Raw genomic sequence first — 54,814 nt, forward strand, 5'->3', positions numbered from 1 at the left:
CCTTACCGAAGAACATCGATGACCACCCGCACCGCCGCTCGCTCGCTACAGCGCTGTTGAAGGCGCGCTCCCGAGCGACGCCGCTACCGTCGAGCTACACCAATCGGTGGGACACGACCTTCGATGCTTATTCGGCTCGGCTACGAAATTGCGATCAACTGTGCGCAGCCGACACCGATAGTCGCTCTTCTCGACATCCACCAAAGCCGGCGTCAGGACATCAAGCGCCAGACGCGCATGCTGACCTCGCCTGCCGTTCCGACGCGGCCTTATTCCGATCTTTTCGGCAACACTTGCCGCCGCTTCACCGCGCCGGCGGGCGGCGTGCGCATCCTCTACGACGCGGTTGTCGAAGACAGCGGCGAACATGACGCAGCGAACACGCTGGCGCAGGAGACGCCTGTCGAAAACCTCCCGGACGACGTGCTGTGCTACCTGCTTGGCAGCCGCTACTGCGAGACCGACCATCTGATGGGTCTGGCCTGGGAGCTCTTCGGCCATCTGCCGCCCGGCTGGGCGCGCGTGCAGGCGATCGTCGACTACGTCCATGCCCGGCTTTCGTTCGGCTACGGCTATGCCCGCGCCACCCGCACCGCGGCGCAGGCGCATGAGGAGCGCGTCGGCGTATGCCGCGATTTCGCGCATCTGGCGATCACGTTTTGCCGCTGCATGAACATCCCCGCCCGCTACGTGAACGGCTATCTCGGCGACATCGGCGTGCCGGCCGATCCCGCGCCGATGGATTTCAGCGCCTGGATGGAAGCCTATCTCGATGGCAAATGGTATAGCTTCGACCCGCGCCACAACATTCCGCGCATCGGCCGCGTGGTGATCGCGCGCGGCCGCGACGCCACCGACGTGCCGCTGCTGCACACGTTCGGGCCGCATTCGCTGTCGACCTTCAAGGTCTGGACCTACGAGCAGGAGACGCCGGCGACGCAGCCGCCGGTGCGGCGCGTCGACCGGTTGATCGGCAATCATTTGATCTCATAGGCCGAATAGCCCCGGCGTGGTCCTCTAAAAGCGCGCGCCTGCGCTTGCGCGACTCATGGAAAAGGAATAAATTCCTTGTTCATGAGTTATCACGTCAACCTCAAGCGTCTTGCCGCCGCCGCGGTGTTCGCCGCGGCCGGCCTGGCTGCGGCCGGCGCGGCGCTTGCCGCCGGCTCGTTCAACGGTCCGGTCGAGGCAAGGGTGCTTTCGGTGCTCGACGGGGACACGTTTGTGGCGGAAGCGCATGTCTGGCCCGGTCAGTTCGTGCGGGTCAATGTCCGGATCAGAGGGGTGGACGCGCCGGAAATGAAAGGCCGGTGCGCGCTCGAGCGGCAGGCGGCCCGTCAGGCGCGCGACGTGCTGTCGTTGATGCTCGGCGATGATCCCGTCGTCATCTCCAACATCGGCGGCGCCAAATATTACGGCCGCGTTCTGGCCGACGTGTTCACGGCCGGGGGCGAGGAGGTTTCGCGGGTCCTGCTCGCGGAAGGGTTGGTGCGGCCCTATGGCGGGGGCAAGCGAAAAGGCTGGTGCGGATGAACCGCGCCGGTACAGCGGCTCGGTCCCGATTTGGTACACAGCGCGGGGCAGCCGGAGGATGTGGTTAACGGCCGGCAACATTTCTGGCCGGTCCATCATCGGCGGTAGCAAATCGTTAACTCTGTCGCTGCTCTCTGTTTAGTCTTTTCAAGAGCTTGGATCATTTGTCGGGACTGGGTCGGCGATCTGGGCCGAATCCTGCAACGCCTTCCGCAGCGACGGGAACCGTTGCGAGGAGGCAGGCAAATGAAACGCTCAGGTATCAGGATGGTAGGCGAACTCGCGGACCGTTTCGTTCGCGACCGCGGCGGCAACATCGCAGTTCTGGCGGCGATGTCGATGACGACCATCATTCTGGCCGTCGGTTTTGGCGTCAATCTGACCCAGGCGTTCCACGTCAAATCCGGCCTTCACGCGGCGCTGGATGCCGCCGTGACCTCGACCGCCCGCGACATCACCACCGGCATCATCAAGAAGGAGGACGCCCGCAAGGCCGTCGAAAAATTCCTCGCCGCCAATGCCGGGGAAAAATTCGCCGGCGAAGCCGGCTTCGTGCTCGACACGTTGACGGTGGACGACGCCGCCAAGACGCTGGAGGCCACCGCCCATGCCTATGTGAACTCGGCCTTTCCGCTGTTTGGCCAGGACCCGAAGGTGGCGATCACCTCGGCGGCGCTCTATTCCGACAAGAAGGTCGAGATCGCCTTGATGCTCGACGTGACCGGATCGATGAAGGGCTGGAAAATCGAAGAACTCAAGACCGCCGCCGAGAACGCCGTCAAGGCGGCGTTGGGCAAGCAGGACCCGAAGAACCCGCGGATCAGGATGGCGCTGGTGCCCTATGCGGAAGCGGTCAACAGCGGCGAACTCGGCAAGACCTCCGTTTTCAAGGAAGTGCCGCGCGGCCCGAACCTGCCGCCCCCGGTCGATGCGGCTACGCCGGTTTCAGACGCCGCCGGCCTGCCGCGCGACAACTGCGCCACGGAACGCAAGACCAAGGATGGCAAGGCCGATTTCACCGATGACGAGCCCACCGCCGAGCGCCGCGACAATGACTTCAGGAAATATCTCGCGCTCGTCAACCGCGACGACCGTCTTTCGGTATGCCCGACGGCCGAACTCGTGCCGCTTACGGCCGATTCCGATGCGCTTCTCGCCTCGATCGGGGATTTCAGGGCGGACGGCGTCACGGCCGGCGCGATCGCCCTGCAATGGGGCTACTACATGCTGTCGCCGAAGTGGCGCCCGACCATAAAGGATGCCGATCTCGGCGCGGGACCGGCGGACGTCAACGCAAAGAAAGTCGCCAAGGTGGCGGTGCTGATGACCGACGGCCTTTTCAACACGGCCTTTGCAGGCGTGCCGAGCAGGGAGGCGCCCCGGGTGAGCCAGCCGGACAGATCGCGCCGCTATGCCGAAAGCATCTGCGCCAACATGAAAGCCGACGGGATCGAAGTCTACACGATCGGTTTCGACATCAAGAACGAGTCGGGCGCCGCGAACCTTCTCAAGACCTGCGCCAGCCCGGACGAGGGCACCATAAGACACTATTTCGAAGCCGCGACCGGCGAGGAACTGGACGCTGCGTTCGCGGAAATCATCCGCAATTCCGAAAAGCTGGCGCTGATAAAATAACCGCTTTCCGACACCCGAAACGGCAAAAGGAAAGGCCGCTGCCTCGTCCCCGAGACAGCGGCCTCCGTGTTTTCGTCCAGCGCGGCCGTCAGCGGCGATCCGTCAGGACCGCCTGCCGCACGTGATCGCGCTTCAGCGGGAAGGCTGCTCCCCGAAAAGGCAATCCGCCGAGACCACACGCTGGGAAACGAAATCACTCGACATCGGATCACCTCCTTTCGATTGGTTGAACACCAGCATATGATGGGGGCTTGCCGCCGGTTTGACAAGAGGGGTCGCAACCTGTGGACGCGGAGCGTCGTGCTTGCCATGGGCTCGGCGACGCCAGCGACCTGCCGGATTGGGGGGTGTGAATGGACGCAGGCGACAGGGCGATCCGCATCATCCGGACGGTCGTCGACACGCTGAGGCCCGGATTTGCCGTAAAACTCTGGACGGGGGAGCGGCTGGGTCCGCTGACCGGTCCCACGCTGGTTCTCCACGACCCGGCCATCGTCTGGCGGCTGCTTCGCCGCCCCAACCTCGATACGCTGGTCGAACTTTGGGTGTCGAAGGCGGTCGACATCGAAGATGGAACGCTGTTCGACATTTTCGAACGCCGCCCGGAGGGCAAGCTCAGGGCAAAGCTCAAGACCCTGCCCAAAATGGGGTTGCTGCGCGACCTGCCAGTCATCCTGTTTTCGGGAAACCCGACGCGCAAGGCCGCCGGTCTGGCGGCGCGCGATCCGCTGGTCAGCGGTTCCAGCGCCGAGGCGATCCGCCATCACTACGACATCTCCAATGCCTTCTACCGGCTCTTCCTCGACGAGCGCATGGTCTACAGTTGCGGCTACTTCACCGATTTTTCGAACGGCATAGACCAGGCGCAGAAAGACAAGCTGGAGCACATCTGCCGGAAACTTCGGCTGAAGCCGGGCGAGCGCCTGCTCGACATAGGCTGCGGCTGGGGGGCGATGCTGATCTATGCGGCAAAGCACTATGGCGTGACCGGCCACGGCGTCTCGCTGTCGGAGCAGCAGACCGGGCTTGCGCGCGAGCGCATCCGCGCCGAGGGTCTTGATGACCGCATCACCATCGAGATCAAATCCTATACGGAGTTGCGAGGCAGCTTCGACAAGATCTGCTCGATCGGCATGTTCGAGCATCTGGGAATCGCCAACCACGCTACCTATTTTTCCAGCGTGCGCCGCCTGCTGAAGCCAGACGGCATCTATCTGCACCATGCCATCACAAGGCGGGCGAAAAGCGGCATGCGCAGGACGTTGCGCAAGGGCGCGGAATACAAGGCGCTGATCAGATACATCTTTCCCGGCGCCGAGGTCGACACGATCGGCATGACGCTGGGCAGCCTGGAGACGCACAATTTTCTTGCCTACGACACCGAGAATTTGCGCGAGCACTATGCTCGGACCTGCCGGCTCTGGGCCGAGCGCCTGCGGACGCGCTTCGACGAGGCGATCGCCGAGGTCGGCGAGGCGCGGGCGCGGCTGTGGCTGCTCTATCTCACCGGCTGCTCGATCGGCTTCCAGCGCGGCTCGATGCAGGTTTTCCAGACGGTGGCGGTCAGGCGCGGCAAGGGTTTTAGCATCCTGCCGCCCACCCGGGCGGATCTGTATCGGTAGGCGAGGCGGAAATCACCCGTCGATCTTGCGGCAGGTCGAGCGACCTACAGAAAGCGCATCGGCGCGCCGAGCGGGACCCGCGCCGGACGATCCACCGTGCAGTAGACACCCATATTGTGGGCGTTGTGCCGCACGAGATTGCGCAGGATGTTCGGATCGTTGTCGAAACCGTCCTGCGCGATGATGGTGAACCCGCAACGGCGGCAGGGTTCCGAAATCGTCAGTTCCAGGTCGCCGATGGCCAGCCTGCGGCCGATCCATTCGGTCTCGGGAAACGATCCGTCGATTTCCGGCATCTCGACCACGATGTTCGGCCGAAAGCGCCGGGCATCGGGATCGCCGGCCGGATGCAAGGCCTTCAGACGGGCCATAGAGGCGGTGGTGAGAAGATGCACCGGCGCCTTGCGATAGCGCTCGGCGGTCAGCGGGCCTTCGTATGACGGCGCATGTTCCCGTCTGAACGGGCAGATCGCCGCCCCGAAACCGAGATAGGCGGAAATCACCTCGTCGCTTATGGCGTCTGGCGCCTCCAGCCAGCCGCTCTCGGGCGTCGCGATTTCCAAAACACCGTCTGGCGATAGCCGCGCCTTGATACGCGGCACCTTGTGCCATTTGCGGTCGCCGTCCGGGCGGGCGATTTCATCCGTCGCCACCTCGACCAATCCGAACATCCGGTCGCCGTCAGCGCCTGACGGGCCGATTGTCAGAATGTCCATCGGCTCGCCACCCAACGAGCTTGCCGGATAGCGCCAGAGTCCGGCGACGCGGCCGATCTCATCCATTTTCCGGGTCTCGGCTTCGTTCACCCCTTCTTGTTCTGCCTGTTGGCAATCAGATCATCCACCACCGCCGGATCGGCGAGTGTCGAGGTGTCGCCCAGCGCGGAAAACTCGTCCTCGGCGATCTTGCGCAGGATGCGGCGCATGATTTTTCCTGACCGCGTCTTCGGCAGGCCGGGCGCGAATTGCAGCTTGTCCGGCGAGGCGATGGCGCCGATCTCCTGGCGCACATGCGCGACCAGTTCCTTGCGCAACTCGTCCGAGCCCAGCTCGCCGGCCATCAGCGTCACGTAGCAATAGATGCCCTGGCCCTTGATGTCGTGCGGATAGCCGACCACCGCGGCCTCCGAGACCTTCGCATGGCTGACCAGCGCGGACTCCACCTCCGCCGTGCCCATGCGGTGGCCCGACACGTTTATCACGTCGTCGACGCGGCCGGTGATCCAGTAATAGCCGTCTCCGTCGCGGCGGCAGCCGTCGCCGGTGAAATATTTGCCCTTGTAGGTGGAGAAATAGGTCTGCACGAAACGCTCGTGATCGCCATAGACGGTGCGCATCTGGCCCGGCCAACTGTCGGCGATGCAGAGGTTGCCGCTGACGGCGCCGTCCAGCACCCTGCCGTCACCGTCGGCCAGTTCCGGCTTGATGCCGAAGAACGGCCGTGTCGCCGAGCCCGCCTTCAGGTCGGTGGCGCCGGGCAGCGGCGTGATCATGATGCCGCCGGTCTCGGTCTGCCACCAGGTGTCGACGACCGGCACCTTTTTGTTGCCGACGATGTTGAAATACCACTCCCAGGCTTCCGGGTTGATCGGCTCGCCGACCGATCCGAGCACCCGCAGCGATTGCCGCGACGTCTTCTTCACATGGCTGTCGCCGGCGCCCATCAGCGCGCGGATGGCGGTGGGGGCGGTGTAGAAGATGTTGACCTGGTGCTTGTCGATCACCTCCCAGAAGCGCGAGGCCGAAGGATAGTTCGGCACGCCCTCGAACATCAGCGTGGTGGCGCCGTTGGCCAGCGGCCCGTAGACGATGTAGCTGTGGCCTGTGACCCAGCCGACGTCGGCTGTGCACCAGTAGATATCCCCGTCATGATAGTCGAAGACGTACTGGTGGGTCATCGATGCCCAGACGAGATAGCCCGCCGTGGTGTGCAGCACGCCCTTCGGCTTGCCGGTCGAGCCGGAGGTGTAGAGGATGAACAGCGGGTCCTCCGCCTTCATCTTCTCCGGCTTGCACTCGGCTTTCACCGATGCGACCTCGTCGTGGTACCAGAGGTCGCGGCCGTTCGCCCAGCCGATCCGCCCGCCGGTGCGCCGCACCACCAGCACGTTCTTCACCATGACATGGTGTTTTGCCGCGATGTCGATCGCCTTGTCGGTGTTTTCCTTGAGCGGGATTGCCTTGCCGCCGCGCAGGCCCTCGTCAGCGGTGATCACGAAGGTCGATTCGCAGTCGACGATGCGGCCGGCGAGCGAATCCGGCGAGAAACCGCCGAAGACGATCGAGTGGACGGCGCCGATGCGCGTGCAGGCGAGCATCGCGTAGGCCGCCTCGGGGATCATCGGCATGTAGATGGTGACGCGGTCGCCCTTTTTGACGCCGTGCTTCTTCAACACGTTGGCGAGGCGGCAGACGTGGCCGTGGAGTTCCTTGTAGGTGATCTTCTTGTCGTCATAGGGATTGTCGCCCTCCCATATGATCGCCACTTGGTCGCCGCGCTTCTTCAGGTGGCGGTCGACGCAATTGTAGGAGACGTTGGTCTGCCCGTCCTCGAACCATTTGATCGAGACCTTGCCGGAAAACGAGGTGTTCTTGACCTTGGTGAAAGGCTTGAACCACTCGATGCGCTTGCCGTGTTTTGCCCAGAACTTATCGGGGTTCTCGATCGAATCGGCATACCACTTCAGGTAGGTCTCGTTGTCGATCAGCGCGCGCTTCTTCCAGGCCGGCTGGACCTTGTGGACATGGACTTCCGACATTCTCTCCCTCCCTTCGAGCCGCGATCCCTCTGCCATGCGTCGCGGCCCCGGCGCCAGTCGGCCGGTGAATTGCGCCGGCATTATTATCAATTCGCCGCAAACGACAATATTAGACGTTGGGGGCGCGTGGCGGGATGCCGCACAATCGGCGCAAGAGCTGCGGGCCGTTGTCAGCAGCCGCCGAGGCTGGCTGCTAAGTCACTGAAATGCTTGACGGAACCTTTTTGAGCCGACAAATTTGTTAATTGTCAGGTAACCGTTGCGTCGCACAGTTTGCTTGGGAGGATTGTACGGCGCTCGATGTGGAGACTGCCATGCGAACCGCTTCCGAAATGGAGCTGATGCTCCGGGGCTACGGGCTCACCACCGCAAAGATCCTCTATCACTATCCCGATCACCCGCACCTGCTGCAGACGTTCATCTGGCAGGAATACGACCTCGCGCCCCAGTTCCCCGTGCTGTTCAAATTCCTCGACTTCTGGCGGAAAACGCTGGAGGGACCGCTGCATTCGGTCGCCTACACGCACAAGCGCCTGATCGCGCCCAATGAATGGCGCAAGGTCGACGGCGAGTTCGTGCTGCACTGAAGCGCTGCCGCTGCGCCGGAAAATGTTCAATGGCGGGTCGGCTCGCGACCCGCCGGAAAATTCAGACCCTCTCGCGTCGGCGGCTAGACCATTTCCGGGCAAATCCGGGTCAGCTCTGTTTCTCCGATGGCGAGGCGATCCGCCAGGAGAGGTGCGAAGATCGTGGCGGCGCCACGGCCGAGCGGCTCGACGCCGCGGGCGCCCGCCAGCGGGAAACCCTTCGGGCCGGGTGCATTTGGCCCAAATCCTTCGGATTCCGGCTCGGCCGTATCACCGATACGACCTTCGCCGAAACCCTCGACCTTGGGCCAAATGCCCTCCGGCAGAGCGACCAGGATTTACCCGGAAATGCTCTAGGCCCGCTTGATCAATCCGACGATCACCAGAACCACGATCGCGCCGATCAGGGCGGCGATGATCGAGCCGACCAGCCCGCCGCCCAGCGAAATGCCGATCGCCGGCAGCAGCCAGCCGGCGACGATCGCGCCGATGATGCCGAGCACGACGTTGCCGACGAGGCCGAAGCCGATGCCCTTGACGATCAGGCCGGCGAGCCAGCCGGCGATGCCACCCACGATGATCCAGACGATGACGTTGTAGAGTACGCTCGAGCCTTCGACCGCTGCGTTTTCCATGCATCCTCCTGCGTGGCAGGGGTTGCCGCGTCGCGGCAAATCCTCGCCCCGGCCGAATCACAGGATACGCCTCGCGGCTGCCCTTATCCAGCCTGCGGTTGCAGGCCGCGCTTCACCCGAGCCTTTGACGCGAACAACGGCGAAGCCGGCCTTTCGCAGCGATGGAAATCACCGGAAGTTCGGGACGATCCACGGATTGACCTCTATGCCTGAACGCTGCCGATGCGGGGCCGGCGTGGCATTGCCGGTCGCGGTGGCTGGAGCGATCGAATGGGTCCTGATCTGGTCGAGCACCGGCTTCTTGACCGGCTTCTCGACGCGGGCGGCTGGCGCCGGTTCCTTCTTTGCGGTGCTTGCCGCCATGGCGGGTGCCGATACGGCCAGGGTCATGCCCAGCGCGAAAACGAGCTTCTTCATTTGCAGCCCTCATTTCCATACGTGTACGATATGGTGTACGTATACGCCCGCGAGGCGCGGTCTGCAAGAAAAATCGTACGTGTACGAAAAATGGAGCAAGATGGTTAATCCGGCCAGACCGCGCCGGCTGAAAACCTCAGCAGCCTTCGGAATCAGCAGCCTTCTGAGTTGGCGAGCGGCGCGACGGGCGCGCTGCGGATGCCTGCCAGGCAAAGCTCGATCGTGCGCTCGACAAAGGCGTCGCGGTCGCCGAACGGGTAGTTCGGAAAACTGATCAGCAGCGACACCATGCCATGGCCGAACGTCCAGATCAGCGTGGCGATGGCGAACACGTCGCCGGCGAGAACGCCGGCGTCCACGCAGGCCTGGACGCGTTTCAGCAGCAATTGCAGCGCCGGATTGTCCTTCTGCACGCCTTTCATCTCGCTGTCCGGAAAGTCCGCGGGATCACGCGTCATGAACACCGTGCGGTATTCGTTGGGATTGTCGAAACCAAAAGCGGCGTATTCGCGCATCAGCTTGACCAGCGCCTCCAGCGGGCCGGCGGGCGGGTCGCGCTCCATGCGTCTGGCCAGCATGGCAAAGGCGTCCTGGGCCAGCGCGAACAGGATGGCGTGCTTGTCCGGGAAATAGGAATAGACCGACATCGGCGCATAACCGACGCGCGCCGCCAGTTTTCGGATGGTCAGGCCTTCATAACCCTCCTGCCGCACCAGGTCGTGCGCCGCTTCGATCAGCTCGGCGCGGATCTCGGCTTTCTGCAATTCCCTGCGGCTGAGCGCCCGACCTGCCATTCTTCCGGCCTCCACTCTGCGACTATACGCCGTACGGAAAATGGCTCAACCTTGCGCGCGTTGCAATTCCACAACCCGTCCGTCTTCGACGGACCGCGCGGCAAGTTTATGCTAAGGCTGGAGGACGGACGATGGCTGGGGAAACGAACCTCGAAGCACTGATCGCGGGCATGCGGCCGGTTCTGCGGCGGGACGTCCATGTCTTCTGCACGCTGCCGGAGGGCGCGGGCATGCCGGCCGGTGTCGATCCGGTGATGATTTTTCGCGAGGCCGAGGGAATGACCCTGATCCTGCGCGAGGTCGAGGCGCGGCGGGCCGGGTTGGAGGCAGCCAATTTCCGCTGCCGGATGATCACGCTGGAAATCCACTCCGCGCTGGAAGCCGTCGGCTTTCTGGCCGCCATCACGGCGCGGCTCGCGGCTGTCGGCATGGGCGTCAACCCGGTCTCGGCCTTTTTTCACGACCACTTGTTCGTGCCGGAGGATCGCGCCGAGGAGGCGATGGGGATTTTGATCTCGATGGCAAGGAGTGCCGGCGACCTCCCTCCCCCTTGAGGGAAGGGTGGCCGCGAAGCGGCCGGGTGGGGTCACCTTGGCAGTGCTCCGACTCTGCACTACCCGTGGCAAACAAGAGGGGGTCGCGCCCGGCATCCGCCGACCCCCTCTGGCCCTTTGGGCCATCTCCCCCTCAAGGGGGAGAAGGAAGAAGCGCTACGCCGCCTTCTGCTTGGGCTTGACCAGCCCGCGCGCCGCCAGCAACTCGGCGATCTGGATCGCGTTGAGGGCCGCGCCCTTGCGCAGGTTGTCGGAGACGATCCACATGTTGAGGCCGTTGTCGATGGTGGAATCCTCGCGGATGCGGCTGATATAGGTCGCATCCTCGCCGGCCGATTCCAGCGGCGTGATGTAGCCGCCGTTCTCGCGCTTGTCGATCACCAGGCAGCCCGGCGCCTCGCGAAGAATGTCGCGCGCTTCGTCGGCGGTGATCGGCTTCTCGAACTCGATGTTGACGGCCTCGGAATGGCCGATGAACACCGGCACGCGCACGCAGGTCGCCGTCACCTTGATCTTGGGGTCGAGCATCTTCTTGGTCTCGGCCACCATCTTCCATTCCTCCTTGGTCGAGCCGTCATCCATGAAGACGTCGATGTGCGGAATGACGTTGAAGGCGATGCGCTTGGTGAACTTCTTTGCTTCGACCGGATCGGCGACGAAGACGGCCCGCGTCTGCTGGAAAAGCTCGTCCATGCCCTCCTTGCCGGCGCCGGACACCGACTGGTAGGTGGAGACGACGACGCGCTTGATGGTAGCGGCATCGTGCAGCGGCTTCAGCGCGACCAGCATCTGCGCGGTCGAGCAGTTCGGGTTGGCGATGATGTTGCGCCTGGTAAAGCCCTCGATGGCGTCGGGGTTCACTTCCGGCACGATCAGCGGCACGTCCTGGTCGTAGCGCCAGGCCGAAGAATTGTCGATGACGATGCAGCCCTGCTTGCCGATCTTGGGCGACCATTCCTTGGAGACGTTGCCGCCGGCCGACATGAGGCAGATGTCGGTGTCGGAAAAGTCGTAGGTGTCGAGCGCCTTGACCTTCAGCGTGCGGTCGCCGAACGACACTTCGGTGCCGACCGAGCGGCGGGAAGCCAGCGCCACCACTTCGGTGACCGGAAAGCCGCGCTCTTCCAGAATGTTCAGCATCTCGCGGCCCACATTGCCCGTGGCGCCCGCAATCGCTACCTTGAATGCCATCTCAACTGCTCCTGTCCCTCACCGCTTTTCTTGGGAAAACCCGCCGGCCGGCGCGGGTCTCGTTCCCAGGCCGGACCCGGGTGAGGGCGAGAAGGCCAGGGAAATCAGACCGTTTTGGTGACGGTCGTTTTTTTGGCCGGGGTTTTGGTCGAAAGTGCGGACGCGCGGTCGCGCCCGGCGGCATGGCCGGGGAAATCGACTGCAAAAAGCGCCATCAGAAGGCCGCGCATCGTCTTTCCAGTTTCGCAGCCCCGATCGTCGGAACCGCCGGCTGTTCGCCCGCGCGTCTCTTTACGCGCTTCGGCGGAAGAGTCAATTGCGCGCCGACGGCGCGATCGCCTACGCCCGAAGAGCCTTCGGCACTTTGCGAAAACCTGGAAGGAGGGGATGGGTTTCAACCGCTAGAAAGAAAAGATTCACATCCGTCCTTGAAATCGAATGGAATTCTCGGGCCGGCAAGGACGCGCGGCAAGATTCTTATCCCCCTCCCCAAAACCACGCGCATACTTGCCGCCAGTTTCTCCCGCGGGGACGCCGATCATGACGGTGGTTTGCGGGGAGGAACCGGCGCCTCCGGTGCGGGAAGACGTAGCCCGCGCCCGGGGAGGTTTTGTCCGAAGGTCCTCCCTCCGCAACTACGTGCGGTGTGCGCTGGACGACGCGCTTAAGCACGGCCAGCCGAGGCGAAAGCCGGAGCCGGAGCTGTCGCGAAGCAGGACGGGACAGAGCCCAAAGTCGCCGGACGGGCGGCCGCAAGGTCGCACATTATTACTAGATGAGCGATCGAACGGCCGCCCGTCTTCCCGAATTTTTCAATGGCCAGGGCGGCGTTCCGCAGCGTGGCGAGGGAAAAGTGCGGGTTCCCCTCCCCCTTGAGGGGAGGGTCCGGCCGAAGGCCGGGGGAGGGGTCATAGCGGCCGCGCTCCGACCCAAAGCAACGATGGCGTTTGGCCGGACCAACCCCTCCCGGCCGCTTCGCGGCCACCCTCCCCTCAAGGGGGAGGGGCTACTGCGCCGCCGGCACCGCCAGCCGCATTGATGGTTACAAACGCTGCGGCTACGCTCCCGGCGGAAACGCTTTTGGAATGAGGGAGGACCAAAAATGACCCATTCCTACATGCCGGGTTTCGGCAACGATTTCGAGACGGAGACTTTGCCCGGCTCGCTGCCGCAGGGCCGCAATTCGCCGCAGCGGCCCACCTACGGGCTTTACGCCGAACAACTGTCCGGTTCGCCCTTCACCGCGCCTCGCGGCACCAACGAGCGCTCCTGGCTCTACCGCATCCGGCCGAGCGTGAAACACCACGGCAGGTTCAAGCCGGCCGACTATCCGCTGTGGCGGACCGCGCCGAACGTGGAAAACCACGCACTGGCGCTCGGCCAGTATCGCTGGGACCCGCTGCCGCTGCCGGATGCGCCGACCGACTTCATCTCGGGCATGCGCACCATGACCACGGCCGGCGACGCGCTCGGCCAGTCGGGCATGGCGGCACATGTCTACGCCGCCAATGTCTCGATGGCCGACGATCATTTCTTCAACGCCGACGGCGAGATGCTGGTGGTGGCGCAGCAGGGCGGTCTGCGTTTCGTCACCGAGATGGGCGTCATCGAGATCGAACCCGGTGAGATCGCCGTGCTGCCGCGCGGTCTCACCTTCAAGGTCGAGCTGGTGGACGGCCCGGCGCGCGGCTACGTTTGCGAGAATTATGGCGCGAAATTCACGCTTCCCGACCGCGGGCCGATCGGCGCCAACTGCCTGGCCAATCCGCGCGACTTCAAGACGCCGGTCGCCTGGTTCGAGGAGAAGGAGACACCGTGCCGGCTGATCGTCAAATGGTGCGGCCAGTTCCACGTCACCGAACTCGATCATTCGCCGCTCGACGTGGTGGCCTGGCACGGCAACTACGCGCCCTACAAATACGACCTTGCCACCTTCTCGCCGGTCGGCGCCATCCTGTTCGATCACCCCGACCCGTCGATCTTCACAGTGCTCACCGCGCCGTCGGGCGAGGAGGGCACCGCCAATGTCGACTTCGTCATCTTCCCACCGCGCTGGCTGGTGGCCGAGGACACGTTCCGCCCGCCCTGGTACCATCGCAACATCATGAGCGAGTTCATGGGCCTCATCCACGGCCAGTACGACGCCAAGGAAAAGGGTTTTGTCCCGGGCGGCGTCAGCCTGCACAACATGATGCTGGCGCATGGCCCGGACGCCTTCGGCTTCGAGAAAGCGTCGCTCGCCGAGCTCAAGCCGGCAAAACTCGAAAACACCATGGCTTTCATGTTCGAGACGCGTTTTCCGCAGATGCTCACCCGCTTCGCGGCGGAGCTGGAGACCTTGCAGGAGGATTATGTGGACTGCTGGGCCGGCCTGAAGAAGCGTTTCAACGGCACGCCGGAGGGCGATTGGAGCGATTGATCCCAGCGCGGTCGCGGGGCAGCGCCGGAAATGCGTCAGGCGGTTTCCGGCCGGCCGAACACGGTCTCCAGAAACTCTCCCAGCCAGCGTTTCAGATGCATGTCCCAGATCATGCGGCCGCCGAGATGGTCGCGACCGGGCTGGGCGCCGGGCAGTTCGAAGCGATGCGCGCCGCGCACCACCCAGCGCTGCATCATCACCCGCGTAAGCTCGGCGTGGAACTGGATGCCCCAGGCATTGTCGCCGTAGCGGAACGCCTGGTTGGGGTAGTGGTCGGCGGTGGCGAGCAGCGTCGCGCCGTCGGGCAGCGAAAAGCCTTCGCGGTGGAACTGGTAGACCATTTCCGGCCAGTGCATCAGCCTCTTGCCGTCCTCGGTCGGTTTGATCGGGTACCAGCCGATCTCGACGATGCCATCGTCGCGGCTGCCGACGCTGCCGCCGAGATGGTTGACCAGCATCTGGGCGCCGAGGCAGATGCCGAGGAACGGCCGGTTTTCCACCAGCGGCACCGCCAGCCAGTCGGTTTCGCGCTTGACGAATTCGTCGCCGTCATTGGCGCTCATCGGCCCGCCGAACACCACCGCGCCGGCATGATCGGCCAGCGTATCGGGCAGGGGGTCGCCGAGCGGCGGGCGGCGGATATCGAGGTCGAAACCGTTTTCGATCAGCACATGGCCGACGCGGCCCGGGCTGGATGTTTCCTGATGGAGGACGACAAGGATTTTCGGCCGGCTTTCAGCGGTGGGCCTACTCATTGCTTGGCGTGCCCTTCGCTCCCGGCGCATTGCGGGCGGCCGCTTGCCGGGCCAGCACCCGCTCGCGGGCGTCGACGCCGATCAGGTCCGCCACCCGCCAAAGCGTATTGTCCTCGAGCTCATGCAGCACGCCGTCGGCATAGACCACGTCCCACATCAGCCGGATGAAGGCGATGCGGCCTTCCTCGTCGAGATGACGGTTGAGCACGCTGGTGAAGGCGTAGAGGTCGATCGATTCCTGATCGGCCTTCTCCCCGGCCTTGACCAGATCGTCGAGTTCACGCCCGGTGATCTGATAGGTTTCGGCCAGAATCTGCTTGATGCGGTCCCATTCGGCGTCCTGCCGGACGCCGTCAGCATCCATGACGTGATACATCAGCGCGGCGGCAGCCACGCGTGGATCGTCGCCTTTGATCGACCCGCCCGCGCGCGGCAGGTCCTTGAAGAAGGCCTTCACCCGGTCAAGCATCCACCCAAAACTCCCCGCTCGTCAGAAAAGCCCGAACCGCCGTGGCGCCTTGGCCGGCAGATCGGGATCGACGCCGGGATCATCGGGCAGGGGCGGCGAAATCACAACCGCCTGGCCCTCGGCTTCCTCGGCAGGCTTTTGCTCGGGCGTCGCCTCGGCAATCGCGGCGCTTGGCGTCGCCGCCAAGGCTGGGGCGACGGGTGCAGCCGCCGCAGGCGCGGGCATGGTTTCCACGGCCTTGCGGTCGTTCGCCGGCTCGGGAACGGTCGAGCCGACGGTCTTGGCGGGCGGGGCGATCTCGGGTTCCACTACTTCCGGCGGTTCCGGCTCAGCGATCACCACCGGGGCAGGGGGAGCGAGAACCGGCTTCCCGGCCGGTTCGGAGACGTCCTCGATCACCGCGCCCAGCCGCTCGACCGGCACGCGCCACTCGAACGCGTCGAGCCGGCCGCTGACCGGGGAAACCGGCGCCCATTTGTCGGATTCGATGCCGTCCGCCACCCAGGCGGGATCGCGCGGCGCGCGCACCGCCCTGGCCAGCAACTGACGCACCTTGCCGACGTCGCCGGTCTCGGCCTCCTCGATGTCGGCCAGCAGCAGCCAGGCGCCCTCGCGCGGCTGCATGCGGATCGCCGACTCGGCCTGCTCGCGGGCGAGCGTGTAGTCGCCTGCGTCGAGCGCGGCGCGTGCCACGGCCAGCGCGGACTCGGCATGGTTCTGCTTCAGCGATTGAAGTTTCTTGGCCCGCGCCAGCCGGTCGTTGACCGCGTCGCCGTGACGGGCATGAACGTAAAGGTCGGCGACGTCCGGATGCGGATTGGCTTTCCACACAGCCTCGAGGATCTTGGCGCCCTTGCGGGTGTCGTCGCCGCGGAACAGCGCCTTCGCCGCGACAAGCGCTGCCGGCACGAAGTCCGGCCGCAACCGATTGGCCTCCAGCGCGGCTGTCTTGGCGGATGCAAAGTCGCGGTCGAACAGGTCCATCGCCTTGGCGGTGAGCAGTACCGAGCGCTTGCGGTTGGCGGCGTCGCGCTCGAGCTGCCGCGTCGACTTCTGTGCGTCGACGATCGTGATGGCGCCGTCCCAGTCGCCGCGCGCCGTCTTCTCCTCAAGCGTCGAATCCGCCGCCCAGCCGAGCTGTGGCGCAAGGTCGATGGCGCGGCCGGCATAGTGCCGTGCCGCCGCCCGGTCGCCGAGGCGCTCGGCCTCCAGATAGAGGCCGCGCAGACCGAGCAGCCGCGTCTCCGGATCGTCGAGCATGACCTCGAATTTCTGGCGCGCGCCGTCGTGGTCGCCCTCCAGCAGCGATGCCTGCGCGTCGAGCAACTGGATCAGCGGCTCCTGGTCGGAACGGATCAGCTTCGCGGCTTCCTTGTTCTTCTTGCGGGCAAGTGCGGCGTCGCCGGCGCCGGCGGCGATCATGCCGGTGGACAGCGCCTGATAACCGCGGTCGCGCCGGCGCACGCGGAAATAGCGCGAGATGATGTAGGGGCTGTTCCAGATCGACTTGACCAGCCACCAGGCTATCATCACCGCGGCGACCACCGCCACCACACCGACGGCCGCGACCATCAGCGTGACGCGGTACTGGTAGCCGTCGAAGGTGACGACCATGTCGCCGGGGCGGTCGGCCAGCCAGGCGAAACCCAGAACAAGCAGGAAAACGACGATGAGGAAGATCAGGATACGGATCATCTGTCGTCCTCAGGCCTTCATTGCGCCGGCAATCGCTTGGTCGACGAGGCGTTCCACGTCGCGCCGCGCCTTCAGATTCTCGCCGAACGAGCCGGCGGCGGCCTTGGCCGCGTCGGGCAGCGCATCGAACTCGGCGATGGCCTTGTCGAGGTCGCCGGCGGTCAGCGCCACCTGCATGCGGGCGACGGTCTCCGGCACCCCCGCGCCCTGAACCTCGCCGACCGGGCGGACCGAGACCAGCGATTCGGCGCTGTCGAGCAGCCGGTCGAAGAAACCGGAATTGGGGTCGGCCGGTTTCGCGGCGGCGATCATCGCGGCGGCCGCCGGCTCGACCTCGGACAGCAGCGCCTCGCGGGTCGGCACGCCCTTTTCCGCATGGGAACGCAATGCCTCGAGTTCGGGTGCGTTCGGCACGATGGCCGCAAAGGTTTCGAGCTCGGCCTGGAAGGCTGCTCCCCTATCGACGGCGGATTTCAGCGCGGCGGTGGCGATGGCCAGCGCGATCTTCGGTTGCTGCGCCTGCGTGTCGACGCGGCCGGTCAGCGCCGAGACGGATTGTTCGAGCGCCGCGAGTTTTCCGTCCGTGGTGGCGGATGCTTCGCTGGTGGACTTCACGAGCGCCTCGACGGCGGCGGTGCGCTCGCCGAGTTGCGAGAGCGCCGCCGCATCGGGCGCGGTGGCCTGGCCAAGCGCCGAAACGGCTGTCTCGACCTCCTTCAGGCGGGTGTCGAGCGCCTGGGCGGCGGCCGCATCACCGCCCCCGCCGGAGGAAATGGCGTCTTTCAGTGCCGCGACGTCCGTCTTGACGGCATCGATATCGGCCTTGGCCGCCTCAAGCCCGCTGACGAGTTCGGCGGACTGGCCGGTAGCGTCGCCGGAGCCTGCCGCGTCCTTCAACGCGGCGACTTCCTGCTTGAGGGCCTCGACCTCGGCCCCAAGCTGGTCGCCGCCGGATTGCCCGGCAGGTGTGCCGAGCAGGCCGGCATACTGAAGCCCGCCCGCCGCCGCGAGCGCGACGACCCCGCCGATGACACCGGCTGCGATCCGCGAAAAACCGTCGCGGCGAGGCGGCGGAGGTGGGATGGCGGTCTTGGGCGATTCGCGCGCTGCCGATTGTGCCGGCTTGGATTCAGTCTCGTCGAAGCCGTAGCCGGAAGGCTCCTGCGCGGCCTCGGCCGGCTGATACTCCTGCTCGGGCTGAGTTGCGGTACCGGTCTCCGTCGAGAAATCCGTGTCGGCCTGAGTCGCTTCGGCTTGAGCCGTGTCGGCCTGAACGGTGCTTTCGTTCGTAGCGGCAGCCTCGGCACCGCTCGCCTTGTCGGCCGGCGCGTCCTTCACGGCACCGGGTTCGACATGTGCTTCCGTCGCGCCGGCCCCTTGGGCCCGGTCTTCCGGCGCCGGGTCATCCACGCGCGAGATATCGGCGGGATCGAGCTCGATCGTCATGGGCTCGCGCCGGGTGTTCGAGTGCCGTGTCTTCGGCGTCTTGACCATGAAGCGGTCTCCGCTCTGTTGTCATCGCTCGGGGCCGGCGCGCCGGCCTCGGCCGATACCTATCACATAGGCCCGGGCTGAAAAGGGGCCGGGTCACGGCCGCCCGATGGTTCAGCCAGAAGCGCCAGCAATGCCGGTTCGGACGGTTCCGGTGCGACAAGAATACGCGCAACCGCGCCACGCGGGAGCCTCTCGGCGACACGTTGTGACATGCAAAGGCAGGTCGCCTGCGACATCCAGTCACCAAAACTCTCCGGCCACCGCAGCCGCAAAAGGCGCTCCGCCGCATTGGCCGAATAAAGCAGCACGGCATCGATCGGTTCCGTTCCGAGCCTCTCGGCGAGGTCTTGCGGACGATAGTCGATGGCTTGCGTGTCGTAAGTCTCGACCGCGACGAGGTTCAGGCCGGCAGCGGCTGCCTGCGCCTCGAGATCGCTCAGCCGGATTCTTCCGGTCAGGTAGGCGATCGTGGAGCCGGGACGAAGATTCGAGCTGATGAGGTCGGCGAGCGAATTCGCGTCGCCATTGGCCGCCGTCACGCTGCGAAAACCGTGTTCCCGAGCCGTCGCGGCAGTGCGTTCGCCCACTGCGAAGCAGGGCCGCTCCGCCAGGCGGGCGAGCAACGCTGGCGGCGCATGGCGCAGCGCGTTGGCGCTGGTCACTGCCACGGCATCGACAGGCCCGTCGAGCGATGCCGGCGGCCCCGGCAGGGCAGTGGTGCGGGTGAGCGGCAGCTCGACCGGCCGGTGCCCCATTTCGGCAAGGCGCCGGGCGGTTCGCACGGCGCCCGGCTGCGGGCGGGTCACCAGCACCGTCACCACTGGTCAGGTCCAGCTTTCGAAGAATCGCGTGCCGGCCTTGTCGCGCACGATTTCTCCGGCGCGGCGGCCAAGGCTTTCGGCTTCGCCCACAAGTCCGTCCAGGGTCACATCGAACGACGCCTGCCCGTCGGGCGACAGGATCAGCCCGCCGAAGTGCATTCTGTCGCCATCGACCGTCGCGTAGCCGGCGATCGGCGTGCGGCAGGAGCCGTCGAGCGCGGCCAGGAAGGCGCGCTCGCAGGCCAGCGCCAGCGCGGTGTCGTGGTGGTTTATCGGCGCGACCAGCGCATCCACCCGCGCGTCGCCGATGCGGCTCTCGATGCAGATCGCACCCTGTCCCGGGGCCGGCGGGAATTTCTCCAGCGGCATCAGGTCGGTGATTACGCCTGCCATGCCGAGCCGCCTCAGGCCGGCATGAGCGAGGATGGTGCCGTGCACCTGTCCTTCCTCCAGCTTGCGCAGTCTTGTCTGCACGTTGCCGCGAAAGGTGACGACGGAAATGTCCGGCCGCATGCGGCGGATCAGCGCTTGGCGGCGCAGCGACGACGAACCGACGGTCGCGCCGTGCGGCAGCGTCTCGATTGCCGGCGCCGCCTTGCCGATGAAACCGTCGCGCGGATCCTCGCGCGGCAGGAATGCGGATAGCCGGAGGCCGTCCGGAAGCTGGGTCGGCATGTCCTTCGACGAATGCACGGCGACGTCGATGCGGCCGGTGAGCAGCGCTTCCTCGAGTTCCTTGGTGAAAAGCCCCTTGCCGCCGGCCTCCGACAGCGGCCGGTCCTGGATACGGTCGCCGCTGGTGGAGATCACCTCGATGGCGAACGCGTCTTCCGGCAGGCCGTGCGCGGCCATCAGCCGCGAGCGGGTCTCATGCGCCTGAGCGAGCGCGAGCGGGCTTCCGCGCGTTCCGATCCTGAGAGTGGCAGTTTGCATAGAGGCGCGTCCATGATAGGCAGCCGGCCGTGACGCCAGGCCGGGCTTCTCCTAACGGGGAATCCTCCGCCGGACAATCAAAGAAGCTTTCAAGGGGCAGATGATCCGGGTTCTGGGCATCGAGACCAGTTGCGACGAGACCGCCGCGAGCGTGGTGGCGCTTGGCGATGCCGGGCAGGGTCGCATCCTGTCCAATGTCGTGCTGAGCCAGATCGAGGAGCACGCAGCCTTCGGCGGCGTGGTGCCGGAGATCGCGGCGCGCGCCCATGTCGAGGCGCTGGACGGGCTGATCGAAGCCGCGCTTGCCGACGCCGGGACCGAATTGCGCGACATCGACGCGATTGCGGCCACCGCCGGGCCTGGGCTCGTCGGCGGGCTGATCGTCGGGCTGATGACGGCGAAGGCCATCGCCGCCGCCGCGGGCAAGCCGCTGCTGCCGATCAACCATCTCGAGGGCCACGCGCTGACGCCGCGCCTGACCGATGGGCTCGCCTTCCCCTACCTGCTGCTGCTGGTGTCCGGCGGCCATACCCAGATCGTGCTGGTGCGCGGCGTCGGCGACTACCAGCGCTGGGCAACGACGATCGACGATGCGCTCGGGGAAGCCTTCGACAAGACGGCGAAGATGCTTGGCCTGCCCTATCCTGGCGGGCCGAATGTCGAGAAGGCCGCCGAAGACGGCGACGCGAGCCGCTTCGCCTTCCCCCGTCCGATGAAGGGCGAGGCGCGGCCCGACTTTTCGTTTTCCGGGCTGAAGACGGCGGTGCGGCAGGCGGCGACGGCAATCGCGCCGCTGAGCGAGCGGGACGTCGCCGACATCTGCGCGTCGTTCCAGGCGGCCGTCACCGATGCGCTGGCCGACCGCGTCGGGCGCGCCGTGGCTCGGTTCAGGGCGGAATATCCGGATGTTGCAGCACCTGCGCTGGTGGTTGCCGGCGGCGTCGCCGCGAACCAGACGGTCCGCCAGGCGTTGCTGTCGCTCTGCGCCGATCACGGCTTCGGCTTCGTCGCGCCACCGCTGGCGCTGTGCACCGACAATGCGGCGATGATCGCCTGGGCCGGCATCGAGCGGCTGCGCGCCGATCTGGCGGGCGAGGACGCCATGGATTTCGTGCCGCGCTCGCGCTGGCCGCTGGACAGCGTCTCGGCGCCGGTCGTCGGCGCCGGGCGAAGGGGCGCCAAGGCATGACGCGGATCGCGGTTCTCGGCGGGGGCGCGTGGGGCACGGCGCTGGCGCTGACGGCGCTGCGCGCCGGCAACGACGTGGCGCTGTGGGCGCGCGAGGCGCAAGCAGCGCAGGCCATCGCACAGGGTCAAAATCCCCGCTACTTGCCGGAGATGACCTTTGAAACCGGAATCGCCGCGAGCACCGATATCGCGCGGTCGGTCGCCGGGGCCGAGGCGGTGCTTGCCGTGGTTCCCGCGCAATCGCTGCGGTCCGTTCTCTCGCAGGCCGCACTGCACCTGCCGAAAGGCGTGCCGGTGGTGCTGTGCGCCAAGGGCATCGAGAGCGGCACCGGCAAGTTGCTGTCGGAGATCGCCGCCGAAGCCTGTCCCGCAAATCCCAGCGCGACGCTGTCCGGCCCGAGTTTTGCCACCGACGTGGCGCGCGGCATGCCGACCGCGGTTGTCGTCGCCGCGCCATCGGAAAGGGTCGCCGCCGACCTGGCGGCGGCGCTGTCGTCCGGCGCCTTCCGCTGCTATTCGACCGCCGACCAGATCGGGGTGGAGATCGGCGGCGCCCTGAAGAACGTTCTGGCCATCGCCGCCGGCGCCACGATTGGCGCAAAGTTCGGCGCCAGCGCGCAGGCCGCCCTGGTGACGCGCGGTTTCGTCGAATTGCGGCGCATCGGCGCGGCGTTCGGCGCGCAACCGGAAACGCTTATGGGCCTGTCCGGGCTGGGCGACCTGCTGCTCACTTGCGCCTCCGGGCAGTCGCGCAACTTTGCTTATGGCCTGGCGCTCGGACGAGGCGAGTCGCTCGAAGGCCGGCCGCTTGCCGAGGGCGTCGCCACCGCGGCGATCGCCGCGCGCATCGCCGCCGAAAGAGGCGTCGAGGCGCCGATCATCGCCGCCACCGCGCTCATCCTGGCGGGCAAACTCACCATCGCGCAGGCCGTCGAAAGCCTGATGTCGCGGCCGCTGAAATCTGAGGCCGATTGAATTGCGGCGGCTGGCCTTCCCGGCCGGCCGCGCCTTACGATAGAAAGCAGCAAACGAGGAGCCATCGATGATTTTCGTCTTCACCTGCAAGGACAAGCCCGGCCATCTGCAGACCCGGGTCGACAACCGCCCGACCCATGTCGAATACCTCAACAAGCTCAATGCCGAGGGCGCGCTGAAATTCGCAGGTCCCTTCCTCGACGGCGACGGCAAGCCGTGCGGCAGCCTGGTCGCAGTCGAGGCGCCGGACCTTGCCGCCGCCAAGGAGATGGCCGCCAACGACCCGTTCGCGAAGGTCGGCCTGTTCGAGTCTGTGACTGTGCAGCCGTGGAACTGGGTATTCAACAACCCGGCCGCCTGAGGCCAATGGTAGAGACGAGGGAAAGCACCGTGCAGTATTGGCTCTTCAAATCCGAACCGAGCGCCTTTTCCTGGGAGATGCTGAAATCCAAGGGCACGGCTGGGCAGGAGTGGGACGGCGTGCGCAACTACCAGGCGCGCAACAACATGCGCGCCATGCAGATCGGCGATCTCGGCTTCTTCTACCATTCGAACGAGGGCCTCGCGGTGGTCGGCATCGCCGAGGTCTGCAAGCTGGCGCATCAGGACAGCACGACCGACGACGCGCGCTGGGAATGCGTCGACATCCGCGCCGTGCGCGACGTGCCCAAGCCGGTGACGCTCGACGACTGCAAGGCCAATCCGAAGCTGACGGACATGGTGCTGGTCAACAATTCGCGGCTTTCGGTGCAGCCGGTGTCCGCGGACGAGTGGCGCGAGATCTGCCGCGTCGGCGGCGTCGACCCGGCGCCGTGACTGCGCCCCGTCCGGCATCGCAATCCAGCGACAGGACCGCCTTCATTCTAGCCAACACGGCGTTTGTGGCGCCGCCGCACGTGCCGGAAATCACGCTCCGCCTCGCCGACGAGGCGCACGATCTCTGGCATCGCACCGAGGAGGAGTTGGAGGCGATCGGCCTGCCGCCGCCCTTCTGGGCTTTTGCCTGGGCGGGTGGCCAGGGGCTTGCGCGCTACGTGCTCGACCATCCGGAGACGGTCGCCGGCAAGACGGTCCTCGACTTCGCCACCGGTTGCGGGCTGGTGGCTATCGCCGCCGCGAAAGCCGGCGCGGCGGATGTGATTGCCAGCGACATCGACCCGTTCTGCGAGGCAGCCGTGGTGCTGAATACCGCCGCCAACGGCGTCGTGCTACGCTTCAGCGATGCCGACATGGTCGGCAGCGACGAAGGCTGGGACGTGGTGCTGGCCGGCGACGTCTTTTACGATCGCGCCTTCGCCGACCGGCTCATCCCCTGGCTTTCGGCGCTGGCGGCGCGTGGCGCCACCGTGCTGGTGGGCGACCCCGGCCGCTCCTACCTGCCGAAAGAGCGGCTAGGCGCACTTGCCGCCTACGAGGTGCCGGTGACCCGCGCGCTCGAGGACGCCGAGGTAAAGCGCACGACAGTATGGCGCTTCCATTGAGCGCGTCGGGAAGCTTGACAGGCGGACGCCTTTCCCCTTATGAGCCAGCAACACTTTCGGGCGCGCTCTCGGGCGCGCCTTTCCGTTAGGCCCGCCGGGCCATTTCGACAGGCCAGACCAATGAAGATCAAGAACTCGCTCAAGGCCCTCAAGGGCCGCCACCGCGACAACCGCATGGTTCGCCGCAAGGGCCGCATCTACATCATCAACAAGACCGCCCCGCGCTACAAGGCGCGCCAGGGCTGAGGTCCCGCTCGGCCGTCGCGGCCGGTTCCGCGGCGGCATCACATGAATTTCAGTTTGACGTTCCGTTCTGGGGCTCTAGAGTTCCGGGGATGCGGAATTGTTTTGTTTTGCTCGCCGGCCTGGCGCTTTTCTGCGCCGCACCAGTATTTGCCGCCGAAGAGGCCTCTCCCCCAACGACCGAGAAGCCGGAAGCCGCCGCTCCCAAGACCAGGACCGAACGGCTCGACGAGCTGTTCATCAACCTCAAGCGCGAGCATAACGAGAAGGCGGCGGAGCGCATCGCCGCGCGCATCTGGCAGGAGTGGAACCAGTCCGGCAGCGCCGTCGTCGACCTGATGATGCAGTGGTCGCAGCAGGCGGTCGAGAAGAAAAAATTCGACGTGGCGCTGGATTTCCTCGACCAGGTGGTGACGCTGTCGCCGGACTACGCCGAGGGCTGGAACCGCCGCGCGACGGTGCATTACATGATGCACAACTTCAGCAAATCGATGGCCGATATCGAGCGCACGCTGGAGCTCGAGCCCCGGCATTTCGGCGCATTGTCCGGCCTTGCGCAGATCATGAGGGAGACCGAGCGCAAGGAACTGGCGCTCGATGCCTACCAACGGGTGCTCGTCATCTATCCGATGCTTCGCAATGCCCAGAACGAGGTGGGGACGCTGTCGGACGAACTCACTGGCGAAGGCATTTAGGGTCTGTCGATATTCACGCCTTGAGGGCCTGCAAATGGCGCTTTTCTGCGCTTCCGATGCTCATGTACCTTCACGTACATTGCGCTTCGGTTCTCGAAAAACACCATTTTCGGCGCCTCAAAGCCTGAATCTCGACAGACCCTTCCAATCCGCGCAGCGCGCCGTGCGTATAAGGCGCATCATTCCCGCCGGCAGTCCGATTTGAACCTCCTCTCCGCCGCAGTCATATGCCTGCTCGCCCTCGCCCTCGTGCTGATCGGGGTGAGCCGCATCGGCGCATGGCTGATCGAGCGGCGAAATCCGCCCGTGGGCGCCTTTGCCGAGATCGGCGGCGCGCGCATCCATCATGTGCACGTGCCGGCGCCGCCAGGCGCCGATTTGCCGCCCGTCGTCTTCATCCATGGCGCCAGCGCCAATCTCAACGACCAGATGGCGCCGCTGAGGCCGCTGCTGGAGGGCAGGGCCGAGCTGCTGTTCTTCGACCGGCCGGGCCATGGCTGGTCGGAACGCGGCGGCGGCAACGACACGCCGCAGGGGCAGGCAAAAACGCTGGCCGATCTGATGGGCCGGCTCGGTATTGGCAAGGCGATCGTCGTCGGCCATTCCTTCGGCGGCGCAACAGCCGCGGCGCTGGCGCTGGGCCATCCGGACAAGGTTGCGGGCCTGGTTTTCGTCTCGGCGGCGACGCATCCCTGGCCCGGCGGGCGCACCTCCTGGTACTACGAGCTGGCGGCGTGGCCGGCGGTCGGCCGGCTGTTTTCCGAGACGCTGGCCTATCCCGGCGGCATGCTGCAAATGGCGCGGGCGACCGACTGCGTGTTCGCGCCGAATCCGACGCCGGACGATTACCTCAACCGCGCGTCGATCCCGCTGGTGCTGCGTCCGGCAGCATTCCATGCCAATTCGATCGACGTTCAGGGCCTGTACGCTTTTGCCGAGGCCAATGCGCCGCGCTATCGCGACATCGAGACGCCGACCGTTGTGATTTCGGGCGACCGCGACACCGTAGTCTATGAAGAAATCCATTCGCTCGGGCTGGCGCGCGACATACTGGGCGCCGAGCTGGTGTGGATCAAGAATCTCGGGCACAAGCCGGACTGGATCGCGCCGGACCTCGTCGTCGATGCGATTGCCAAAGTCGCGGGCAAGGATGTCGATCTCGATGCCGCGGCCCGCGCGCTGGAGGCGCGCATCGCCGGCGACCGGCATGGCGAGGGCATTTGCATCGACGAGAAGCCAGCAGAGGCCGAACTGGCGCCGCTATAGGCGGCCGTGCCTCGACGAGATGACGGTGGCTCAGCTCCGCCCGTCGGCGCCGAGATAGGCGATGCGCAGCATGTTGGTGGAGCCCGGGGTTCGCAGCGGCACGCCGGCGGTGATGATGACGCGGTCGCCCTGCTTGCCGAAATCCTCGGCCTTGGCGATGCGGCAGGCGCGCTCCACCATGTCGTCGAGGTCGGCGGCGTCGGGCGTCACCACGCAGTGGGTGCCCCACAGCAGCGACAGGCGCCGTGCGGTCGCCACCACGGGCGAAAGCGCCACGATCGGCACGCGCGGCCGCTCGCGGGCAGCGCGCAGGCCGGTCGTGCCGGACGCGGTATAGGTGACGATGGCCGACAGGTTGAGCGTCTCGGCGATCTGGCGGGCGGCCAGCGACACGGCGTCGGCGCCGGTGGCTTCCGGCTCGGAGCGCTGGGCGTTGATGATGCCGGGATAGAAGGGGTCCTGCTCGACCTGCTCGGCGATGCGGTTCATCATCGCCACCGCCTCGACCGGATAGGCGCCGGCGGCGGATTCGGCCGACAACATGACGGCGTCGGCACCCTCGAAGACGGCGATCGACACGTCGGAAACCTCGGCGCGGGTCGGCACCGGCGCGGTGATCATCGATTCCAGCATCTGGGTTGCGACGACCACCGGCTTGCCGGCGCGCCGCGCGGCGCGGGTGATCTGCTTCTGGATGCCGGGCACCGCCTCCAGCGGCATTTCCACGCCGAGATCGCCGCGGGCCACCATGATGGCGTCGGAGAGTTCGATGATCTCGGGCAGGCGGGCGACCGCCTGCGGCTTCTCGATCTTGGACATCAGCAGCGCCCGGCCGCGCGCGATCTTGCGGGCCTCGGCAAGGTCGTCGGGACGCTGGATGAAGGACAGTGCCACCCAGTCGACGCCGGTGGCGAGCACGGCATCCAGATCGGCGCGGTCCTTTTCGGTCAGCGCGCCCACCGGCAGCTCGGTATCGGGCAGGCTGACGCCCTTCTTGTCGGAAATCTTGTCGCCGGCAACCACCACCGTCTCGATCGACCTGCCGTCGCAGCGCACGGCGCGCAGGGCGAGCTTGCCGTCGTCGATCAGCAGCCGGTCGCCGGTCTTGACCGCCTCGAGAATCTCCGGATGCGGCAAAAATACGCGGGTGGCATTGCCCGGCGTCGTATCGTCGTCCAGCGTGAAAGTCTGGCCAACGGTCAGCGCCACCTTGCCCTCGGCGAACTTGCCGACGCGCAGCTTCGGGCCCTGCAGGTCCGCCAAGATGCCGATCGGCCGGCCAAGCTCCTCCTCCACCAACCGGATGCGCTCGACCAGCGTGCGCATCTGCGGATGGTCGGTATGGCTCATGTTGATGCGGAACACGTCGGCGCCGGCTTCGAAAAGCTTGCGGATCATCTCGACGGATGACGAAGCGGGTCCGATTGTTGCGAGAATCTTGACCTTGCGGCTGCGTCTCATGGCGACGGCGCTCCCGTGGCGGCCGGGTCGCCGCCGGTGCCGGGCTGGTCGGTGAGCTGGACCATCCAGCTTGCCTGCTCGCCCGTATCGTATTCCTCGAAGCCAGCGCGCTGGAAGCCTCGGGCAACGCAGTCGGTGACGCCGGCGATCTTGAATTCCTTTTCCGCCACACACATTGTGATCGGGCCGTCCCAGCGGCCGCCGCGCTCGGCGTCTTCCGCGTAGAGGTAGTAGAAACGCGAGGCCAGCGGCCCTTCGATCAGCGTCTTGCAGCTCGATCCCTCGATGTGCCACCAGCCCTCGGTGACCCAGCCCGCCTTGGCGCGGTAGCCGATGCCGACGCCGACAAGGTTCTGCGTGGCGTTGCAGACGCGGAAATCGGCCCGCGCCTCGGTCGGCGCAAGGCTGAAAAGGCCCACGGCGACGGCTCCCGCGGCGACGGCGCAACGGCTGCGCTGGCCGGCGGAAGAAAGCATCTGAAGACCTCTCGAAGCGGACGAAATCATTGTCGGGCACCCCTTTTCGGCAAACTGCGCGCACATGTCAACGCGCGCGGCCAGCCGATCCAATCGATTTAATACCCGGCGCGTCAAATCATGAGTCCCGCTTCGGACTTCGGCCTCAAGATTGGCGAAACAACGGCATTGCGCCGCTTGTCGCTTCGTGAAAAGACGCGTGTCTGCCCCAACGCCCGCCACCTTGCAGCAATCCCTATGGAAGGTTCATGACACGATCGGCACTTTTCGCCCCCGTCGTGGTGATCGAGGGGGACCGGCGGCGCGGCATCGTGCTCGTCGCCGACCACGCGCGGCGCGACCTGCCCGACGAATATGGCGACCTCGGCCTGCCGTCGAGCGAATTCGACCGCCACATCGCCTACGACATCGGTGTCGAGATGGTGATCCGGAAACTGGCGGAGCGGCTCGGCGCGCCGGCAGTGTTCGCCGCCTTTTCGCGGCTGCTGATCGATCCCAACCGGGGCGAGGACGACCCGACGCTGATCCGCCAGCTTTATGACGGTACCATCGTGCCCGCCAACTATCCGATGTCGGCAGAGGAGCGCGAGCGGCGGCTCGATCGGTTCTACCGGCCCTATCACGACGCCGTCGCGGCGCTGATCGCCTCCGTGGCGCACGAGTCGGGCGCGCCGCCGCTGATCTTTTCGGTCCATTCCTTCACGCCGATCATGCAGGGCAGGGCGCGGCCGTGGCATGCCGGCGTTCTGTGGGACCTTGACGACCGCGTCGCAAAGCTGCTGATCGGGATGCTGGCGGCCGACCCGCTGACCGTGGTCGGCGACAACGAGCCCTATGACGGCGCGCTCAAGGGCGACACCATGTACAAGCATGCCATCGTCAACGGCTTCGCCCATGCGCTATTGGAGATCCGGCAGGATCTGATCGCCGACGAGACCGGCGCGGAAGCCTGGGCGGAGCGGCTGGCGCCGATCGTTGACGCGATCAATTTGCGACCCGATATACATGTGGTCAAGCAATTCGGCTCGCGCACCGGGCCGATGTAAACCCGCCTTTGCGGGCTGCAAATGGAGATCTTCGGTGCTTCCGATGCTCGCGTACGCTCCGCTTCGGTTCTCGAGACTCTCCATTTTCGCCTCGCCATGACGGATTCAAAGGCCGATGCCTAAGGGAGTGCCATGATGCCGGAACTTTCCGACGAGCAGAGACGCGATTTCGAGGCAGCCGCCTTCCGACGGCTGGTCGAGCACCTGCGCGAGCGCAGCGACGTGCAGAATATCGACCTGATGAATCTGGCCGGCTTCTGCCGCAACTGCCTGTCCAACTGGTACCGCGAGGCGGCGGAAGCGTCCGGCGCGGAATTGTCCAAGGAAGCGTCGCGCGAAATCGTCTACGGCATGCCCTATGCCGAGTGGCAGGCGCGCCACCAGACCGAGGCGTCCGACGCCAAGAAGGCGGCATTCGAGGTCAACCGGCCGAAGGATCATTAACACTGCCCCTGCAGCGACGCCGTTCGCTTGGCGGCCGGCTCCATTCGTGTTGCGGCTTCCTTGACGGAAGCCCGAACGCTCTTGACCCTCCAGCCTGCTTCGGGCATCGAACCGCGTCCTCGCCGTGGCCCCGAGTCGCGGCCTTTCAATCGCCGTTCCGGAGACAGACATGGCCGAAGACATCACCGAAACCAGCCAGACCGTTGCGGCGGGGCAGCTCAAGGCCTTCATCGAGCGCATCGAGCGGCTGGAAGAGGAAAAGCAGACCATCGCCGACGACATCAAGGACGTCTATGCCGAGATGAAAGGCACGGGCTTCGACACCAAGGCGGTGCGCACCATCATCCGCCTGCGCAAGAAGGACGCCAACGAGCGGCAGGAAGAAGAAGCGATCCTCGACCTCTACATGGCCGCCCTCGGCATGGCGTGATCTTTTGGCGGCCGGGAGCCCGGTCGCCAAAAAGCGTTTCACCAGCCACATTGCCTTGGAGCCGACCGGGGCGGAGGCCCGGCTTCAGGCGACGTCGAGCACGATCTTGCCGATATGCTCGCCTTCCTCCATCCGCTCATGGGCGCGCCAGGCTTCCCGAAGCGGAAAGATCATGTCCATGACCGGCTGGACGCGGCGCGACGCCAGCAGCGGCCACACCTGCGCCTCAAGTGCGGCCGCCACCGTGCCCTTGAACTCGGCGGTGCGCGGCCTGAGCGTCGAGCCGGTATGGACAAGACGCTTCACCATGATCTTCGACACGTCCGCGTTCGCCGTCGCCCCCATCTGCGTGGCGATTTGCACGATGCGGCCCTCGACCGCCGCCGCCGAATAGTTGCGGCCGACATAGTCGCCGCCGACCATGTCGAGAATGACGTTGGCGCCCTTGCCGCCGGTGAAGGTTTTCACCTCTTCGACGAAATCCTGCTGCTTGTAGTCGATGGCGAGATCGGCGCCGAGCTTTCTGCAGGCTTCGCATTTTTCCGCCGACCCGGCTGTCGCGATGACGGTCGCGCCAAACGCCTTCGCCAGTTGGATCGCCGTGGTGCCGATGCCAGAACTGCCGCCATGGACAAGAAAGGTCTCGCCGGCTTTGAGGCCGCCGCGCTCGAACACATTGTGCCAGACCGTGAAGAAGGTTTCCGGCAGCGCCGCCGCTTCGGTCATGGTGAAACCCGGCGGCACCGGCAGCGCGTTGGTCTCGTCGACCTTGCAATATTCGGCATAGCCGCCGCCGGGCGTCAGCGCACAGACCGCGTCGCCGACGCGCCAGCGCCTTGTGCCCGGCCCGACCGCCACCACCGTTCCGGCCACTTCGAGCCCGGGCAGGTCGGATGCGCCGGGCGGTGGCGGATAGGCGCCCTTGCGCTGCAGCACGTCCGGCCGATTGACGCCGGCGGCGTGGACGCGGATGAGGATGTCGCGCTCGGCAAGCTCTGGGATGGCGCGCTTCTCCGGCTTGAGCACCATGGGCCCTCCCGGCTGCGAGATCGCCACTGCCGTCATGCGCGCCGGTATCGTCGTATCGTCGGCCATGGTCCGTCCCTTGTGATCGCGCCGCGGTTGCTTCGAGCCTCTCCCCTTATGTAGTCTCTCCGGTGATCTGGCAAACGGGAGACCGACCGATGGCGATGTTCGACGAGGAGCCCCGCAAACCTGCCACTGCGCATGTGGTCGGGCAGGACATATCGCTCCTGTCCGTCGAGGAGCTTTCGGAACGGATAAGACTGCTCAAGGCCGAGGTCGAGCGGCTGGAAGCCGAACGCGGCAAACGCGGCCAGACCAAATCGGCAGCCGAGGCGCTTTTCAGGAAGTAAGATGGTCACCTGTTTGGCGCTACGCCTCTCCAGTGTTGCAACTGCAGCTGCAGCAATGTACCATATCTGGTTCATCATCCGATGAATGGCGTGAAGCGGTTTCCCGCGCGATTTTTCGAGGCAGATTCCGGCCGGCTTCCAGTGCGCGACTTGGCTGCTTTCTCTCGCGACGGACGATCGCAAGACGATTGGCGACGACATCCGAACCGCGGAATTCGGCTGGCCGGTTGGAATGCCGCTATGTCGATCACTGTCGGGTCACAAAGGACTATGGGAGATCAGAACGAACCTTTCTGACGGCAGGATCGCCCGCGTGTTCTTTTGCTCGCATCAGGGCGCGATGGTGCTGCTGCATGGGTTTATCAAGAAGTCGCAAAACACGCCGCCTCAAGAGATAGAGACAGCTGTGAAACGAATGCGAGGTTTGAAATGACGGACGACATCGAGCGGGGCAAGGCCGGCCCCTTGTTTGAAGATTTTTTGAAGGAGCAAGGGAGCTACGAGGAGTCGACGGAGCAAGCGATCAAACGCGTCGTCGCCTTCCAACTCAAGGCAGCGATGAAGGAGCAGAATATCACCAAGGTGGAAATGGCGAGGCGGCTGGAAACCAGCCGCTCGCAACTCGACCGGCTGCTCGATCCAGACAATGACGGTGTCACGCTCGGCGTCTTGTCGCGGGCGGCGCATGCGGTGGGCAGGACGATAAAGATCGAGCTGATTTGACAGGAGTAGGCGGGATCCCTCCTGGGTGGGTGCCGCGACTGCGTGAGACCGAGTCGCTCGCCGCGTGGTCACGCTGTCGACCAAATCGGCTATTGTATCCTGGGCACTTCGTACCTCTGATCCGGATTGAATGATGTTCGCGACCTACCGGCCGATCCTGTCCCTGCTGCGTGGCACCGCCTTCCTGCTGGCGGCGTCCGGCCTTCACGGCCTGCTCTTGCCGCTGCGTGGCCAGGCAGAAGGATTTTCGACCGCCGTGCTCGGCCTGCTCGGCACCGCCTGGGCGGGCGGTTTCGTCGCCGGCTGCTTCCTGGCGCCGCGGCTGGTGCGCCGCGCCGGTCATGTCCGCGCTTTCGGCGCCTTCGCGGCATCGGGCGCGATCATCGCCCTGCTGACCGGGCTGATGATCCACCCGGTCGCCTGGATCATTCTGCGCGCCGCCACCGGCTTCACCATGGCAGGCGCCTTCATGGTGATCGAGAGCTGGCTCAACGAGAAGGCGACCAACGAGAACCGCGGCACCGTGTTCGGCCTCTACATGATGGTCACCTATGCCTCGATCATGGCCGGGCAGATGATCGTCGCGGCCGGCGACGTCCGGTCCGATTCGCTGTTCATGGTCGCCGGCATCTTCTTCTGCCTGGCGCTGCTGCCCACCGCCATGTCGACGGCCGACACGCCAAAGCCGCTGCAGGACGTTTCGCTCGACATCAAAAGCCTCTACGCGAACTCGCCGGTGGCGTCGGTTGGCTGCCTGCTGATCGGAGTCGCCAACGGCGCCTGGGGAACGCTGGGCGCCGTCTATGGCGCGCGCATCGGCATCACCACGGCCGAGATCGCGCTGATGATGAGCCTCGTTGTGGTGGCGGGAGCGGCGCTGCAACTGCCAATCGGTCGCGTCTCGGACCGCACCGACCGCCGCTACGTACTGGCCGCCGCCTCGATGGGGGCGGCGCTGTTTGGTCTGCTGGTGTTTTTGGTGACGCCACGCGCCGGCGTCACCGTTATCGCCATGACAGCCTGCTACGGCGCGCTCGCCTACACGCTCTATTCGCTGGCGGTCGCGCATGCCAACGACCACGCGAGCCCGGAAGATTTCGTCAAGGTCTCGGGCGGCCTGCTGCTGCTCTACGGTTTCGGCACGATGATCGGGCCGCTGCTGGGGTCGTCGCTGATGAGCCTGATGCGGCCCGAAAGCCTGTTCCTGGCGACGGCGCTGGCGCATGTCGCGCTCGCCGCCTATACGTTGCTGCGCATCTCCAGGCGTGCGCCGGTGCCGGTGGAAGCGCGCGAGGCGTTCACGACCATGCCGTCCGAGCGCGGCGCAACCCCGGAGGCGGCGCGGCTTGATCCGCGCATCAAGCCCGAACAAGACGGTTGAGAATTTTTGGCGCTTGCCGCAACAATGGCACATGCTCACCGACGCGTTCGCGGCGATTGCAGACCCCAATCGGCGCCATCTGCTCGAGGAGCTGAGGCGCGGACCGAAGACTGTCGGCGAACTGGCATCAGGCCTTCCGGTGTCGCGGCCGGCGGTCTCGCAACATCTCAAGGTCCTGCTCGACGCCGGACTGGTCAGTGCCAGGGCCGATGGCACCAGGCGCGTCTACGCCGTCAGTGAGAACGGCTTTCTCAAGCTGAATATCTGGCTGGATCAGTTCTGGCAGGCTTAGGACTCCCTCGCTGCCGGGCAGGGAACCTGCGCGGGGTCCGGTGCGCCGGCCGCCCGAGAAGACCGGAGCTGCGCTCTGACGCGGCCACTGCCCCGCAACCGCCAGGTCCCGCGGGGCACGCGACCTGACGTTGCGAGGATAAACAAACTCACTCATCCGCGAGGCGGGCGAGATCCGGCTGGAAAACTTGATTTCTTTCCGGCAACAAAGCTGCCGCCGGGTGGTCAAGCGCGGAGTCGAATTGCGTTTCTGACGGTCGTCAGTGCGTGGTGTGTCGCAACTTCTCCATCTCGTCCTTGATTGCCAACTTGCGTCGCTTGAGCGTCACGATTTCGAGGTCGTCTACCGACGGATGGGTGAGCGCCTCGTCGATCTGGCGTTCGATGTCGCCGTGCCTGCGCTGAAGTTCGTCAAGGTGGTTGGCAAGAGACATGCTTGCTTCTCCCTTCATGGTTCCTCGATAGCACGCGTTCTCAAGCGGCTTCCGCCCATGCCGCCTCGTGACGGTACGATGACACTCTGCCACCAGATTGTGGCAATGTCGAATGCTGAGTGGTAGCATTTCCCGAAGCGGCAAAATGTGCTAATGGCTTGCCGCCGGGTGGGCTAGCGCGCCCGGACCCCGCCCTGTTGGCGCCAGCGGCGCCGGATTTCTGCCGACGGAAAGAAATGTCCGACCAGGATCAGACCGACATTCGCCTTGAATTCGCGAAGCTCAAGCAGGAACACGCCGATTTCGACGCCGCCATAAACGCCATGATCGCGACCGGCTGCGACCCGCTGCAGATCCAGCGCATGAAGAAAAAGAAGCTGGGCCTCAAGGACCGGCTGGCGAAGCTGGAAGACCGGATTATCCCCGATATTATTGCGTGAGCGGCCGGCGCGCCGGCGTCGCGTTGATTTGATGGCCCTGGGGGCGGCTTTTCCGAATGCGCCCCGAATTGCCGCCTGCCGGTGTTCAGCGGTTCGGCAGCCACTTTTTCTCGATTCGGCAGACCATGGTGTAGGCCGGATCGAAGACGTTTCCGACGTCGTAGCGGACAACCTGCCCCATGAGATGGCTGGCGGCCTGAGGGCTGAGGCCATAGTCGCCGGTCAGCCAGTTGAACATGTCGGTGGTGGCGTGCTGCAGCGCCTGGTCGAGCGGCCGCGCGTTGCCCACCGAAAAGATGTCGGTGGCGTTTTCGCCGCGCGGCCAGACAAGATTGCGGTTCTTTTCGACCGTCAGCCGCACCTCGACCTCGAAGCAGGTCTCGATGCCGGTGCCGACGATCTCGCCGTCGCCCTGCGTCGCATGGCAATCGCCGAGGAAGAACAGCGCGCCGGGCATGGCGACGGGGAACCACACGGTCGCGCCGGGGCAAAAACCCCGGTAATCCATGTTGCCGCCATTCTCGGCGCTGGTCGCGGTGGAGAAGGCCTGACCTAAAGCCGGCGCCACGCCGAAGCAGCCGATCATCGGCTCCAGCGGCAGGACGAGGTGCTCGAGGCCCGGCACGGCGGGCTCCAGCGCTACCGTCAGTCCCTGCCGATCGATCCGCCAGTTCACCTTGTCGCGCGGCGGCAGGTTTCGCACGAATTCGGGATCGACGACATTGCCGGCCAGCGACGCGCGGGTCCAGCCGGTGGGGCTGACCGGCGTCATGCGCAGAATCTCCACCCTGAGCGCGTCGCCGGGCTCGGCGCCGGTCACGAAGATCGGACCGTTCATCGGGTTCGGCTCCGGCGCGCGCTGCACGCCGTCCTTGTCGAAGCCGTGGGCGTCGATCGTTTCGGTGATCACGGTATCGCCGGAGGCGACGGTGAGGGCCGGGGGCAGGGTGCCCAGCACATTGGCCCAGGCGGTGGCGGTGAAGCGATGCGTCGTCATGGCCGAAGGCGTAACCGAACCTTTTGGCAGCGGCAAGCCGACCTGTGGAAGTCGTTTGGTGCCGCCAATCCTTGCGGGCTGTCCGGAATTCCGTTATGCGCCGCATTCCGCACGACCGGGGACGAAGACGGTGGCCGAACGTAAAGCCGACGTGGCGATCATCATGGGCAGCCAGTCCGACTGGGCGACCATGAAACATGCCGCCGAGACGCTCGATGCGCTCGGCGTCGCCCATGACGACCGCATCGTGTCGGCGCACCGCACCCCGAAACGACTCTACGACTTCGCCAGCGGGGCCAAGGCAGCCGGCTACAAGGTGATCATCGCGGGTGCAGGCGGCGCGGCGCATCTGCCGGGCATGGCGGCGGCGCTGACGCAACTGCCGGTGTTCGGGGTTCCCGTGGAATCCAAGGCGCTGTCCGGAAAAGATTCGCTGCTGTCGATCGTGCAGATGCCGGCCGGCATTCCTGTCGGCACGCTGGCGATCGGCAGAGCAGGCGCGGTCAACGCCGCGCTGCTCGCGGCGGCGGTGCTTGCCCTGAGCGACGAAGCACTGGCGACGCGATTGGATGACTGGCGCTCGCGGCAGACCGCAGCGGTCGCGGAAACACCTTCCGAAGCATGACAAAACCGCTCCCCCTGAATTCGACGATCGGCATTATCGGCGGCGGCCAGCTCGGCCGCATGCTGGCGATGGCCGCGGCGCGGCTGGGTTATCGCACCGTCATCCTGGAACCACAGGCGGATTGCCCGGCAGCGCAGGCCGCCAACCGGCAGATCGTGGCTGCCTATGACGATCCGGCGGCTCTGGACGAACTGGCAAAGGTTTCGGCCGTCGTCACCTACGAGTTCGAGAACGTGCCGGTCGTCGCCGCCGAACGGCTGGCGGCGTCCGTGCCGGTCCATCCGCCGCCGCGTGCGCTAAAAGTGTCGCAGGACCGGCTGGCCGAAAAGACGTTTCTGAACGGCATCGGCGTTCCAACTGCCGATTTTCGCGCCGTCGACAGTGATGCCGACCTGCACGCCGCGCTCGATGCCTTCGGTGGCAACGGCATCCTGAAGACGCGGCGGCTGGGTTATGACGGAAAAGGCCAACGCGTGTTCCGCAGTCATACGGGCGACGTGACGGGCAGCGTTGCCGCGATGGGCGGCGTGCCGCTCATCCTCGAAAGCTTCGTGCCATTCGAGCGGGAAATTTCGATCATTGCCGCGCGTGGTATTGACGGCGGGCTGTCGGCTTTCGATCCCGCCGAGAATGTGCACCGCGACGGCATCCTGCATACGTCCACCTTGCCGGCATCCGTTTCGCCGACAACAGCGAAGGCAGCGACCGGAGCGGCGTTTTCCATTCTCGGGGCGTTGGATTATGTCGGAGTCATCGGCGTCGAATTCTTCGTGCTCCCGGACGGCGGCCTGCTCGCCAATGAGATTGCGCCGCGCGTCCACAATTCGGGGCACTGGACGGAAGCCGCCTGCGCTGTTTCGCAGTTCGAGCAGCATATCCGCGCCGTCGCGGGCCTGCCATTGGGGGACCCGCGCCGGCACTCCGACTGCGTCATGGAAAATCTGATCGGCGACGACGTCTTTCGCGCGCCAGCGCTGCTGGCCGAGGCTGATCTGGTGCTGCACCTGTACGGCAAGGCGGAAGCCCGGCCCGGCCGCAAGATGGGCCATTTCACACGGCTGCTGCGCCGCTGAAAGCCGGCAGAGCAATCGTCTACACGCTCGCTGACAAGAATTTGAAAGACACGCGATCGTGACCGGCCGCGGGCCCGGTTGCGTCGGAGATTGCGTATCCCAGCCGGCAAAAGAGCCTGCAAAGCCTGCCGGCAAACAGGAGCGGCCATGACGAACGGCCGTTTACCCGTTCGACACGAAACTGTCATGCAACTGTTACACAGGCTCGTTAAGGCCTCTCCGCGTGACGCCGGGAAAGGCGTCCTAGCCAATATCCCGACAGGAGCAGGCCCCATGAAAAAAGCTATCCTCACAGCGTCGGCTGCGGTCCTGGCGCTCGCCGCCTCGGCCGGTATCGCCGCCGCCCGCGACCAGGTCCAGATCGCCGGTTCGTCGACCGTTCTGCCCTACGCCAAGATCGTCGCCGAATCCTTCGGCGAGACCTTCACCGAGTTCAAGACCCCCGTCGTCGAGTCCGGCGGTTCGGGCGCCGGCATCAAGGAATTCTGCAAGGGCGTCGGCGAGGCCACGATCGACGTCGCCAATTCCTCGCGCAAGATGAAGGAAGACGAACTCAAGTCCTGCGTCGACGCCGGCGTCAAGGACGTGCAGGAAGTCAAGATCGGCTATGACGGCATCGTCTTCGCCACCGACATCAAGGGTCCGGATTGGGCGCTCACCCCGGCCGACATCTACAAGGCGCTCGCCGCGCAGCTCGTCGTCGACGGCAAGCTCGTCGCCAATCCGAACACCAAGTGGAACCAGGTCAACCCGGCCCTGCCGGACTGGGACATCGCCGCCTACATCCCGGGCGAAAAGCACGGCACTCGCGAAGTCTTCGAAGAGAAGCTGATGGCGGCCGGCTGCGACAAGGATGCCGTGAAGGCTGCCGGCGTCGGCGAGAAGGAAGTCACCAAGGCCTGCGTCGCGGTTCGCAAGGACGGCAAGGCGGTCGACATCGATGGCGACTACACCGAGACGCTGGCCCGCATCGACGCCAACAAGACCGGCGTCGGCGTGTTCGGCCTGGCCTTCTACGAAAACAACGCCGACAAGCTGAAGGTAGCCACTGTCGGCGGCGTTGTGCCTTCCACCGAGACGATCGCCAAGGGCGAGTATCCGGTGTCGCGCCCGCTGTTCTTCTACGTGAAGAAGGCGCATCTCGGCGTCGTGCCGGGCCTGAAGGAATATGTCGAGTTCTTCCTCGACGACCAGATGGTCGGCCCCGAGAGCCCGCTCGCCGAGTACGGCCTGGTTGCCGCGCCGGATGCCGAGCGCCAGCAGCAGCGCGACGACTTCGCCGCCGGCAAGACCATGTAGTTGTCGAATGCGCCGCGCGGCCTTCCGGCCGCGCGGCAATCTTTATTGCCTCCCTTTTTAGCTTGTGAGCGCCGGGGGTTCCGCGCATGCCGATGACCTATTTTATCGCCATCATCCTCGTGATCGGCGTGGTCGCCTACATCATCGGCCGTCAGCGCGCCGCGGTGCACACCGGCGGAGCGGTGAAGCAGCATTCGCGCCCGCATTACCATGCCTGGTGGGCGTTCCTGCTGGCGACCGTGCCGGCCCTGCTTTTTCTCATCGTCTGGAGCGTCGGCTCCTCGGTCTATCTTGAGCGCCATATCGAGGCGCAGCTTCCGCCGCAGACGGCCGACAGCGCGGTGCCCAACCGAAGCCTGGAACTCGGCCTGGTGCGGAGCCTCGCCAACGGCCTGAGACGGCTCGACGCGGCGACGCTCGACAAGTTGCCCGCGACCTTCGCCGAGTTGCAGCCGATGCTGGTCGCCAAGGGCGTGGCGCTGGCGCCCGACACGCAGGATTACATGATCCCGGTCGCCGTCGAGACCAACCGTGCCAGCGACGGCCTGCGGCTGACCGGCGGCGTGATTGGCCTGATCCTGTCGCTTGCCGGCGCCGGGATCGCTGTCCGCGGCATCCAGCCAAGAACGCGGGCGCGCAACAATGTCGAGCGCATCGTGTTGTGGGCGCTGCTTGGATCGTCGACCATCGCCATCCTGACGACCGTCGGCATCGTGCTGTCGATGCTGTTCGAGACGTTCCACTTCTTCGCGTCGGTGCCGCTCACCAACTTCTTCTTCGGCACGGTCTGGGATCCTCGCTTCGCCGCCGCCGGCGCCGGCGATTCCGCCGGCCAGTTCGGCCTGATCCCGCTGCTTGCCGGCACGCTCTACATCGCGCTGGTGGCGCTGCTGGTCGCCGTGCCCATCGGCCTGATGTCAGCGGTCTACATGGCCGAGTACGCCTCGCGCCGTGTGCGCTCGATCGTCAAGCCGACGCTGGAGCTGCTGGCCGGCATCCCGACCATCGTCTACGGCATCTTCGCGCTGGTGACGCTCGGGCCGTTCCTGCGCGACCTCTCCGCCGCGTTGACCGGCGGCACGCCCTTTATCCAGGCGCAGTCGATTTTTACCGCCGGCCTCGTCATGGGCATCATGCTGATCCCGGTGGTGTCATCGCTCTCCGACGACATCATCACGGCGGTGCCGCGCGCCATGCGCGACGGGTCGCTCGGCCTCGGCGCAACGCGCTCCGAGACGATCAAGCGGGTGATCCTGCCGGCGGCGCTGCCGGGCATCGTCGGCGCGGTGCTGCTGACGGCCTCGCGCGCCATCGGCGAGACGATGATCGTTGTGCTGGCGGCCGGCGTCGCCGCCAATTTGACGCTCAACCCGTTCGAGGCGATGACCACGATCACCGTCAAGATCGTCAACCAGTTGACCGGCGACCTCGAGTTCAACTCGCCGCAGACGCTCGTCGCCTTCGCGCTCGGCATCACGCTCTTTGTGGTGACGCTGATCATGAACATCGTCGCGCTCTACATCGTGCGCAAATATCGGGAGCAGTACGAATGACCGCCGCCGTCGGCACTCTTCCGGTCGCCCAGGCTCCGGCCCGTCGCGACATCGGCCTGAAGCGGCGCTACGCCGCCGAGACGCGCTTCCGCTGGTACGGCCGCGTCGCGATCTCGATCGGCGTCATCTTCCTTGCGGTGATGCTGATCTCGATCGTCTCCAAGGGCTACACCTCGTTCATGCAGACCTCGGTTCTGCTGCCGATCACATTCGACGCGAAGGTGATCGATCCGCAGGACAAGCGCGCCACCGATCCGAGCGTGCTGATCAAGGCGAACTATCCGAACCTGGCGCGCGACGCGCTGGCCGCCAGGCTCGGCATCTCGCCTGATGACAAGCCGCAGATGGCGGCGCTGAAGGGTTTCATCTCCGACGGCGTGCGCACGCAGCTTCGCGACATGGTGGTCGCCGACCCGTCGATCATCGGCACCACCCGCGACGTCTGGGTGCTGGCAAGCGCCAATATCGACTCGGCCTACAAGGGCCAGATCGACCTCGGCGTTGCCGAGACCAATCGCAAGGTCTCCGACAAGCAGGTCGGCTTCATGAACAAGCTGCGTGACGAAGGCGTCATGGCCGGCAAGTTCAACACCGGCCTGTTCGTCAACGGCGCGTCCAGCCGTCCGGAGACCTCCGGCATGGGCGTGGCAATCATCGGCTCGTTCTACATGATGCTGATCGTGCTGCTGCTGGCGCTGCCGATCGGCGTCGCCGCCTCGATCTATCTGGAGGAATTCGCCAAGAAGACGCGGCTCACCGACATCATCGAGGTCAACATCAACAACCTCGCCGCCGTGCCGTCGATCGTCTTCGGTCTGCTGGGCCTCGCCGTCTTCATCAACTTCCTGGGGCTGCCGCGCTCGGCGGCCCTGGTCGGCGGCCTGGTGTTGACGCTGATGACGCTGCCGACGATCATCATCGCCACGCGCGCAGCACTTGCCGCTGTGCCGCCGTCGATCCGCTCGGCGGCGCTCGGCCTCGGTGCCTCGAAGACGCAAGCCGTGTTCCAGCATGTGCTGCCGCTGGCCACCCCCGGCATCCTGACCGGCACCATCATCGGCCTTGCCCGCGCGCTGGGCGAGACGGCGCCGCTGCTTTTGATCGGCATGGTCGCCTTCGTTGCCGACTATCCGACCACGCCACTCGATCCGGCCACCGCGCTGCCCGTGCAGATCTATATGTGGGCGAACGAGGCCGAACGCGCCTTCGTCGAGCGCATGTCCGGCGCCATCATCATCCTTCTGGTGTTCCTCATGGTGATGAACATTACCGCAATCGTACTCAGGCGCCGCTTCGAACGGCGTTGGTAGACGGGGAGCAAGTCTCATGAACATCATGACCGAACAGAAACTCGAGCAGGCAGTGGGCGCGAGCATGACTGCGAAGACCAATGAAGTGATCAAGATGCAGGGCCGCAAGGTCGGCGTCTTCTACGGCGAGAAGCAGGCGCTGTTCGACGTCGAACTCGACATAAGGCAGAACCAGGTGACGGCGCTGATCGGCCCATCGGGCTGCGGCAAGTCGACCTTCCTGCGCTGCCTCAACCGCATGAACGACACGATCGACTCTGCGCGCGTGACCGGCAAGATCACGCTGGACGGCGAGGATGTCTACGACCCGAAGATCGACGTGGTGGAACTGCGCGCCCGCGTCGGCATGGTATTCCAGAAGCCGAACCCGTTCCCGAAGTCGATCTACGAGAACGTCGCCTATGGGCCGAAGATCCATGGGCTCGCCAGGACCAAGGCCGATCTCGACGCGATCGTGCAGTCGAGCCTGCAGAAGGCGGCGCTGTGGAACGAGGTCAAGGATCGCGTCCACGAACCGGGCACCGGCCTTTCCGGCGGCCAGCAGCAGCGCCTCTGCATCGCCCGCGCCATCGCCGTGGCGCCGGAGGTCATCCTGATGGACGAGCCCTGCTCGGCGCTCGATCCGATCGCCACCGCCAAGGTCGAGGAACTGATCGATGAGCTCAAGCAGAACTATACGATCGTCATCGTGACGCACTCGATGCAGCAGGCCGCCCGCGTGTCGCAGCGCACGGCCATGTTCCATCTGGGCTACCTGGTCGAGGAAGGGGCGACGGACAAGATGTTCACCAACCCCGACGACAAGCGCACGCAGGACTATATCACTGGCCGCTTCGGCTAGCATCCGCTTCGAAATGCGCGACGCACTTCACTCGCGGGCCCCCGGCGCTTCCCTGAATTTCGGAGTTATTTGATGCGCGAACACACCGTTGCCTCCTTCGACCAGGATCTCGAACAGATCGACCGGCTGATCCATGAGATGGCGGATCTTGCAGGCTCGATGGTCGCCGCCTCGATCCGGGCGCTTCTGCATACCGACGCCGCGGCGGCACAGCGGATCGTCTCCGAAGACGCCGTGATGGACGCCAAGCAGCGCGAGCTGGACGACCGCGCCATCACGCTGATCGCCAAGCGCCAGCCGATGGCGCAGGATCTTCGGGCCGTGCTCGGCGCCATCCGCATGGCCGGCGACCTGGAGCGCATCGGCGACCTCGCCAAGAACGTCGCCAAGCGCGTCGGCGCGATCGGCGAGGGCGCCACGCCGCGCGGCCTGTCGCACGGCATCGACGACATGGCGACGCTGGTGAACGCCCAGATCGGCGGCGTGATCGCCGCCTATACCGGACGCAAGCCCGACGAACTCGACAGGCTGCGCGCCGAGGACGAGAAGATCGACCTCAAATATACATCGGTGTTCCGCGAACTCCTGACCTACATGATGGAGGACCCGCGCAATATCACCGCCTGCACGCATCTGCTGTTCTGCGCCAAGAACCTCGAGCGCATCGGCGACCATGTGACCAACATCGCCGAGAACGCCTATTATGTGCTTACCGGCGCGCAGCTTCCGGCGAACCGTCCGAAACTCGACGAGACGGCCACGACCGTGCTCGCCGAATAACGGCAGCGAGGCATAATGATCGCACCGAAGATCATGGTGGTGGAGGACGAGGAGCCGCTGGGCGTGCTCCTCCGCTACAATCTGGAATCCGAAGGTTATCAGGTCGAGGTGGTCGGGCGCGGCGACGAGGCCGAGATCCGGTTGCAGGAGAACGTGCCGGACCTCTTGGTGCTCGACTGGATGCTGCCGGCGGTTTCCGGCATCGAGCTCTGCCGCCGGCTGAGAATGCGGCCGGAGACCGAGCGGCTGCCGATCATCATGCTGACGGCGCGCGGCGAGGAAAGCGACCGGGTGCGCGGGCTGGCCACCGGCGCCGACGACTATCTGGTGAAGCCGTTCTCGACCCCGGAATTCGTGGCGCGGGTGAAGGCGCTGCTGCGCCGCGCCAAGCCGGAAGTGCTGTCGTCCGTGCTGAAGGTCGGCGACATCGTGCTCGACCGCGAATCGCACCGGGTCTACCGCAAGAAGAGCGAGATCAAGCTGGGGCCGACCGAGTTCCGGCTGCTCGAATTCATGATGCGGCATCCCGGCCGGGTGTTTTCGCGCGGGCAACTGCTCGACAATGTGTGGGGCGAGACAATCTATATCGACGAGCGCACGGTCGACGTGCATGTCGGACGGCTGCGCAAGGCCGTCAACACCGGCCGCCTGCCGGACGTGATCCGCACCGTGCGCGGCGCCGGCTACGCCATCAGCGACGAGTGATTCTTTCCCCTCTAGCGCGCGGCGTAGCCATCGTCGCGCAAGCTTGCTTTCGTAGCGTCGGCAGCCTTGCCAGGCATTAGCTTTTTGTTATCCTTAACGGGTTAATCTGGCGGGCCTGAAGATGCAGGGCGCCCGCATGGAAATCCTCTACAAGGATCGGAACATCGCCGACATGGACGCGTTCATGGACGCCCAGGACGATCGAAAGACAAAACTCATCGACCGAAGGGCGATCCACGAGTCGGTTTCCTATCTGAAAAACCACGGCTTCGACGCCGAGGAAGTGCAGCGCTGCCTGGTGCGGTATTTTTATGTCGACCTGGACCTGCTGCACGAAGCGCTGACGGAACACTGAACCGGGGAACGGGGCGTCATCGCCTTAGCACCTGGTCGGCGGTTCTCGCCGAAACGTCCACGCCGATGTGAGGCGGTGGAGCGCGGTGGATCTTTCGGCGTCTGCGGCTAGGGAGCGCGGCGCTGCCGCTGTTTTCATCGACCAGCCGCCGGCCAAGCCGATATGCGACATATCCGGCAAGTGCCGCGGCCGCCAGTCCAAAATGTGTCATTTCGCAGTCCTCCTCTTGCGGGGCCACGGGGCCGGCGTGTTCGCCCGCTCCGGCTCTGCTTCGGGCGTCAGATACTTTGCGGCCAGTCGCGTCGCCACGACGGCAAGACCGAGCCTCACGAGCCATTTGATCATCGAAAGCATCTCCGTTGGTCGCATCAGAAACTCGCCCGGTCGCGGAGAAGTTCCGATTCCGGGACGGTTCGGCAGCGTGCAGGTTCACCTGCGACCTTTTCGCAATTCGTGCGTTGACCACTGTTCAATGGAGACGGAGCCATGGTTGAGAAAAGACGGCCCCCAAGCCGCCTTGCCGAAGGCCGTGAGTTGGAAGTCCAGCACCTCGCCGAGACGACCGATCTTTCGCCGAGCCAGGCGCGGGAACTGCTCAGGCGGCACGGCAACGACTGGGAGAAGATCCGGCAGGAGGCGGAGACCTTCAAGGCGGAAAGCTAAAGCATGGCGCTGCGCCTCTGTTGAAGGCGTCTTGGAGGCGGGCCGCATAATTTTTGGTCCAGCCGCGAAACGATGGCGATAAGCGGCGCGACATGCTTTAAGGACCGCTCACCATGCCTTTCCAATATCCCGCCTGATGTCTTCCCACGCAGCGACCGCCGACGGCCATCGTTACGCCGCCTTCCGCCACCGGCCGTTCGTCGCCTTCTGGTCGGCGCGCTTTCTCGCTACCTTCTCCACCCAGATCGTCTCGGTCGCCGTGGGTTGGCAGGTCTACGACCTGACGCGCGATCCGCTCGACCTCGGACTTGTCGGCATCATCCAGTTCATTCCGTCGCTGCTGCTGGTGCTGTTGACCGGCGCGATCGCCGACCGGTTCGGACGGCGTCTGGTCATGGGATTGTCGGCGGTGCTGGAGGCCGTCTGCGCGCTGGCACTGCTGCTGCTCTCGCTGCGCGGCCTGTCGGGCGTCGCTCCGATCTTTGTGGTGCTCGCTGTGTTCGGCACCGCGCGCGCCTTCTTCGGCCCCGCCGCCGCGTCGCTGGTGGCCAATCTCGTTCCGCCGAAGGATTTCGCCAATGCGGTCGCCTGGAATTCTTCCGCCTGGCAGACGGCGACCATCGTCGGGCCGGTGGCGGGCGGCCTGCTTTACGGCATCTCGGCCGAGGCGGCCTACGGCATCGCCACGCTGCTGATGGTGGCGAGCGCCGTCCTGATTTTCAGCATCCCGAAGCCGGCGCAGCGGACCGGTGCCGATCGGCCGTCGCTCGACACCTTGTTTGCCGGCTTCCGCTACATCTGGAACGAGAAAGTCGTGCTCGGCGCCATCTCGCTCGACCTGTTCGCGGTACTCCTGTCCGGCGCGGTCGCGCTGCTGCCCGTCTATGCCCGCGACATTCTCGAACTCGGTCCATGGGGGCTGGGCATGCTGCGCGCCGCGCCAGGCGTCGGCGCCCTGCTGGTCGCCGTGTGGCTTGCCGGCCATCCGCTGCGCGACCATGCGGGCGCCATCATGCTCGTCTTCGTCGGCCTGTTCGGTGCCTTCACCGTTGTCTTCGGCGTGTCCACCATCACCTGGCTGTCTATCTTCGCGCTTGCCATGCTCGGCGCGACGGACATGGTCAGCGTCTATGTGCGCGAGACGCTCATCCAGTTGTGGACGCCGGACGAGGTGCGCGGCCGGGTGAATGCGGTCAACATGGTGTTTGTCGGCGCCTCGAACGAACTCGGCGAGTTCCGCGCCGGCACCATGGCGGCGCTGATCGGCACGGTGCCGGCCGTCGTCTTCGGCGGCGTCGGGGCGATCGCGGTGGCGGGGCTTTGGGCTTGGCTGTTCCCGAAGCTGCGCAATATCCGCCATCTTCAAGGACGGGAGTGACGGAGGCCGGCGCCGCGAGAGGCTCAAAATTCCGGCGATGGGTCGGCATCGGTTATCGGACTGTCGTATTCGCATGGGAAATTATGCGGCAAATGTTTCTGTTGGCCGGAGCCTCGATCCGGCGTAGGGATGCCGCCGCAAAGGGACCCGCCGCGCGGGCGTGCCTTTTCTGAAAGCGCGTCCTCATCCGAGAGAAGGTAGATTATGCGCGTATCGATGGTTGGCGCCGGGTATGTCGGGCTCGTCTCGGCGGCCTGCTTTGCCGATTTCGGGCATCAGGTAGTGTGCATCGACAGTGACGCCGGCAAGATCGAGGCGTTGCGCGACGGCCGCATCCCGATCTACGAACCGGGCCTCGGCGAAATCGTCGCGGCCAATCTGCGGGCGGGGCGGCTCAGCTTCGAGACCGACCTCAATGCAGCGATCGGCGGGGCCGACGTGGTGTTCATGGCGGTCGGCACGCCGTCGCGTCGCGGCGACGGCCACGCCGATCTGAGCCACGTCTACGCGGCTGCGCGGCAGATCGCCGGCGCGCTGCGCGGCTTCACAGTCGTCGTCACCAAGTCGACGGTTCCGGTCGGCACCGGCGACGAGGTCGAGCGCATCATCCGCGAGACCAATCCGCAGGTCGATTTCGCGGTGGTCTCCAATCCGGAGTTTCTGCGCGAGGGTGCGGCGATCTCCGACTTCAAGCGACCCGACCGCATCGTCATCGGCCTGGAGGACGAGCGCGCGCGGGAAGTGATGGCGGAAGTCTACCGGCCGCTCTACCTCAACGCCGCGCCGATCATGTACACGTCGCGGCGCTCGGCGGAGCTGATCAAGTATGCCGCCAACGCCTATCTCGCGATGAAAATCACCTTCATCAACGAGATGGCGGATCTGTGCGAGGCGCTGGACGCCGACGTGCAGGACCTGGCGCGCGGCATCGGGCTCGACCAGCGCATCGGCGCGAAGTTCCTGCATGCCGGACCCGGTTATGGCGGGTCGTGTTTTCCGAAGGACACGCTGGCGCTGGTCAAGGCAGCCCAGGACGCGGCGAGCCCGGTGCGGCTGGTCGAGACCACGGTGGCGATCAACGACACGCGCAAGCGGGCGATGGCGCGCAAGGTGACGGCCGCCTGCGGCGGCGACGTGCGGGGCAGGACGATCGCCGTGCTGGGGCTGACCTTCAAGCCGAACACCGACGACATGCGCGAGGCGCCGTCGCTGGCGATCATCCAGGCGCTGCAGGACAGCGGCGCGCGCGTGCGCGCCTACGATCCGGAAGGCATGGAGGGGGCGAAGGCGCTGCTCGACGGCGTCGAATTCGGCGGCTCGCCCTACGAGATCGCCAAAGGGGCGGACGCGCTGGTCATCGTCACCGAATGGGACGCCTTCCGGGCACTCGATCTCGATCGGATCGGCAAGGCGATGAAGGCGCCGGTGCTGGTCGATCTGCGCAACATCTACAAGGCGCATGAGGTCGAGAAGCACGGCTTCTCCTACATCAGCATAGGCCGGCCGAAGGCCAGGCAGGCGGCCTGACGCGAAATGGCATCGGGAGGGACGATGAGCGAACGCAGCGGGCCGTCCGTGCGGGCGGACTACCGGATGTTCCGGACCATCCAGACCCGCTGGATGGACAACGACGTCTACGGACACATGAACAATGTGGTCCATTATTCGCTGTTCGACACGGCGGTGAACGGCTGGCTGGTGGAGAGGCGACTCATCGATTTCCATGGCGGCAGGACCGTGTTTTTCGTCGTCGAGACCGGCTGCCGCTATTTTTCGGAATTGGCCTTTCCGGATGTGGTCACGGCGGGTGTCAAGGTGACGAAACTTGGAACCTCGTCCGTGCGCTATCAGATCGGCCTGTTCCGCAACGACGAGGATGTCGCCGCGGCGGAGGGCTTCTTCGTGCATGTTTTCGTCGATCGCACGACGCGCAAGGCGACACCCATCGCCCCGGACCTCCGCCTGGCGCTGGACACGCTTTCCGCCTGAAATCGCGGCAGGGATTCAGGACGGTTTGACTTTTGTCAATCGCCGTGACTATTGTCGAGGACGGAGGAAACATGCCTATCCGCACGGCGGACCAGATCATACACAAGGCCGCGTGGCTCTACTATTCGCACGGGCTGCGGCAGGACGAAGTGGCGCGCGAACTCAACATCTCGCGGGCGTCGGTCGCCATGTACCTGCGCAAGGCGCGCGAAACCGGCATCGTCACCATCTCCGCTTCGACCCAGCTTTTCGCCGACGACGTGCTGGCGCGCCAACTGGAGGACGCGCTGAAGCTCGACGCCGTGTGGGTGGCGCCCGACAGCACGCATTCGTCCGACCCGACCGCCGACGTGCCGCTGGTGGCGGCAAACGTCTTCCTCGGGCTGATAACACGGGGCGCACGCATCGGGGTCGCCTGGGGACGCACCGTCTACACCATCGCCGACCAGATGGCGCATGCCGACCTGCAAGGGGTCACCGTGGTGCAACTCTGCGGCAATCTCGGCGCGCCCTACTCCTATCGCCCCGACGAATGCACGATGGAGATCGCCCGGCGCCTCAACGCCAAGGGCCTCAATCTCTATGCGCCGCTGGTGCTCAGCACCGAGGAACTGGCTGCCGCGTTGCGGGCCGAGCCGGTCATCCGCGAGCAACTTGACGGGATCCGAACCTGCGATCTGGCGCTGTTTTCGATCGGCACGGTCGACGCCGACAGCCATATCGTAAAATGCGGCGCGGTCGATCTCGCCGAACTCGACCGCCTGCGAGCGGCCGGAGCCGCCGGCGTCATCGCCGGGAGGGTCATCGACGGTAGGGGAGCGTCGCTGGATTGCGCCTATAACCGCCGCCTGATCTCCACCGACATAGACTCGCTGCGCGCCATTCCGAAGCGGCTGGTGGTGGTGCAGGAAGACAGCAAGTTCGAGCCGCTTAAGGCAGCACTGGCCGGCGGGCTTTGCACGCATCTCGTCGTCGGCGCCGGGATGGCCCGGCGACTTCTCGACTTTGCGCGGGCAGGGCGCGAAACCTGATCATCAACGGTCATGACCGGTCGCTAATCTGAAACGCCGTGTGACCTCAACCGCCAACCGATACCAGGACGAAGACGATGAAGAATTTGTGGAATGACGCCGAGGCTGAAAGACTGGTCGAGGCCTATGCGAAGAAGGGCGTCGGGCGCGAGCTTGCGCTGCGCGTCTACACGACCCGGTTGCTCGGCGGCGAGCCACGGCTGGTGCTGCATGGCGGCGGCAACACCTCGGTCAAGCAGACCATGACCGATCTGGTCGGCGACGAATGGGACGTGCTGTGCGTCAAGGGCAGCGGCTGGGACATGGGCGTGATCGAGCCGCAGGGCCTGCCCGCGGTGAAGCTGAAGCCGCTGCTCAAGGCGCGCAAGCTGGAAAAACTGTCGGACGAGGATATGGTGGCGCTGCAGCGCGCCAATCTGATCGATCCGTCCGGCCCGAACCCGTCGGTGGAGACGCTGCTGCACGCCTTCCTGCCGCACAAATTCGTCGACCACACGCATTCGACCGCGATCCTGTCGCTGATCGACCAGGCGGACAGCAAGCCGATCTGCGAAAAAGTGTTCGGCAAGACTTTCGGGTTCGTGCCCTACATCAAGCCGGGCTTCGACCTCGCCAAGGCGGCCGCCGAGGTTTACGAGCAGGACACCTCCGTCATCGGCCTGATTCTCGACAAGCACGGCATCTTCACCTTCGGCGACACGGCGAAGGTGGCTTACGACCGGATGATCGACGCCGTGACGTTGGCCGAGGAGTTCGTCGCCAGGGAAGGCAGACCGGCGGGGGCACCCACCGCGCTGCCGGCCAGCCTGGCGAAAGCCCTCGATATCGCGCCGATGCTGCGCGGCGCCGTCGCCGTCGTTAAAGGCGAGGGCCGTTTCGACCGGATGATCAGTGACTTCCGCACCTCGCCGGCGATCCTCGACTTCCTGCGCGGGCCGCGGCTGGAGGCGCTGGCAAAGACCGGCGTGTCGACGCCCGACCTGTCGATCCGCATCAAGACCGGGCCGATGGTGCTGCCCGCGCCGGACGCCGGCGACCTGAAGGGTTTCGAGACGGCGGTTCGCGAACGGGTTGCGGCCTTCGCGGGCGACTATGAGCACTATTTTACCAGCAACGACGCGCGCGACGACATCAAGCGCACCATGCTCGACCCGATGCCGCGCCTGTCGCTGGTTCCGGGGCTCGGCATGTTCGGCCACGGCCGCACGCTGAAGGACGCGAGGATCGCTTCAGACGTCGGCGAGATGTGGATCGAGGCGGTGAAGGGCGCCGAGGCCGTTGGCACCTTCCACCCGCTCGCCCATTCCGACCTGTTCGAGCTCGAATACTGGTCGCTGGAGCAGGCGAAACTTGCCTCCAACAAGCCGAAGCCGCTGACCGGGCAGGCGGTGCTGGTCACCGGCGGCGCCGGCGCGATCGGCGCGGCGACGGCGAAACTTTTCGCCGACTACGGCGCCCACGCGGTGGTGGTCGACCTCGACGCCGAGCGCGCCGCGGAAGCAGCGAAGAAGGCCGGCAACCAGTCGATCGGCGTCGGCTGCGACATCACCGATCCCGCCGCGCTGCGAGCCGCCTTCGACAAGGCGGTCGAGGTTTTCGGCGGCCTGGACATCCTCGTCTCGAACGCCGGTGCGGCCTGGGAAGGCAAGATCGGTGAACTCGACGACGCGCTGCTGCGCAAGAGTTTCGAGCTCAATTTCTTCGCCCACCAGAACGCCGCGAAAAACGCCGTGCGTATCTTCAAACAGCAGGGCACCGGCGGCGTGCTCTTGTTCAACACCTCCAAGCAGGCGATCAATCCGGGCGCCAATTTCGGAGCCTACGGCCTGCCCAAGGCGGCGACACTGTTCCTGTCGCGCCAGTATGCGCTGGAATACGGACCGCTCGGCATCCGCTCCAACGCCGTCAACGCCGACCGCATCCGCTCCGGGCTGCTGACCGCCGACATGATCGCCAGCCGGTCGAAGGCGCGCGGATTGTCGGAGAAGGACTATATGTCGGGTAACCTGCTCGGACAGGAAGTGACGGCGCAGGACGTGGCGCAGGCATTCCTGCACCATGCGCTAGCCGAGCGCACCACCGCCGACGTGACCACCGTCGACGGCGGCAATATCGCGGCGACGCTACGATAGTCGGTCCACGGCGGCATCGCGCGGATGAGTGCAGGGGAGGATTGAAATGACAGTACATGATGCCTTCAAGGCATTGACAGTGGAGACTTTGCCCGCTCGGCTGGGCGGCCTGGAGGTCATGCGGTCGCGCTTGGGCGACGATGTCGCGGCTTGGAAAGTGCGCGAGGTCGGCGACGGCAACCTCAATCTCGTCTTCATCGTCGAAGGCCCGGCCGGCGGCGTGGTGGTCAAGCAGGCGCTGCCCTATGTCCGCCTCGTCGGCGATTCCTGGCCGCTGCCGTTGAAACGCTCCTTCTTCGAGTATCATGCGCTGACCCGCCAGGAAGCGCGCGATCCCGGCTCGACCCCGAAAATCTTCCATTTCGACGAGGCGCAGGCGCTGATCGTCATGGAGTTTTTGTCGCCGCACATCATCCTGCGCAGGGGCCTGATCGCTGGCAACATCTATCCCAAGGTCGGCCGCGACCTCGGCCTGTTCATGGCGCGCACGCTGTTCCGTGGGTCGGATTTCCATATGGAGACGCGGCAGCGCAAGGCCGATTTGGCGCTGTTCGCGGACAATGTCGAGCTCTGCGACATTACGGAAAGCCTCGTCTTCTCCGATCCGTATTTCGACGCAAAGCTCAACCGGCATACTTCGCCACAGCTCGATGGGTTGGTTGCGGAACTGCGGGCCGACCGCGACCTGAAAGTCGAGGCGCAGCGGCTGAAGCACCTGTTCACGGCGAATGCCGAGACGCTGGTGCATGGCGACCTGCACACCGGATCGATCATGGTCACCGAGGCCGACACGCGCATGATCGACCCGGAATTCGCCTTCTACGGGCCGATGGCGTTCGACGTCGGCATGGCGCTGGCGAATTTCTGGATGTCCTTCTTCTCGCAGCGCGGCCACGAGAAGGCGCCGGGCGACCGCGAGGGGGTGCGCGATTACCTGCTCGGTGTCGTTGTCGAGGCATGGCAGGTGTTCCGCGCCGAGTTCTCGCATCTGTGGAGGACGGAGCGCACAGGCATCCTCTACCAGAAGAGCCTGTTCGAGGATCAGGGCGATGTGCTCGCCTCCGAGCAGGCGCTGGATCATGTTTTGCATGCGTTGTTCGACGACATGCTGGGCTTTGCCGGCGTCGAGTGCCACCGGCGCATTCTGGGTCTTGCCCACAATGCCGATTTCGAGGCGATCGAGGACGCCGACCTGCGTGCCTCCTGCGAGGCCAAGGCGCTGCGTTTCGGCCGGCATCTGGTGGTCAACCGCCGGAACATCCACGGCATCGAGGAAGTTAACAATCTGGCTGATCTGATCGAGAAGGAGCCCGCTCTATGAAGGTCGGCGACACGCACTACCGCACCATCTGGCTGAACAGGGACGGCCGTTCGGTCGACATCATCGACCAGCGCTGGCTGCCGCATGCTTTTCGCGTCGAGACCGTGGATACGGTGGACGGCATCGCCACCGCGATCCGCGACATGTGGGTGCGCGGCGCGCCGCTGATCGGCGTGACGGCGGCCTATGGCGTCGCCTTGCAGATGGTGGAAGACCCATCCGACGAGGCGCTGAAAGCCGTCTGGCACAAGCTTCACGAGACCCGCCCGACCGCCATCAATCTGCGCTGGGCGCTGGACGAGATGACGCGCGTGCTGAAACCTTTGCCGGCTTCGGAACGTGCCGAGGTTGCCTACAAACGCGCTGCCGAGATCGCCGACGAGGACGTCGAACTCAACCGGTCGATCGGCGAGAACGGGCTCAAGATCATCCGCGACATCGCGGCGCGCAAGAAGCTGGGCGAGCGGGTGAACATTTTGACCCATTGCAACGCTGGCTGGCTGGCGACCGTCGACTATGGCACGGCGACCGCGCCGATCTATCTTGCCGTGGAGGCCGGCATCCCCGTGCATGTCTTCGTCGACGAGACGCGGCCGCGCAACCAAGGCGCTCAATTGACGGCGTGGGAGATGGCAGGCCACGGCGTGCCGCATACGCTGATCGTCGACAATGCCGGCGGACACCTGATGCAGCATGGCGAGGTTGACATGGTCATCGTCGGCACCGATCGCACGACGGCGAACGGCGACGTCTGCAACAAGATCGGCACTTATCTGAAGGCGCTTGCTGCTGCCGACAACGGCGTGCCGTTCTATGTCGGGCTGCCGTCGCCGACCATCGACTGGACGGTAGTCGACGGGCTGAAGGAGATCCCGATCGAGGAGCGCTCCGCCGACGAGGTGTCGCTGGTGTGGGGCAGGGCGGGCAATGGCGAGATCGCCCAGGTGCGCATTTCGCCGGATGCCACGCCGGCCCGCAACCCCGCCTTCGACGTGACGCCGGCGCGGCTGGTGACCGGACTGATCACCGAGCGCGGCGTGGCGAAGGCTTCGCGCGAGGGACTGCTGGACCTGTTCCCGGAGCGCCGCCAAGCCGCGGCGTGACCTTCAAGCTTCAAGGCAGGCGGGTCCCAGGCAAGCCAAAACAATTTCTTGAAAGCCGCGCTGTGACCGTGCCGGCTTCTTGCCGTCTGTTGCCAACTGTCAAAGATTTTTTACCCTGTTGCGCGGCAACTATCTGCCTAAGAAATAATCATTGATTATTCGTTGGTTCAAAAATGGGCAGCACCCTGCCAGGCGTGCGCAAAAAAAACTCACGGTGATCTTTAGCCGCGCAAGGAGCTTGCTGCTTCAAACCCAGCGATGCTGGGGTAAACGGCTGTAAACAATTCGTTAATCCCAGTGGACCAAGCCGCTTCCGGCAACTGGCACGGGGGTTGCATCGCTTGCCCCGGTGCAACAACCCAGTTCGGAGGTGTCCATATGAGGGGTATTCAAACAACCATAAGAAGTCTGTTCGCGGCGGGGGCGCTGGCGGCTGGCTTGAGCATGGCCGCACCGGCTATGGCGCAGGATGATACGATCAAGGTCGGCATCCTGCATTCGCTGTCGGGCACGATGGCGATTTCCGAGACGACGCTGAAGGACACGATGCTGTTCCTCATCGACGAGCAGAACAAGAAGGGTGGTCTGCTCGGCAAGAAACTCGAGGCGGTAGTCGTCGACCCTGCCTCGGACTGGCCGCTCTTCGCCGAAAAGGCGCGCGAACTGATCGAGAAGGACAAGGTGGCGGCGGTATTCGGTTGCTGGACCTCGGTCTCGCGAAAGTCCGTGCTGCCGGTGTTCGAGGAACTGAACAATCTGCTGTTCTACCCTGTCCAGTACGAGGGCGAGGAAAGCCAGCGCAACGTGTTCTACACGGGCGCCGCGCCGAACCAGCAGGCAATCCCCGCCGTCGACTACCTGATGAGCGAGGAAGGCGGTTCGGTGAAGCGCTGGGTGCTTGCTGGTACCGACTACGTCTATCCGCAGACCACGAACAAGATCCTGCAAGCCTATCTCGAATCCAAGGGCGTGGCCAAGGAAGACATCATGGTCAACT

The 54,814-nt window shown here is 65.3% G+C and carries 60 protein-coding genes (1 of these 60 cut by a window edge); 42 read left to right on the plus strand and 18 right to left on the minus strand.

The genetic code is table 11. The annotated features are described in order from the left end of the window. Nucleotides 1-123: 123 nt before the first annotated feature. The 4 genes from RB623_RS27240 to RB623_RS27255 all read left to right on the plus strand — a co-directional run bounded on the left by RB623_RS27240 (nt 124) and on the right by RB623_RS27255 (nt 4,790). A complete protein-coding gene (locus RB623_RS27240; RefSeq protein ID WP_308060267.1) occupies nt 124-993 on the plus strand; it encodes a transglutaminase family protein in 870 nt (289 codons plus the stop codon). An 81-nt stretch (nt 994-1,074) separates the two neighbouring features. Beyond that, nucleotides 1,075-1,533, plus strand: a complete 459-nt coding sequence (locus RB623_RS27245) for a thermonuclease family protein (protein ID WP_308060268.1) — start codon at nt 1,075-1,077, stop codon at nt 1,531-1,533. Between the two features lie 246 nt (nt 1,534-1,779). Continuing rightward, a complete protein-coding gene (locus RB623_RS27250; protein WP_308060269.1) occupies nt 1,780-3,168 on the plus strand; it encodes a pilus assembly protein TadG-related protein in 1,389 nt (462 codons plus the stop codon). 353 nt (nt 3,169-3,521) lie between these two features. Further along, nucleotides 3,522-4,790, plus strand: a complete 1,269-nt coding sequence (locus RB623_RS27255; protein WP_308060270.1) for a cyclopropane-fatty-acyl-phospholipid synthase family protein — start codon at nt 3,522-3,524, stop codon at nt 4,788-4,790. Between the two features lie 44 nt (nt 4,791-4,834). Here the strand turns inward: RB623_RS27255 and RB623_RS27260 are convergent, their stop codons facing one another. Together RB623_RS27260 and acs are read right to left on the minus strand one after the other, a co-directional pair. Then, nucleotides 4,835-5,572: an MOSC domain-containing protein gene (locus RB623_RS27260; protein WP_308060271.1), complete on the minus strand. Its 738-nt coding sequence runs from the start codon at nt 5,570-5,572 to the stop codon at nt 4,835-4,837. 20 nt (nt 5,573-5,592) lie between these two features. Further along, nucleotides 5,593-7,548 (minus strand): acetate--CoA ligase, encoded by a 1,956-nt coding sequence (gene acs, locus RB623_RS27265; protein ID WP_308060272.1) that lies wholly within the window; start codon nt 7,546-7,548, stop codon nt 5,593-5,595. Between the two features lie 314 nt (nt 7,549-7,862). Here acs and RB623_RS27270 point away from each other — a divergent pair, with 314 nt between their 5' ends. Then, nucleotides 7,863-8,135 carry an aspartate-semialdehyde dehydrogenase gene (locus tag RB623_RS27270; protein WP_308060273.1) on the plus strand — a complete coding sequence of 91 codons (273 nt, stop codon included), beginning with the start codon at nt 7,863-7,865 and terminating at the stop codon, nt 8,133-8,135. A gap of 353 nt (nt 8,136-8,488) precedes the next feature. Here RB623_RS27270 and RB623_RS27275 read toward each other — a convergent pair whose 3' ends face one another. From RB623_RS27275 to RB623_RS27285, 3 genes are all read right to left on the minus strand, one after another. Next, entirely contained in the window at nt 8,489-8,770 is a 282-nt protein-coding gene (locus tag RB623_RS27275; RefSeq protein ID WP_308060274.1) for a GlsB/YeaQ/YmgE family stress response membrane protein, read from the minus strand. A 168-nt stretch (nt 8,771-8,938) separates the two neighbouring features. Further along, the gene (locus RB623_RS27280; protein ID WP_308060275.1) at nt 8,939-9,187 is read right to left on the minus strand and encodes a DUF680 domain-containing protein; all 249 of its coding nucleotides are present in this window, start codon (nt 9,185-9,187) and stop codon (nt 8,939-8,941) included. Nucleotides 9,188-9,339: 152 nt separating this feature from the next. Next, on the minus strand, nt 9,340-9,981 hold the full coding sequence (locus RB623_RS27285) for a TetR/AcrR family transcriptional regulator (protein ID WP_308060276.1): 642 nt from the start codon (nt 9,979-9,981) through the stop codon (nt 9,340-9,342). Nucleotides 9,982-10,112: 131 nt separating this feature from the next. Here RB623_RS27285 and RB623_RS27290 point away from each other — a divergent pair, with 131 nt between their 5' ends. Next, entirely contained in the window at nt 10,113-10,535 is a 423-nt protein-coding gene (locus tag RB623_RS27290; RefSeq protein ID WP_308060277.1) for an ACT domain-containing protein, read from the plus strand. 156 nt (nt 10,536-10,691) lie between these two features. Here RB623_RS27290 and RB623_RS27295 read toward each other — a convergent pair whose 3' ends face one another. Continuing rightward, entirely contained in the window at nt 10,692-11,726 is a 1,035-nt protein-coding gene (locus tag RB623_RS27295; RefSeq protein ID WP_308060278.1) for an aspartate-semialdehyde dehydrogenase, read from the minus strand. Nucleotides 11,727-11,830: 104 nt separating this feature from the next. Beyond that, a complete protein-coding gene (locus RB623_RS27300) occupies nt 11,831-11,956 on the minus strand; it encodes a hypothetical protein (protein WP_308060279.1) in 126 nt (41 codons plus the stop codon). 872 nt (nt 11,957-12,828) lie between these two features. On the opposite strand from RB623_RS27300, the gene hmgA reads away from it, so the two are divergent. Continuing rightward, nucleotides 12,829-14,145, plus strand: a complete 1,317-nt coding sequence (hmgA, locus tag RB623_RS27305) for a homogentisate 1,2-dioxygenase (protein WP_308060280.1) — start codon at nt 12,829-12,831, stop codon at nt 14,143-14,145. A gap of 35 nt (nt 14,146-14,180) precedes the next feature. Here hmgA and RB623_RS27310 read toward each other — a convergent pair whose 3' ends face one another. The 6 genes from RB623_RS27310 to hemC form a co-directional block, all read right to left on the minus strand. Beyond that, nucleotides 14,181-14,900, minus strand: coding sequence for a glutamine amidotransferase (locus tag RB623_RS27310; RefSeq protein ID WP_308060281.1), 720 nt, complete (start codon nt 14,898-14,900; stop codon nt 14,181-14,183). Continuing rightward, nucleotides 14,893-15,369 carry a TerB family tellurite resistance protein gene (locus tag RB623_RS27315; RefSeq protein WP_308060282.1) on the minus strand — a complete coding sequence of 159 codons (477 nt, stop codon included), beginning with the start codon at nt 15,367-15,369 and terminating at the stop codon, nt 14,893-14,895. Before RB623_RS27315 ends, RB623_RS27310 begins: the two co-directional genes overlap by 8 nt. A gap of 21 nt (nt 15,370-15,390) precedes the next feature. After that, nucleotides 15,391-17,064 carry a heme biosynthesis protein HemY gene (locus RB623_RS27320; protein ID WP_308060283.1) on the minus strand — a complete coding sequence of 558 codons (1,674 nt, stop codon included), beginning with the start codon at nt 17,062-17,064 and terminating at the stop codon, nt 15,391-15,393. A gap of 9 nt (nt 17,065-17,073) precedes the next feature. Beyond that, entirely contained in the window at nt 17,074-18,558 is a 1,485-nt protein-coding gene (locus RB623_RS27325) for a phage tail protein (RefSeq protein ID WP_308060284.1), read from the minus strand. A gap of 62 nt (nt 18,559-18,620) precedes the next feature. Then, nucleotides 18,621-19,379 (minus strand): uroporphyrinogen-III synthase, encoded by a 759-nt coding sequence (locus tag RB623_RS27330; RefSeq protein WP_308060285.1) that lies wholly within the window; start codon nt 19,377-19,379, stop codon nt 18,621-18,623. Nucleotides 19,380-19,382: 3 nt separating this feature from the next. Further along, a complete protein-coding gene (hemC, locus tag RB623_RS27335) occupies nt 19,383-20,312 on the minus strand; it encodes a hydroxymethylbilane synthase (protein ID WP_308060286.1) in 930 nt (309 codons plus the stop codon). Nucleotides 20,313-20,415: 103 nt separating this feature from the next. On the opposite strand from hemC, the gene tsaD reads away from it, so the two are divergent. The 8 genes from tsaD (at nt 20,416) to RB623_RS27375 (ending at nt 26,160) form a co-directional block, all read left to right on the plus strand. Beyond that, nucleotides 20,416-21,501, plus strand: a complete 1,086-nt coding sequence (gene tsaD, locus RB623_RS27340) for a tRNA (adenosine(37)-N6)-threonylcarbamoyltransferase complex transferase subunit TsaD (protein WP_308060329.1) — start codon at nt 20,416-20,418, stop codon at nt 21,499-21,501. Beyond that, nucleotides 21,498-22,475, plus strand: coding sequence for an NAD(P)H-dependent glycerol-3-phosphate dehydrogenase (locus RB623_RS27345; protein WP_308060287.1), 978 nt, complete (start codon nt 21,498-21,500; stop codon nt 22,473-22,475). Before tsaD ends, RB623_RS27345 begins: the two co-directional genes overlap by 4 nt. A gap of 67 nt (nt 22,476-22,542) precedes the next feature. After that, nucleotides 22,543-22,836, plus strand: coding sequence for a YciI-like protein (locus RB623_RS27350; protein ID WP_308060288.1), 294 nt, complete (start codon nt 22,543-22,545; stop codon nt 22,834-22,836). Between the two features lie 29 nt (nt 22,837-22,865). Further along, nucleotides 22,866-23,291, plus strand: coding sequence for an EVE domain-containing protein (locus RB623_RS27355; protein ID WP_308060289.1), 426 nt, complete (start codon nt 22,866-22,868; stop codon nt 23,289-23,291). Beyond that, complete coding sequence (locus tag RB623_RS27360) at nt 23,288-23,956, plus strand: methyltransferase (protein WP_308060290.1); 669 nt, start codon at nt 23,288-23,290, stop codon at nt 23,954-23,956. The genes RB623_RS27355 and RB623_RS27360 overlap by 4 nt, the downstream gene beginning before the upstream one ends. A 120-nt stretch (nt 23,957-24,076) precedes the next feature. Further along, nucleotides 24,077-24,202 carry a type B 50S ribosomal protein L36 gene (ykgO, locus tag RB623_RS27365; RefSeq protein WP_188824503.1) on the plus strand — a complete coding sequence of 42 codons (126 nt, stop codon included), beginning with the start codon at nt 24,077-24,079 and terminating at the stop codon, nt 24,200-24,202. An 89-nt stretch (nt 24,203-24,291) separates the two neighbouring features. Then, nucleotides 24,292-24,894, plus strand: a complete 603-nt coding sequence (locus tag RB623_RS27370) for a tetratricopeptide repeat protein (protein ID WP_374121748.1) — start codon at nt 24,292-24,294, stop codon at nt 24,892-24,894. Between the two features lie 201 nt (nt 24,895-25,095). Then, complete coding sequence (locus tag RB623_RS27375; RefSeq protein WP_308060292.1) at nt 25,096-26,160, plus strand: alpha/beta hydrolase; 1,065 nt, start codon at nt 25,096-25,098, stop codon at nt 26,158-26,160. A gap of 30 nt (nt 26,161-26,190) precedes the next feature. Here RB623_RS27375 and pyk read toward each other — a convergent pair whose 3' ends face one another. Both pyk and RB623_RS27385 read right to left on the minus strand, forming a co-directional pair. After that, nucleotides 26,191-27,621 (minus strand): pyruvate kinase, encoded by a 1,431-nt coding sequence (gene pyk / locus RB623_RS27380; RefSeq protein ID WP_308060293.1) that lies wholly within the window; start codon nt 27,619-27,621, stop codon nt 26,191-26,193. Continuing rightward, on the minus strand, nt 27,618-28,163 hold the full coding sequence (locus RB623_RS27385) for a DUF1036 domain-containing protein (RefSeq protein ID WP_374121749.1): 546 nt from the start codon (nt 28,161-28,163) through the stop codon (nt 27,618-27,620). The genes pyk and RB623_RS27385 overlap by 4 nt, the downstream gene beginning before the upstream one ends. Nucleotides 28,164-28,345: 182 nt before the next feature. On the opposite strand from RB623_RS27385, the gene RB623_RS27390 reads away from it, so the two are divergent. From RB623_RS27390 to RB623_RS27400, 3 genes are all read left to right on the plus strand, one after another. Next, a complete protein-coding gene (locus RB623_RS27390) occupies nt 28,346-29,143 on the plus strand; it encodes an N-formylglutamate amidohydrolase (RefSeq protein ID WP_308060295.1) in 798 nt (265 codons plus the stop codon). Nucleotides 29,144-29,278: 135 nt separating this feature from the next. After that, nucleotides 29,279-29,587: a DUF1244 domain-containing protein gene (locus tag RB623_RS27395; protein WP_308060296.1), complete on the plus strand. Its 309-nt coding sequence runs from the start codon at nt 29,279-29,281 to the stop codon at nt 29,585-29,587. Between the two features lie 169 nt (nt 29,588-29,756). Beyond that, nucleotides 29,757-30,017 carry a DUF2312 domain-containing protein gene (locus RB623_RS27400; RefSeq protein ID WP_308060297.1) on the plus strand — a complete coding sequence of 87 codons (261 nt, stop codon included), beginning with the start codon at nt 29,757-29,759 and terminating at the stop codon, nt 30,015-30,017. A gap of 84 nt (nt 30,018-30,101) precedes the next feature. Here the strand turns inward: RB623_RS27400 and RB623_RS27405 are convergent, their stop codons facing one another. Continuing rightward, nucleotides 30,102-31,112: an NAD(P)H-quinone oxidoreductase gene (locus tag RB623_RS27405; RefSeq protein WP_308060298.1), complete on the minus strand. Its 1,011-nt coding sequence runs from the start codon at nt 31,110-31,112 to the stop codon at nt 30,102-30,104. An 89-nt stretch (nt 31,113-31,201) separates the two neighbouring features. Between RB623_RS27405 and RB623_RS27410 the strand changes: the two genes are divergently transcribed. The 5 genes from RB623_RS27410 (at nt 31,202) to RB623_RS27430 (ending at nt 33,789) form a co-directional block, all read left to right on the plus strand. After that, nucleotides 31,202-31,393, plus strand: coding sequence for a DUF1192 domain-containing protein (locus tag RB623_RS27410; RefSeq protein ID WP_308060299.1), 192 nt, complete (start codon nt 31,202-31,204; stop codon nt 31,391-31,393). A gap of 199 nt (nt 31,394-31,592) precedes the next feature. Continuing rightward, nucleotides 31,593-31,826 carry a type II toxin-antitoxin system RelE/ParE family toxin gene (locus RB623_RS27415; protein WP_308060330.1) on the plus strand — a complete coding sequence of 78 codons (234 nt, stop codon included), beginning with the start codon at nt 31,593-31,595 and terminating at the stop codon, nt 31,824-31,826. After that, nucleotides 31,823-32,116, plus strand: coding sequence for a helix-turn-helix transcriptional regulator (locus tag RB623_RS27420; RefSeq protein WP_308060300.1), 294 nt, complete (start codon nt 31,823-31,825; stop codon nt 32,114-32,116). The genes RB623_RS27415 and RB623_RS27420 overlap by 4 nt, the downstream gene beginning before the upstream one ends. A gap of 133 nt (nt 32,117-32,249) precedes the next feature. After that, the gene (locus tag RB623_RS27425; RefSeq protein ID WP_308060331.1) at nt 32,250-33,497 is read left to right on the plus strand and encodes an MFS transporter; all 1,248 of its coding nucleotides are present in this window, start codon (nt 32,250-32,252) and stop codon (nt 33,495-33,497) included. A 31-nt stretch (nt 33,498-33,528) separates the two neighbouring features. Next, complete coding sequence (locus RB623_RS27430) at nt 33,529-33,789, plus strand: metalloregulator ArsR/SmtB family transcription factor (protein ID WP_308060332.1); 261 nt, start codon at nt 33,529-33,531, stop codon at nt 33,787-33,789. Between the two features lie 259 nt (nt 33,790-34,048). On the opposite strand, the gene RB623_RS27435 is transcribed toward RB623_RS27430, so the two are convergent. Next, nucleotides 34,049-34,222, minus strand: a complete 174-nt coding sequence (locus tag RB623_RS27435; RefSeq protein ID WP_308060301.1) for a DUF465 domain-containing protein — start codon at nt 34,220-34,222, stop codon at nt 34,049-34,051. Nucleotides 34,223-34,458: 236 nt separating this feature from the next. Here RB623_RS27435 and RB623_RS27440 point away from each other — a divergent pair, with 236 nt between their 5' ends. After that, nucleotides 34,459-34,662 (plus strand): YdcH family protein, encoded by a 204-nt coding sequence (locus tag RB623_RS27440; protein WP_308060302.1) that lies wholly within the window; start codon nt 34,459-34,461, stop codon nt 34,660-34,662. 85 nt (nt 34,663-34,747) lie between these two features. Here the strand turns inward: RB623_RS27440 and RB623_RS27445 are convergent, their stop codons facing one another. Beyond that, nucleotides 34,748-35,659, minus strand: coding sequence for an acetamidase/formamidase family protein (locus RB623_RS27445; RefSeq protein WP_308060303.1), 912 nt, complete (start codon nt 35,657-35,659; stop codon nt 34,748-34,750). A 163-nt stretch (nt 35,660-35,822) separates the two neighbouring features. On the opposite strand from RB623_RS27445, the gene purE reads away from it, so the two are divergent. The 18 genes from purE to urtA form a co-directional block, all read left to right on the plus strand. Next, the gene (gene purE, locus RB623_RS27450; RefSeq protein WP_374121751.1) at nt 35,823-36,284 is read left to right on the plus strand and encodes a 5-(carboxyamino)imidazole ribonucleotide mutase; all 462 of its coding nucleotides are present in this window, start codon (nt 35,823-35,825) and stop codon (nt 36,282-36,284) included. Beyond that, nucleotides 36,281-37,357: a 5-(carboxyamino)imidazole ribonucleotide synthase gene (locus RB623_RS27455; protein ID WP_308060305.1), complete on the plus strand. Its 1,077-nt coding sequence runs from the start codon at nt 36,281-36,283 to the stop codon at nt 37,355-37,357. The genes purE and RB623_RS27455 overlap by 4 nt, the downstream gene beginning before the upstream one ends. A gap of 273 nt (nt 37,358-37,630) precedes the next feature. Next, nucleotides 37,631-38,656, plus strand: a complete 1,026-nt coding sequence (locus RB623_RS27460) for a substrate-binding domain-containing protein (protein WP_308060306.1) — start codon at nt 37,631-37,633, stop codon at nt 38,654-38,656. 92 nt (nt 38,657-38,748) lie between these two features. Next, complete coding sequence (gene pstC / locus RB623_RS27465) at nt 38,749-40,209, plus strand: phosphate ABC transporter permease subunit PstC (protein ID WP_308060333.1); 1,461 nt, start codon at nt 38,749-38,751, stop codon at nt 40,207-40,209. After that, the gene (pstA, locus tag RB623_RS27470) at nt 40,206-41,519 is read left to right on the plus strand and encodes a phosphate ABC transporter permease PstA (protein WP_308060307.1); all 1,314 of its coding nucleotides are present in this window, start codon (nt 40,206-40,208) and stop codon (nt 41,517-41,519) included. Before pstC ends, pstA begins: the two co-directional genes overlap by 4 nt. A gap of 16 nt (nt 41,520-41,535) precedes the next feature. Then, entirely contained in the window at nt 41,536-42,360 is an 825-nt protein-coding gene (gene pstB / locus RB623_RS27475; protein ID WP_308060308.1) for a phosphate ABC transporter ATP-binding protein PstB, read from the plus strand. 72 nt (nt 42,361-42,432) lie between these two features. Further along, nucleotides 42,433-43,140 (plus strand): phosphate signaling complex protein PhoU, encoded by a 708-nt coding sequence (gene phoU / locus RB623_RS27480; protein ID WP_308060309.1) that lies wholly within the window; start codon nt 42,433-42,435, stop codon nt 43,138-43,140. 15 nt (nt 43,141-43,155) lie between these two features. After that, complete coding sequence (phoB, locus tag RB623_RS27485) at nt 43,156-43,845, plus strand: phosphate regulon transcriptional regulator PhoB (RefSeq protein ID WP_308060310.1); 690 nt, start codon at nt 43,156-43,158, stop codon at nt 43,843-43,845. 121 nt (nt 43,846-43,966) lie between these two features. Continuing rightward, nucleotides 43,967-44,200, plus strand: a complete 234-nt coding sequence (locus RB623_RS27490; protein ID WP_308060311.1) for a hypothetical protein — start codon at nt 43,967-43,969, stop codon at nt 44,198-44,200. A gap of 486 nt (nt 44,201-44,686) precedes the next feature. Then, nucleotides 44,687-44,863 (plus strand): hypothetical protein, encoded by a 177-nt coding sequence (locus tag RB623_RS27495; protein WP_308060312.1) that lies wholly within the window; start codon nt 44,687-44,689, stop codon nt 44,861-44,863. Nucleotides 44,864-44,999: 136 nt separating this feature from the next. Then, nucleotides 45,000-46,241 (plus strand): MFS transporter, encoded by a 1,242-nt coding sequence (locus RB623_RS27500; protein WP_308060313.1) that lies wholly within the window; start codon nt 45,000-45,002, stop codon nt 46,239-46,241. A gap of 204 nt (nt 46,242-46,445) precedes the next feature. Beyond that, nucleotides 46,446-47,768, plus strand: coding sequence for a UDP-glucose/GDP-mannose dehydrogenase family protein (locus RB623_RS27505; RefSeq protein WP_308060314.1), 1,323 nt, complete (start codon nt 46,446-46,448; stop codon nt 47,766-47,768). A 24-nt stretch (nt 47,769-47,792) separates the two neighbouring features. After that, a complete protein-coding gene (locus tag RB623_RS27510) occupies nt 47,793-48,230 on the plus strand; it encodes a thioesterase family protein (RefSeq protein ID WP_308060315.1) in 438 nt (145 codons plus the stop codon). Nucleotides 48,231-48,301: 71 nt separating this feature from the next. Further along, entirely contained in the window at nt 48,302-49,261 is a 960-nt protein-coding gene (locus RB623_RS27515; protein ID WP_308060316.1) for a sugar-binding transcriptional regulator, read from the plus strand. A 77-nt stretch (nt 49,262-49,338) separates the two neighbouring features. Further along, nucleotides 49,339-51,393 carry a bifunctional aldolase/short-chain dehydrogenase gene (locus RB623_RS27520; protein ID WP_308060317.1) on the plus strand — a complete coding sequence of 685 codons (2,055 nt, stop codon included), beginning with the start codon at nt 49,339-49,341 and terminating at the stop codon, nt 51,391-51,393. Between the two features lie 46 nt (nt 51,394-51,439). Beyond that, nucleotides 51,440-52,714, plus strand: a complete 1,275-nt coding sequence (gene mtnK, locus RB623_RS27525) for an S-methyl-5-thioribose kinase (RefSeq protein WP_308060318.1) — start codon at nt 51,440-51,442, stop codon at nt 52,712-52,714. Further along, nucleotides 52,711-53,817: an S-methyl-5-thioribose-1-phosphate isomerase gene (mtnA, locus tag RB623_RS27530; protein ID WP_308060319.1), complete on the plus strand. Its 1,107-nt coding sequence runs from the start codon at nt 52,711-52,713 to the stop codon at nt 53,815-53,817. The genes mtnK and mtnA overlap by 4 nt, the downstream gene beginning before the upstream one ends. 378 nt (nt 53,818-54,195) lie before the next feature. Further along, a protein-coding gene (gene urtA, locus RB623_RS27535; RefSeq protein ID WP_374121750.1) for an urea ABC transporter substrate-binding protein crosses the window boundary here: on the plus strand, nt 54,196-54,814 show its 5' end (the start). 692 nt of this gene lie beyond the right edge of the window; only the first 619 of its 1,311 coding nucleotides appear in the window; its start codon is at nt 54,196-54,198; its stop codon lies beyond the right edge, outside the window.

The organism is Mesorhizobium sp. LHD-90 (assembly GCF_030929505.1).
GTDB lineage: Bacteria > Pseudomonadota > Alphaproteobacteria > Rhizobiales > Rhizobiaceae > Kumtagia.

What these genes read in the sequence shown, in the direction of transcription:
- RB623_RS27310 (WP_308060281.1), bottom strand. Translation starts at nt 14,900, where the DNA reads ATGAGTAGGCCCACCGCTGAAAGCCGGCCGAAAATCCTTGTCGTCCTC.
- mtnK (WP_308060318.1), top strand. Translation starts at nt 51,440, where the DNA reads ATGACAGTACATGATGCCTTCAAGGCATTGACAGTGGAGACTTTGCCC.
- pstC (WP_308060333.1), top strand. Translation starts at nt 38,749, where the DNA reads ATGACCTATTTTATCGCCATCATCCTCGTGATCGGCGTGGTCGCCTAC.
- RB623_RS27520 (WP_308060317.1), top strand. Translation starts at nt 49,339, where the DNA reads ATGAAGAATTTGTGGAATGACGCCGAGGCTGAAAGACTGGTCGAGGCC.
- RB623_RS27425 (WP_308060331.1), top strand. Translation starts at nt 32,250, where the DNA reads ATGTTCGCGACCTACCGGCCGATCCTGTCCCTGCTGCGTGGCACCGCC.
- RB623_RS27290 (WP_308060277.1), top strand. Translation starts at nt 10,113, where the DNA reads ATGGCTGGGGAAACGAACCTCGAAGCACTGATCGCGGGCATGCGGCCG.
- RB623_RS27260 (WP_308060271.1), bottom strand. Translation starts at nt 5,572, where the DNA reads ATGGATGAGATCGGCCGCGTCGCCGGACTCTGGCGCTATCCGGCAAGC.
- RB623_RS27510 (WP_308060315.1), top strand. Translation starts at nt 47,793, where the DNA reads ATGAGCGAACGCAGCGGGCCGTCCGTGCGGGCGGACTACCGGATGTTC.
- RB623_RS27385 (WP_374121749.1), bottom strand. Translation starts at nt 28,163, where the DNA reads ATGTGCGCGCAGTTTGCCGAAAAGGGGTGCCCGACAATGATTTCGTCC.
- pyk (WP_308060293.1), bottom strand. Translation starts at nt 27,621, where the DNA reads ATGAGACGCAGCCGCAAGGTCAAGATTCTCGCAACAATCGGACCCGCT.
- pstA (WP_308060307.1), top strand. Translation starts at nt 40,206, where the DNA reads ATGACCGCCGCCGTCGGCACTCTTCCGGTCGCCCAGGCTCCGGCCCGT.
- RB623_RS27395 (WP_308060296.1), top strand. Translation starts at nt 29,279, where the DNA reads ATGCCGGAACTTTCCGACGAGCAGAGACGCGATTTCGAGGCAGCCGCC.
- RB623_RS27505 (WP_308060314.1), top strand. Translation starts at nt 46,446, where the DNA reads ATGCGCGTATCGATGGTTGGCGCCGGGTATGTCGGGCTCGTCTCGGCG.
- RB623_RS27400 (WP_308060297.1), top strand. Translation starts at nt 29,757, where the DNA reads ATGGCCGAAGACATCACCGAAACCAGCCAGACCGTTGCGGCGGGGCAG.
- RB623_RS27250 (WP_308060269.1), top strand. Translation starts at nt 1,780, where the DNA reads ATGAAACGCTCAGGTATCAGGATGGTAGGCGAACTCGCGGACCGTTTC.
- RB623_RS27285 (WP_308060276.1), bottom strand. Translation starts at nt 9,981, where the DNA reads ATGGCAGGTCGGGCGCTCAGCCGCAGGGAATTGCAGAAAGCCGAGATC.
- ykgO (WP_188824503.1), top strand. Translation starts at nt 24,077, where the DNA reads ATGAAGATCAAGAACTCGCTCAAGGCCCTCAAGGGCCGCCACCGCGAC.
- RB623_RS27455 (WP_308060305.1), top strand. Translation starts at nt 36,281, where the DNA reads ATGACAAAACCGCTCCCCCTGAATTCGACGATCGGCATTATCGGCGGC.
- RB623_RS27345 (WP_308060287.1), top strand. Translation starts at nt 21,498, where the DNA reads ATGACGCGGATCGCGGTTCTCGGCGGGGGCGCGTGGGGCACGGCGCTG.
- hmgA (WP_308060280.1), top strand. Translation starts at nt 12,829, where the DNA reads ATGACCCATTCCTACATGCCGGGTTTCGGCAACGATTTCGAGACGGAG.
- RB623_RS27350 (WP_308060288.1), top strand. Translation starts at nt 22,543, where the DNA reads ATGATTTTCGTCTTCACCTGCAAGGACAAGCCCGGCCATCTGCAGACC.
- RB623_RS27270 (WP_308060273.1), top strand. Translation starts at nt 7,863, where the DNA reads ATGCGAACCGCTTCCGAAATGGAGCTGATGCTCCGGGGCTACGGGCTC.
- RB623_RS27495 (WP_308060312.1), top strand. Translation starts at nt 44,687, where the DNA reads ATGGTTGAGAAAAGACGGCCCCCAAGCCGCCTTGCCGAAGGCCGTGAG.
- RB623_RS27255 (WP_308060270.1), top strand. Translation starts at nt 3,522, where the DNA reads ATGGACGCAGGCGACAGGGCGATCCGCATCATCCGGACGGTCGTCGAC.
- RB623_RS27295 (WP_308060278.1), bottom strand. Translation starts at nt 11,726, where the DNA reads ATGGCATTCAAGGTAGCGATTGCGGGCGCCACGGGCAATGTGGGCCGC.
- RB623_RS27280 (WP_308060275.1), bottom strand. Translation starts at nt 9,187, where the DNA reads ATGAAGAAGCTCGTTTTCGCGCTGGGCATGACCCTGGCCGTATCGGCA.
- RB623_RS27405 (WP_308060298.1), bottom strand. Translation starts at nt 31,112, where the DNA reads ATGGCCGACGATACGACGATACCGGCGCGCATGACGGCAGTGGCGATC.
- RB623_RS27390 (WP_308060295.1), top strand. Translation starts at nt 28,346, where the DNA reads ATGACACGATCGGCACTTTTCGCCCCCGTCGTGGTGATCGAGGGGGAC.
- RB623_RS27275 (WP_308060274.1), bottom strand. Translation starts at nt 8,770, where the DNA reads ATGGAAAACGCAGCGGTCGAAGGCTCGAGCGTACTCTACAACGTCATC.
- RB623_RS27410 (WP_308060299.1), top strand. Translation starts at nt 31,202, where the DNA reads ATGGCGATGTTCGACGAGGAGCCCCGCAAACCTGCCACTGCGCATGTG.
- RB623_RS27420 (WP_308060300.1), top strand. Translation starts at nt 31,823, where the DNA reads ATGACGGACGACATCGAGCGGGGCAAGGCCGGCCCCTTGTTTGAAGAT.
- RB623_RS27300 (WP_308060279.1), bottom strand. Translation starts at nt 11,956, where the DNA reads ATGCGCGGCCTTCTGATGGCGCTTTTTGCAGTCGATTTCCCCGGCCAT.
- purE (WP_374121751.1), top strand. Translation starts at nt 35,823, where the DNA reads ATGGGCAGCCAGTCCGACTGGGCGACCATGAAACATGCCGCCGAGACG.
- RB623_RS27435 (WP_308060301.1), bottom strand. Translation starts at nt 34,222, where the DNA reads ATGTCTCTTGCCAACCACCTTGACGAACTTCAGCGCAGGCACGGCGAC.
- RB623_RS27320 (WP_308060283.1), bottom strand. Translation starts at nt 17,064, where the DNA reads ATGATCCGTATCCTGATCTTCCTCATCGTCGTTTTCCTGCTTGTTCTG.
- mtnA (WP_308060319.1), top strand. Translation starts at nt 52,711, where the DNA reads ATGAAGGTCGGCGACACGCACTACCGCACCATCTGGCTGAACAGGGAC.
- RB623_RS27460 (WP_308060306.1), top strand. Translation starts at nt 37,631, where the DNA reads ATGAAAAAAGCTATCCTCACAGCGTCGGCTGCGGTCCTGGCGCTCGCC.
- RB623_RS27490 (WP_308060311.1), top strand. Translation starts at nt 43,967, where the DNA reads ATGCAGGGCGCCCGCATGGAAATCCTCTACAAGGATCGGAACATCGCC.
- phoU (WP_308060309.1), top strand. Translation starts at nt 42,433, where the DNA reads ATGCGCGAACACACCGTTGCCTCCTTCGACCAGGATCTCGAACAGATC.
- RB623_RS27240 (WP_308060267.1), top strand. Translation starts at nt 124, where the DNA reads ATGCTTATTCGGCTCGGCTACGAAATTGCGATCAACTGTGCGCAGCCG.
- hemC (WP_308060286.1), bottom strand. Translation starts at nt 20,312, where the DNA reads ATGCAAACTGCCACTCTCAGGATCGGAACGCGCGGAAGCCCGCTCGCG.
- RB623_RS27325 (WP_308060284.1), bottom strand. Translation starts at nt 18,558, where the DNA reads ATGGTCAAGACGCCGAAGACACGGCACTCGAACACCCGGCGCGAGCCC.
- RB623_RS27500 (WP_308060313.1), top strand. Translation starts at nt 45,000, where the DNA reads ATGTCTTCCCACGCAGCGACCGCCGACGGCCATCGTTACGCCGCCTTC.
- RB623_RS27315 (WP_308060282.1), bottom strand. Translation starts at nt 15,369, where the DNA reads ATGCTTGACCGGGTGAAGGCCTTCTTCAAGGACCTGCCGCGCGCGGGC.
- acs (WP_308060272.1), bottom strand. Translation starts at nt 7,548, where the DNA reads ATGTCGGAAGTCCATGTCCACAAGGTCCAGCCGGCCTGGAAGAAGCGC.
- phoB (WP_308060310.1), top strand. Translation starts at nt 43,156, where the DNA reads ATGATCGCACCGAAGATCATGGTGGTGGAGGACGAGGAGCCGCTGGGC.
- RB623_RS27370 (WP_374121748.1), top strand. Translation starts at nt 24,292, where the DNA reads ATGCGGAATTGTTTTGTTTTGCTCGCCGGCCTGGCGCTTTTCTGCGCC.
- RB623_RS27440 (WP_308060302.1), top strand. Translation starts at nt 34,459, where the DNA reads ATGTCCGACCAGGATCAGACCGACATTCGCCTTGAATTCGCGAAGCTC.
- RB623_RS27430 (WP_308060332.1), top strand. Translation starts at nt 33,529, where the DNA reads ATGCTCACCGACGCGTTCGCGGCGATTGCAGACCCCAATCGGCGCCAT.
- pstB (WP_308060308.1), top strand. Translation starts at nt 41,536, where the DNA reads ATGAACATCATGACCGAACAGAAACTCGAGCAGGCAGTGGGCGCGAGC.
- RB623_RS27515 (WP_308060316.1), top strand. Translation starts at nt 48,302, where the DNA reads ATGCCTATCCGCACGGCGGACCAGATCATACACAAGGCCGCGTGGCTC.
- RB623_RS27445 (WP_308060303.1), bottom strand. Translation starts at nt 35,659, where the DNA reads ATGACGACGCATCGCTTCACCGCCACCGCCTGGGCCAATGTGCTGGGC.
- RB623_RS27245 (WP_308060268.1), top strand. Translation starts at nt 1,075, where the DNA reads ATGAGTTATCACGTCAACCTCAAGCGTCTTGCCGCCGCCGCGGTGTTC.